The organism is Streptomyces sp. NPDC050418, assembly GCF_044458745.1.
GTDB lineage: Bacteria > Actinomycetota > Actinomycetes > Streptomycetales > Streptomycetaceae > Streptomyces.
Genome location: NZ_JBITIG010000011.1, coordinates 173,015 through 229,037, shown reverse-complemented (window position 1 = coordinate 229,037; position 56,023 = coordinate 173,015). Strand labels below are relative to the sequence as shown.

General features: G+C 71.5%; 52 protein-coding genes (1 of these 52 only partly in view). 31 read left to right on the top strand and 21 right to left on the bottom strand.

Annotated features, from left to right (window positions below; all coding sequences use genetic code 11):
• The first annotated feature begins 6 nt into the window (after positions 1-6).
• Together ACIBI4_RS26675 and ACIBI4_RS26670 are read left to right on the top strand one after the other, a co-directional pair.
• Entirely contained in the window at positions 7-774 is a 768-nt protein-coding gene (locus ACIBI4_RS26675) for a glucose 1-dehydrogenase (RefSeq protein ID WP_399206583.1), read from the top strand.
• A 452-nt stretch (positions 775-1,226) separates the two neighbouring features.
• A complete protein-coding gene (locus tag ACIBI4_RS26670; RefSeq protein WP_399206581.1) occupies positions 1,227-3,368 on the top strand; it encodes a molybdopterin oxidoreductase family protein in 2,142 nt (713 codons plus the stop codon).
• Here ACIBI4_RS26670 and ACIBI4_RS26665 read toward each other — a convergent pair.
• Complete coding sequence (locus tag ACIBI4_RS26665; protein WP_399206580.1) at positions 3,325-3,759, bottom strand: gamma-glutamylcyclotransferase family protein; 435 nt, start codon at positions 3,757-3,759, stop codon at positions 3,325-3,327. The two genes, ACIBI4_RS26670 and ACIBI4_RS26665, sit on opposite strands and share 44 nt — an antisense overlap.
• Positions 3,756-4,055: a divalent-cation tolerance protein CutA gene (cutA, locus tag ACIBI4_RS26660; RefSeq protein ID WP_399206651.1), complete on the bottom strand. Its 300-nt coding sequence runs from the start codon at positions 4,053-4,055 to the stop codon at positions 3,756-3,758. Before cutA ends, ACIBI4_RS26665 begins: the two co-directional genes overlap by 4 nt.
• Positions 4,056-4,366: 311 nt before the next feature.
• Between cutA and ACIBI4_RS26655 the strand changes: the two genes are divergently transcribed.
• Both ACIBI4_RS26655 and ACIBI4_RS26650 read left to right on the top strand, forming a co-directional pair.
• Complete coding sequence (locus tag ACIBI4_RS26655) at positions 4,367-5,071, top strand: hypothetical protein (RefSeq protein ID WP_399206579.1); 705 nt, start codon at positions 4,367-4,369, stop codon at positions 5,069-5,071.
• Positions 5,068-6,393 carry an ATP-binding protein gene (locus tag ACIBI4_RS26650; protein WP_399206578.1) on the top strand — a complete coding sequence of 442 codons (1,326 nt, stop codon included), beginning with the start codon at positions 5,068-5,070 and terminating at the stop codon, positions 6,391-6,393. Before ACIBI4_RS26655 ends, ACIBI4_RS26650 begins: the two co-directional genes overlap by 4 nt.
• Before the next feature lie 82 nt (positions 6,394-6,475).
• On the opposite strand, the gene ACIBI4_RS26645 is transcribed toward ACIBI4_RS26650, so the two are convergent.
• The gene (locus ACIBI4_RS26645; protein WP_399206577.1) at positions 6,476-7,108 is read right to left on the bottom strand and encodes an NADPH-dependent FMN reductase; all 633 of its coding nucleotides are present in this window, start codon (positions 7,106-7,108) and stop codon (positions 6,476-6,478) included.
• Positions 7,109-7,212: 104 nt separating this feature from the next.
• Here ACIBI4_RS26645 and ACIBI4_RS26640 point away from each other — a divergent pair, with 104 nt between their 5' ends.
• From ACIBI4_RS26640 to ACIBI4_RS26630, 3 genes are all read left to right on the top strand, one after another.
• Positions 7,213-7,998, top strand: coding sequence for an aminotransferase class IV (locus tag ACIBI4_RS26640; protein WP_399206576.1), 786 nt, complete (start codon positions 7,213-7,215; stop codon positions 7,996-7,998).
• 242 nt (positions 7,999-8,240) lie between these two features.
• Complete coding sequence (locus ACIBI4_RS26635) at positions 8,241-8,768, top strand: hypothetical protein (RefSeq protein WP_399206575.1); 528 nt, start codon at positions 8,241-8,243, stop codon at positions 8,766-8,768.
• A 207-nt stretch (positions 8,769-8,975) separates the two neighbouring features.
• Positions 8,976-9,584 (top strand): class F sortase, encoded by a 609-nt coding sequence (locus ACIBI4_RS26630; protein WP_399206650.1) that lies wholly within the window; start codon positions 8,976-8,978, stop codon positions 9,582-9,584.
• Positions 9,585-9,614: 30 nt separating this feature from the next.
• Here ACIBI4_RS26630 and ACIBI4_RS26625 read toward each other — a convergent pair whose 3' ends face one another.
• Positions 9,615-10,397 carry a sulfite exporter TauE/SafE family protein gene (locus ACIBI4_RS26625; protein WP_399206574.1) on the bottom strand — a complete coding sequence of 261 codons (783 nt, stop codon included), beginning with the start codon at positions 10,395-10,397 and terminating at the stop codon, positions 9,615-9,617.
• Positions 10,398-10,603: 206 nt separating this feature from the next.
• Between ACIBI4_RS26625 and ACIBI4_RS26620 the strand changes: the two genes are divergently transcribed.
• The 4 genes from ACIBI4_RS26620 (at position 10,604) to ACIBI4_RS26605 (ending at position 14,813) form a co-directional block, all read left to right on the top strand.
• Positions 10,604-11,644 (top strand): D-alanyl-D-alanine carboxypeptidase family protein, encoded by a 1,041-nt coding sequence (locus tag ACIBI4_RS26620; RefSeq protein ID WP_399206573.1) that lies wholly within the window; start codon positions 10,604-10,606, stop codon positions 11,642-11,644.
• A gap of 65 nt (positions 11,645-11,709) precedes the next feature.
• A complete protein-coding gene (locus ACIBI4_RS26615; RefSeq protein WP_399206649.1) occupies positions 11,710-12,639 on the top strand; it encodes an endonuclease/exonuclease/phosphatase family protein in 930 nt (309 codons plus the stop codon).
• A gap of 98 nt (positions 12,640-12,737) precedes the next feature.
• Entirely contained in the window at positions 12,738-13,475 is a 738-nt protein-coding gene (gene cseB / locus ACIBI4_RS26610) for a two-component system response regulator CseB (RefSeq protein WP_399206572.1), read from the top strand.
• 6 nt (positions 13,476-13,481) lie between these two features.
• Entirely contained in the window at positions 13,482-14,813 is a 1,332-nt protein-coding gene (locus ACIBI4_RS26605; protein ID WP_399206571.1) for a sensor histidine kinase, read from the top strand.
• A gap of 224 nt (positions 14,814-15,037) precedes the next feature.
• On the opposite strand, the gene ACIBI4_RS26600 is transcribed toward ACIBI4_RS26605, so the two are convergent.
• Positions 15,038-16,393 (bottom strand): ferric reductase-like transmembrane domain-containing protein, encoded by a 1,356-nt coding sequence (locus ACIBI4_RS26600; RefSeq protein WP_399206570.1) that lies wholly within the window; start codon positions 16,391-16,393, stop codon positions 15,038-15,040.
• Positions 16,394-16,723: 330 nt separating this feature from the next.
• Here ACIBI4_RS26600 and ACIBI4_RS26595 point away from each other — a divergent pair, with 330 nt between their 5' ends.
• The 8 genes from ACIBI4_RS26595 to ACIBI4_RS26560 all read left to right on the top strand — a co-directional run bounded on the left by ACIBI4_RS26595 (position 16,724) and on the right by ACIBI4_RS26560 (position 24,607).
• Positions 16,724-17,119 (top strand): hypothetical protein, encoded by a 396-nt coding sequence (locus ACIBI4_RS26595; RefSeq protein ID WP_399206569.1) that lies wholly within the window; start codon positions 16,724-16,726, stop codon positions 17,117-17,119.
• A 168-nt stretch (positions 17,120-17,287) separates the two neighbouring features.
• Positions 17,288-18,484: an NAD(P)/FAD-dependent oxidoreductase gene (locus ACIBI4_RS26590; protein ID WP_399206568.1), complete on the top strand. Its 1,197-nt coding sequence runs from the start codon at positions 17,288-17,290 to the stop codon at positions 18,482-18,484.
• A gap of 2 nt (positions 18,485-18,486) precedes the next feature.
• The gene (gene nirB / locus ACIBI4_RS26585) at positions 18,487-21,024 is read left to right on the top strand and encodes a nitrite reductase large subunit NirB (protein WP_399206567.1); all 2,538 of its coding nucleotides are present in this window, start codon (positions 18,487-18,489) and stop codon (positions 21,022-21,024) included.
• Entirely contained in the window at positions 21,021-21,344 is a 324-nt protein-coding gene (gene nirD, locus ACIBI4_RS26580; RefSeq protein ID WP_399206566.1) for a nitrite reductase small subunit NirD, read from the top strand. Before nirB ends, nirD begins: the two co-directional genes overlap by 4 nt.
• 81 nt (positions 21,345-21,425) lie before the next feature.
• Positions 21,426-22,349 carry an oxidoreductase gene (locus ACIBI4_RS26575; RefSeq protein WP_399206565.1) on the top strand — a complete coding sequence of 308 codons (924 nt, stop codon included), beginning with the start codon at positions 21,426-21,428 and terminating at the stop codon, positions 22,347-22,349.
• 117 nt (positions 22,350-22,466) lie between these two features.
• Positions 22,467-22,997, top strand: a complete 531-nt coding sequence (locus ACIBI4_RS26570; RefSeq protein ID WP_399206564.1) for a group III truncated hemoglobin — start codon at positions 22,467-22,469, stop codon at positions 22,995-22,997.
• A 66-nt stretch (positions 22,998-23,063) separates the two neighbouring features.
• Positions 23,064-23,627, top strand: coding sequence for a hypothetical protein (locus ACIBI4_RS26565; RefSeq protein WP_399206563.1), 564 nt, complete (start codon positions 23,064-23,066; stop codon positions 23,625-23,627).
• 128 nt (positions 23,628-23,755) lie between these two features.
• Positions 23,756-24,607 (top strand): hypothetical protein, encoded by an 852-nt coding sequence (locus tag ACIBI4_RS26560; RefSeq protein WP_399206562.1) that lies wholly within the window; start codon positions 23,756-23,758, stop codon positions 24,605-24,607.
• 123 nt (positions 24,608-24,730) lie between these two features.
• Here ACIBI4_RS26560 and ppdK read toward each other — a convergent pair whose 3' ends face one another.
• Positions 24,731-27,442, bottom strand: coding sequence for a pyruvate, phosphate dikinase (ppdK, locus tag ACIBI4_RS26555; protein ID WP_399206561.1), 2,712 nt, complete (start codon positions 27,440-27,442; stop codon positions 24,731-24,733).
• 374 nt (positions 27,443-27,816) lie between these two features.
• Positions 27,817-28,959: a tRNA dihydrouridine synthase DusB gene (gene dusB, locus ACIBI4_RS26550; protein WP_399206560.1), complete on the bottom strand. Its 1,143-nt coding sequence runs from the start codon at positions 28,957-28,959 to the stop codon at positions 27,817-27,819.
• A gap of 65 nt (positions 28,960-29,024) precedes the next feature.
• Between dusB and ACIBI4_RS26545 the strand changes: the two genes are divergently transcribed.
• Positions 29,025-30,527 carry an MFS transporter gene (locus ACIBI4_RS26545; protein WP_399206559.1) on the top strand — a complete coding sequence of 501 codons (1,503 nt, stop codon included), beginning with the start codon at positions 29,025-29,027 and terminating at the stop codon, positions 30,525-30,527.
• A 53-nt stretch (positions 30,528-30,580) separates the two neighbouring features.
• Here ACIBI4_RS26545 and ACIBI4_RS26540 read toward each other — a convergent pair whose 3' ends face one another.
• The 5 genes from ACIBI4_RS26540 to ACIBI4_RS26520 all read right to left on the bottom strand — a co-directional run bounded on the left by ACIBI4_RS26540 (position 30,581) and on the right by ACIBI4_RS26520 (position 37,705).
• A complete protein-coding gene (locus tag ACIBI4_RS26540) occupies positions 30,581-31,351 on the bottom strand; it encodes an SDR family NAD(P)-dependent oxidoreductase (RefSeq protein ID WP_399206558.1) in 771 nt (256 codons plus the stop codon).
• Between the two features lie 74 nt (positions 31,352-31,425).
• Complete coding sequence (locus ACIBI4_RS26535; RefSeq protein WP_399206557.1) at positions 31,426-32,874, bottom strand: DUF1254 domain-containing protein; 1,449 nt, start codon at positions 32,872-32,874, stop codon at positions 31,426-31,428.
• Positions 32,875-32,917: 43 nt separating this feature from the next.
• Positions 32,918-34,348, bottom strand: a complete 1,431-nt coding sequence (locus ACIBI4_RS26530; RefSeq protein ID WP_399206556.1) for a phytoene desaturase family protein — start codon at positions 34,346-34,348, stop codon at positions 32,918-32,920.
• A 4-nt stretch (positions 34,349-34,352) separates the two neighbouring features.
• Positions 34,353-36,182 carry a DUF3556 domain-containing protein gene (locus tag ACIBI4_RS26525; RefSeq protein WP_399206555.1) on the bottom strand — a complete coding sequence of 610 codons (1,830 nt, stop codon included), beginning with the start codon at positions 36,180-36,182 and terminating at the stop codon, positions 34,353-34,355.
• Positions 36,183-36,196: 14 nt separating this feature from the next.
• Positions 36,197-37,705: a class I adenylate-forming enzyme family protein gene (locus ACIBI4_RS26520; RefSeq protein WP_399206554.1), complete on the bottom strand. Its 1,509-nt coding sequence runs from the start codon at positions 37,703-37,705 to the stop codon at positions 36,197-36,199.
• 340 nt (positions 37,706-38,045) lie between these two features.
• Here ACIBI4_RS26520 and ACIBI4_RS26515 point away from each other — a divergent pair, with 340 nt between their 5' ends.
• Positions 38,046-39,398: a PucR family transcriptional regulator gene (locus ACIBI4_RS26515; RefSeq protein ID WP_399206553.1), complete on the top strand. Its 1,353-nt coding sequence runs from the start codon at positions 38,046-38,048 to the stop codon at positions 39,396-39,398.
• Here the strand turns inward: ACIBI4_RS26515 and ACIBI4_RS26510 are convergent.
• Positions 39,379-40,140 (bottom strand): SDR family NAD(P)-dependent oxidoreductase, encoded by a 762-nt coding sequence (locus tag ACIBI4_RS26510; RefSeq protein WP_399206552.1) that lies wholly within the window; start codon positions 40,138-40,140, stop codon positions 39,379-39,381. The genes ACIBI4_RS26515 and ACIBI4_RS26510 overlap by 20 nt on opposite strands.
• Before the next feature lie 221 nt (positions 40,141-40,361).
• On the opposite strand from ACIBI4_RS26510, the gene ACIBI4_RS26505 reads away from it, so the two are divergent.
• Complete coding sequence (locus ACIBI4_RS26505) at positions 40,362-41,252, top strand: bile acid:sodium symporter family protein (RefSeq protein WP_399206551.1); 891 nt, start codon at positions 40,362-40,364, stop codon at positions 41,250-41,252.
• A gap of 76 nt (positions 41,253-41,328) precedes the next feature.
• Complete coding sequence (locus ACIBI4_RS26500; RefSeq protein WP_399206550.1) at positions 41,329-42,702, top strand: DUF1254 domain-containing protein; 1,374 nt, start codon at positions 41,329-41,331, stop codon at positions 42,700-42,702.
• Positions 42,703-42,777: 75 nt separating this feature from the next.
• Here the strand turns inward: ACIBI4_RS26500 and ACIBI4_RS26495 are convergent, their stop codons facing one another.
• Positions 42,778-42,987 carry a DUF6243 family protein gene (locus ACIBI4_RS26495; protein ID WP_399206549.1) on the bottom strand — a complete coding sequence of 70 codons (210 nt, stop codon included), beginning with the start codon at positions 42,985-42,987 and terminating at the stop codon, positions 42,778-42,780.
• Between the two features lie 232 nt (positions 42,988-43,219).
• Here ACIBI4_RS26495 and ACIBI4_RS26490 point away from each other — a divergent pair, with 232 nt between their 5' ends.
• On the top strand, positions 43,220-44,224 hold the full coding sequence (locus ACIBI4_RS26490) for an aldo/keto reductase (RefSeq protein ID WP_399206548.1): 1,005 nt from the start codon (positions 43,220-43,222) through the stop codon (positions 44,222-44,224).
• Positions 44,225-44,248: 24 nt separating this feature from the next.
• Positions 44,249-44,845 (top strand): TetR/AcrR family transcriptional regulator, encoded by a 597-nt coding sequence (locus tag ACIBI4_RS26485; RefSeq protein WP_399206547.1) that lies wholly within the window; start codon positions 44,249-44,251, stop codon positions 44,843-44,845.
• A 21-nt stretch (positions 44,846-44,866) separates the two neighbouring features.
• On the opposite strand, the gene ACIBI4_RS26480 is transcribed toward ACIBI4_RS26485, so the two are convergent.
• Positions 44,867-45,091, bottom strand: a complete 225-nt coding sequence (locus ACIBI4_RS26480) for a hypothetical protein (protein WP_399206546.1) — start codon at positions 45,089-45,091, stop codon at positions 44,867-44,869.
• A gap of 173 nt (positions 45,092-45,264) precedes the next feature.
• The gene (locus tag ACIBI4_RS26475; protein ID WP_399206545.1) at positions 45,265-46,647 is read right to left on the bottom strand and encodes a glycine--tRNA ligase; all 1,383 of its coding nucleotides are present in this window, start codon (positions 46,645-46,647) and stop codon (positions 45,265-45,267) included.
• A 175-nt stretch (positions 46,648-46,822) separates the two neighbouring features.
• Here ACIBI4_RS26475 and ACIBI4_RS26470 point away from each other — a divergent pair, with 175 nt between their 5' ends.
• The 4 genes from ACIBI4_RS26470 to ACIBI4_RS26455 all read left to right on the top strand — a co-directional run bounded on the left by ACIBI4_RS26470 (position 46,823) and on the right by ACIBI4_RS26455 (position 50,014).
• Positions 46,823-47,827, top strand: coding sequence for a metal ABC transporter substrate-binding protein (locus ACIBI4_RS26470; RefSeq protein WP_399206544.1), 1,005 nt, complete (start codon positions 46,823-46,825; stop codon positions 47,825-47,827).
• A gap of 11 nt (positions 47,828-47,838) precedes the next feature.
• Positions 47,839-48,621, top strand: a complete 783-nt coding sequence (locus tag ACIBI4_RS26465; RefSeq protein ID WP_399206542.1) for a metal ABC transporter ATP-binding protein — start codon at positions 47,839-47,841, stop codon at positions 48,619-48,621.
• The gene (locus tag ACIBI4_RS26460) at positions 48,621-49,514 is read left to right on the top strand and encodes a metal ABC transporter permease (RefSeq protein WP_399206541.1); all 894 of its coding nucleotides are present in this window, start codon (positions 48,621-48,623) and stop codon (positions 49,512-49,514) included. The genes ACIBI4_RS26465 and ACIBI4_RS26460 overlap by 1 nt, the downstream gene beginning before the upstream one ends.
• Positions 49,515-49,603: 89 nt before the next feature.
• A complete protein-coding gene (locus tag ACIBI4_RS26455; RefSeq protein WP_399206540.1) occupies positions 49,604-50,014 on the top strand; it encodes a Fur family transcriptional regulator in 411 nt (136 codons plus the stop codon).
• Positions 50,015-50,025: 11 nt separating this feature from the next.
• Here the strand turns inward: ACIBI4_RS26455 and ACIBI4_RS26450 are convergent, their stop codons facing one another.
• The 3 genes from ACIBI4_RS26450 to recO all read right to left on the bottom strand — a co-directional run bounded on the left by ACIBI4_RS26450 (position 50,026) and on the right by recO (position 52,233).
• Positions 50,026-50,568, bottom strand: coding sequence for a hypothetical protein (locus ACIBI4_RS26450; RefSeq protein WP_399206539.1), 543 nt, complete (start codon positions 50,566-50,568; stop codon positions 50,026-50,028).
• 62 nt (positions 50,569-50,630) lie between these two features.
• On the bottom strand, positions 50,631-51,467 hold the full coding sequence (locus ACIBI4_RS26445) for an isoprenyl transferase (RefSeq protein ID WP_399206538.1): 837 nt from the start codon (positions 51,465-51,467) through the stop codon (positions 50,631-50,633).
• 16 nt (positions 51,468-51,483) lie between these two features.
• Entirely contained in the window at positions 51,484-52,233 is a 750-nt protein-coding gene (recO, locus tag ACIBI4_RS26440; RefSeq protein ID WP_399206537.1) for a DNA repair protein RecO, read from the bottom strand.
• 101 nt (positions 52,234-52,334) lie between these two features.
• On the opposite strand from recO, the gene ACIBI4_RS26435 reads away from it, so the two are divergent.
• The gene (locus ACIBI4_RS26435; protein ID WP_399206536.1) at positions 52,335-52,763 is read left to right on the top strand and encodes a hypothetical protein; all 429 of its coding nucleotides are present in this window, start codon (positions 52,335-52,337) and stop codon (positions 52,761-52,763) included.
• Here ACIBI4_RS26435 and ACIBI4_RS26430 read toward each other — a convergent pair.
• Together ACIBI4_RS26430 and ACIBI4_RS26425 are read right to left on the bottom strand one after the other, a co-directional pair.
• A complete protein-coding gene (locus ACIBI4_RS26430) occupies positions 52,732-54,744 on the bottom strand; it encodes a beta-galactosidase (RefSeq protein ID WP_399206535.1) in 2,013 nt (670 codons plus the stop codon). The genes ACIBI4_RS26435 and ACIBI4_RS26430 overlap by 32 nt on opposite strands.
• Positions 54,745-54,772: 28 nt before the next feature.
• Positions 54,773-55,492, bottom strand: coding sequence for a FadR/GntR family transcriptional regulator (locus tag ACIBI4_RS26425; RefSeq protein WP_399206534.1), 720 nt, complete (start codon positions 55,490-55,492; stop codon positions 54,773-54,775).
• Positions 55,493-55,809: 317 nt separating this feature from the next.
• Here ACIBI4_RS26425 and ACIBI4_RS26420 point away from each other — a divergent pair, with 317 nt between their 5' ends.
• Positions 55,810-56,023: the start of an ABC transporter substrate-binding protein gene (locus ACIBI4_RS26420; RefSeq protein WP_399206533.1), read on the top strand. The gene runs 1,424 nt beyond the window's last position; only the first 214 of its 1,638 coding nucleotides appear in the window; its start codon is at positions 55,810-55,812; the stop codon falls past the right edge of the window.

The following is a 56,023-nucleotide window of genomic DNA, read 5'->3' as shown; positions in this document are numbered from 1 at the left end:
TGCGCAATGGCTGCGGAACTGAGCGGCAAGGTCGTGATCGTGACGGGGGGCGCGCGGGGGCTCGGTGCCGCCATGGGCCGGGAGATCGTGGAGGGGGGCGGCAAGGTGCTGCTCACCGACGTCCTGGAGAAGGAAGGCGCCGAGACGGCTGCCGCGCTCGGGGACGCCGCGCGGTTCCACCGGCACGACGTCACCAGCGAAGAGGACTGGGCGGCGGTGTTCGCGTACGCCGTGGCCGAGTTCGGGCGGGTCGACGGGCTCGTCAACAACGCCGGGGTCGGGGCGGGCGAGATGCTCGAGAGCGAGACCGTGGCGCACTTCCGGCGGGTGATCGACATCAACCTCGTCGGGGTGTTCATCGGGGTTCACACCGCGATTCCGGTGCTGCGGGAGTACGGGGGTGGGTCGATCGTGAATATCTCGTCGGCGGCCGGGCTCATGGGGCTGGCGCTCACGGCTGGGTACGGGGCGTCGAAGTGGGGGGTGCGTGGGCTGTCGAAGATTGCCGCGGTGGAGTTGGCGGAGGGGCGGATTCGGGTCAACTCGGTGCATCCCGGGATGACGTACACGCCGATGGTGGAGGCGGTTGGGGTGAAGCCCGGGGAAGGGGGGTATCCGGGGGCTCCGATGGGGCGGGTCGGTGTGCCGGAGGAGATTGCTTCGGCGGTTGGGTTCTTGCTGTCGGATGCGGCGGCGTATGTGACGGGGGCGGAGCTGGCGGTTGATGGTGGGTGGACTGCGGGGCCGACGGTTCGGACGCTTACGGGGCGCTGAACCCAGGGGTTGATGTCACGGGGGCTCCGCCCCCGGGCCCCCGCTGGGGCTGCTGCCCCAGACCCCGCCTGTTTTGGGTGCCGGCTTCGTCTGCGGCTATCAGGCCGCCGTACATGCGTCCGGTTTCGTTTCGGGTGCGGGGCCGCAGCGGGGTACGTGCTCGCTGGGGCGCGGGCGGGACATGCTCTCAACGGTTGGGGTAAGCGTGGGGAGGCGCCCCGACTGCGCGCGCACCCCGCTACGGCCCCTCCCGTTTCGTATGCGGCTTCAGGCCGGTGGGGCTTCCGATGCGGCTTTCGGTCCGGAGGGGCTTCCACCTCAGGAGAGGGGAACGTGCCGCCCACCCCCACCCCCACCCCTCACCACCCCACCCCCCACCCACTGAGCCCGCCGTACCGCGCGTGTAACGCGAGGTGGGGCGGGGTGTAACAAGGGGGCCGCAGGCTGGGGGTATGTCGAGTTCTGCTGGGGTTTCCGGGGTTGTTCCTACGCACTGTCCGTACTGCGCGCTGCAGTGCGGGATGGGGCTGCGGGGCGATGGGGAGCGGGTGGAGGTCGTGGCCCGGGAGGGGTTCGGGGTCAATAAGGGTGCGTTGTGCGGGAAGGGGCAGAGCGCGCCCGCGCTGTTGCGGCGAGGGGTGCGGTTGACCGAGCCGCTTGTCAGGGATGCGGGGAGTGGGGAGCTTGTTCCCGCTGGTTGGGATGACGCTCTGGGGCTGATCGCGGAGCGGCTCGGCGGGGTGCGGGACGTGTACGGGGCCGACGCTCTCGGGGTGTTCGGGGGCGGAGGGCTGACCAATGAGAAGGCTTACTCCCTGGGGAAGTTCGCGCGCGTCGTGCTCGGGACCTCGCAGATCGATTACAACGGGCGGTTCTGTATGTCGTCCGCGGCGGCGGCCGGGCGGAAGGCGTTCGGGGTCGACCGGGGGCTGCCGTTTCCCTTGGAGGACATTCCGAAGACCGGGTGCGTGATCCTCGTCGGGTCGAATCTCGCCGAGACGATGCCGCCCGCTCTGCGGTACTTCAGTGAGTTGAGGGCGAACGGTGGGACGCTGATCGTTGTTGATCCGCGGCGCACGAAGACCGCCGAGCAGGCGGATCTGCATCTCGCGCCCCGGCCGGGGACCGATCTGGCGCTCGCGCTCGGGATGTTGCATCTCGTGGTGACGCAGGGGCACACCGACGAGGGGTTCATCCGGGAGAGGACCAGTGGCTGGGAGGGGGCGCGTGCCGCCGTCATGGCGCACTGGCCCGAGCTCGTGGAGCGGATCACCGGGGTGCCGGTGCCTCAGTTGCGGCAGGCCGTCGAGATGTTCTGTGCGCCCGAGCACGCGATGGTGCTGACGGCGCGCGGGCCCGAGCAGCAGGCCAAGGGGACCGACACGGTCGGCGCGTGGATCAATCTGTGTCTGGCGACCGGGCGGGCCGGGCGGCCGCTGTCCGGGTACGGGTGTCTGACCGGGCAGGGCAACGGTCAGGGCGGGCGCGAACACGGGCAGAAGGCCGATCAGTTGCCGGGGTACCGGGATCTCACCGATCCGGCGGCCCGCGCCCATGTCGCCGAGGTGTGGGGGGTCGATCCTGAGTCGCTGCCGGGGCCGGGGCGCAGTGCGTATGAGCTGCTCGACGCGCTGGGCGGGGATATCAAGGCGTTGTTGCTGATGGCGTCCAATCCGGTGGTGTCGGCGCCGCGCGCGGCCCATGTGGAGGAACGGCTGCGGTCGTTGGAGTTCCTGGCCGTGGCCGATGTCGTGCTCTCGGAGACCGCGGCTCTCGCGGATGTGGTGCTGCCGGTGACGCAGTGGGCCGAGGAGACGGGCACGCTCACCAATCTGGAGGGGCGGGTGCTGTTGCGGCGGCAGGCGGTGACGGCTCCGGAGGGTGTGCGCAGTGATCTGCAGGTGGTGAGTGAGCTCGCGGCGCGGCTTGGGGTCGAGAAGGGGTTCCCCGCTGAACCCGAGGAGGTTTTCGAGGAGCTGCGGCGGGCGAGTGCCGGGGGTGCGGCGGATTACTCCGGGATCACGTATCGGCGGCTCGTCGAGGAGGACGGGGTGTTCTGGCCCTGTCCGGAGGGGGCAGGGGACGGTGCCGTCTCGGGGGGCGGCATCGCTTCCGAGGGGGCGCCGCATCCGGGGACGCCGCGGCTCTTCCTCGACCGTTTCGCCACCCCCGACGGCCGCGCCCGCTTCGCGGAGGTGACGCACCGGCCGGCCGCCGAGGAGACCGATGCCGAGTATCCGGTGGTCCTGACGACGGGGCGGGTGCTCGCGCAGTACCAGTCGGGGGCCCAGACCCGTCGGGTGCCGGAGCTCAACGCGGCGGCACCGGGGCCGTTCGTCCAGTTGCATCCGCGGCTCGCGGAGCGGATCGGGGTCGTCGAGGGCGAACTCGTGACGGTGGTCTCGCGCCGGGGCAGGGCCGTGGCCCCGGCGCGGATCACCTCCACGATCCGGGCGGACACGGTGTTCATGCCGTTCCACTGGGCCGGTGAGGGCCGGGCCAACACGCTCACCAATCCGGCACTCGACCCCACCTCCCGTATGCCGGAGTTCAAGGTGTGCGCGGTCCGCCTGGAGGCAGCGGGCTCCGTCTGAGCCAGTCGCCGCCCGGCAGCACCCGCCCGCTCGCGCGCAGCCGCGCCGCGACGGCGGGGGCCGCCACGTACACCCAGGCCTGTACGGGACCCGCGGCGGTCCGCACCGAACGGGCCACGCGCTCGTAGTCGTTGTGCGGATCGCCGGGGACGTAGTCCTCCAACCGGTCGAGCAGGGCGAGCAGTTGGGGGTACGAGGACGGGGTGGGGGTGATCAGGTCGCCGTGGACCGTTCCCTCGCCCTCGATCGCGTACGGGTAGCCGGGGCCGTCGTACAGGAGCGCGCCCTGCCAGTGCGCGGGCTCCGTGGCGGCCGTATGCCCTTCGAGGCAGCGGCGGTAGTTGTACTCGCCGGGGCGCAGCGTCCCGTACACGAAGAACGGGAGTCTCACGGGGTGGTCTCCCGGCGCACCCAGTCCAGATAGGCCGCGCTGCCCGCCGCGACGGGGGTGGCGATGATCTCGGGGGTGTCGTAGTCGTGCACCTCCTGGAGCCACTCCTGGAGGAGCGGGTAGCGCTCCGCCGTCGTCTTGAAGACGATCCGCCACTCCTCGGACGTCTCGATCTTCCCCTCCCAGCGGTACACCGAGGTGACGGGCGCGGAGATCTGCGCGCAGGCCGCGAGGCGCGCGTCGACCGCGCCGCGGGCGAGCAGTTGCGCCTTGAGGGCGGCGTCCGTCGTCGTCAGGACGGTCCATACGCCCGAGCTGCCGCCGGACGGATCCGGGGTGCCCTCTCCCTTGCCGCCGGTCGCCACGTTCGTGTCCACGCCCACCGTCCCTACCTGCCTCTCGTCCGGGCTTCCACCCGGGCCGTCAGGACCAAAGTCCCGAATCGTCGCCATTCGTCACCACTAGGGCCGACTGTTACATAACAGGCCGTTTCCCGTGATGCGCGCCCCTTACCGTTCCATTGTGGTGGCCGGCCCCTCGCCGAATCCCCGGCATCCCCCGGCCGGCCGCCTCCCCTCCCCTGGACCCGCTCACCTGGACCCGCGCCATGAACTCCCGTTCCCGCACGCCGCTCGCGGCACTCGTCTGCGCCGTGCTCGGCGTGGCGCTGCTCGCGGGCTGCGGGGATCCGAACGGGCTCGACCGGGGCACCCACGCGCCCGCCGTCGCGGAGCAGCCGCGGCCCGAGGCGGTGTGGCCGGCCTGGTCGAAGGCGCTGCCGAAGACCCCGGGCGACGGGGCGGCGAGCCAGGAGGCGCCGTCCGCCCTCAAGGGGGTCGCGGTGCCCGAGAGCGGTCTCGCGAAGGTGGCGGTACGTGATGTGCTGCGCGCGGATCCGGACATGCGCGGGTACGCGCGGCTGCGGGACCTCACGGGGCCGGGGCGGGCCGGGATCCGGCCGCCGCGGCTCGCGGATCTGACCGGGGACGGCAGGAAGGACCTGGTCGTCGCGGTCGACACCGTGTCCGGGCGGACCGTCGTCGCCGTCTACACCGCGCGCGACGGCAAGGCGTACCGGATCCTGCGCTCGGGCGGGCAGCGGCTGTGCGTCGAGACGCTCGGCGGCGATCTGCTGCTGCGCACACCGAAGGACGGCGGCGAGAACGCGGTGCGCTACCACTGGAACGGGGTGCTGCTCGCGGCCCTCAGCGACACGACGACGTACCCGCGCAACCAGTCCGCGGCGACGCCCGCACCGCAGCGCACCCGGGACCACCGCAGTTGCGCCGAGGACGGCGGGGCGGGCGGATGACCGGCCGCGGCACGGCGGGCCGCGTGCGCCGGGCACCCGCCCGGCGGCTGCGCGCCCGGCTCAACGGCCTCGGGCTGCGCTGGAAGATCGCCGCGCTGCTCGCCGGCGGCTGCGCCCTGGTGGCGCTCGCGATCGGCGGTCTGATCCATCACGCGCGGTACGAGCAGGTGGCGGGGCAGGCCCGCGACAACGCGACCGCCGAGCTCATCCGCGTACGCAAGGTGTACGTGGCGACGGGCAGTGTCGATCACGAGGACTCCGCGGCCGCGATCGACTCCCCCGGGCTGCCGTCCGCCCTGCGCAAGGCGGCGCTCACGCAGCGCCGGACCACGTATCTGGAGCTGGACGCGGAGCATCCGGTGGTGTGGGCGGCGCGTCCGGTGGGCGCGCGGTCGGTGCTCTCCGTGCGGCTGCCGCTGGACGAGGCGCGGCACGAACTGAGCGACCTGGACGGCCAGTTGATCGCCTGGGGCACGGTTGTCGTGGCGCTGGCCGCGGTCGGCGGGCTGGCGCTGGCGAGCCGGGTGAGCCGCGACCTGCGGACGGCCGCGGCCACGGCCCGGCGGATCAGCGGGGGCGATCTGGACGCCCGGATCAATCACCCGCGCCCGCCCCGTACGAAGGACGAGGTCGCCGAACTGGCCTGTGCCGTCGACACGATGGCCACCACGCTGCAGCAGCGCCTGGAGGCCGAGCAGCGGTTCACGGCCGATGTGGCGCATGAACTGCGCACCCCGCTGACCGGTCTGCACACGGCCGCCGAGCTGCTGCCGCCGGGCCGGCCCACGGAGCTCGTACGCGACCGGGTGTCCGCGCTGCGCACGCTCACCGAGGATCTGCTGGAAGTGGCGCGGCTCGACGCGCGGATCGAGCAGCCGGATCTGGAGGTGCATCCGCTGGGCCCGCTGGTGGGGAAGCTGCTGCGACGGGCCGCTTTCGAGGGGGAGGTGAAGGGGTGCTCCGACGCGCTCGTACGGACGGACGCACGCCGGCTCGAACGGATCCTGGCCAATCTGATCGTCAACGCGCGGCGGCACGGTGCCGAGCCGGTCGAGGTCGAAGTGACGGGCACCTCGGTGACCGTCCGCGACCACGGCCCCGGCTTCCCCGGCCGTCTGCTCACCGAGGGCCCGCAGCGCTTCCTGACCGGCGCCGAGGAGCGCGGCCAGGGCACGGGGCTCGGCCTGACGATCGCGCTCGGGCAGGCGGAAGTGATGGGGGCGCGGGTGGAGTTGAGCAATGGGGAGGGCGGCGGGGCGCTGGCGACCGTCACCCTCCCCGAAGGTAGGTCCTGTCTGGAGTCCACCGTCGTCCGCGCGTAGCGCGGGCGCAGCGGCGTTCGGTGCGTGCGATCGGCGTGCGGTGCCGGGCGTCGGGGCGCAGGCGGTGGACTCCAGACAGGACCTAGTAAGGGCGCCGCTCCTTGGCCTCGCGCATGGCGAGGGCCCACCACGTCACGCGGTCGAGCAGGACCTTCGCCGCGGCGTCGCAGGCCGTCGGTTCGCGGTGGCGGCCGTCCTCGCCGAAAGCGCCGTGGGCGTTGTGGAAGGAGACGGTGTCGCGGACGGTGACGGCGTGCAATTCGGCGAAGACCGCGCGGAGTTGCTCGACCGCGCGCAGTCCGCCGGAGACGCCTCCGTACGAGACGAAGCCGACGGGCTTGGCCTGCCACTCGGTGAAGTGCCAGTCGATCAGGTTCTTGAGGGCGGCGGGGAACGAGTGGTTGTACTCGGGCGTGAGCACGACGAACGCGTCCGCGCCGGCCAGCTTGGGCGTGACGGCGGCGAGTTGCTCCTGCACCTCGGCGGAGGGGCGGTGGGACAGGGCGGTGGGCAGGTCGTGGTCGGCCAGGTCCACGACCTCGACGTCCAGGTCGGCGCGGGTGCGGGCATGGGCCAGGAACCATTCGGCGATCACGGGACCGAAGCGGCCGTGGCGGTTGGATCCGATCACCACGGCCAGCTTCACCGGGGCGGGGCTTGTGGCGGGGGCCGGGAGGGGGACGGGCAGGGCTGCGGGTTCAGCGACGGTTGTCATGGGAAGCAGCCTGATACCTCAACCAACCTTGAGGTCAAGCGGGTCCGGGCGGGCGGTCCGCAACGCCCTGGCCGGAGGGTCCGGCGCCCCCGTACCGTTCCCGCATGACCCCACTCCCCCTCCTGCGCGTCGAGATCGACGGCCGCCCCGCCGACACCGCGTCCCTGCTGCACCCCGCGACGGCCGGCTTCGGGCACTTCACCGCGCTGCAGGTGCGCGGCGGCGCCACCCGCGGGCTCGCGCTGCATCTGGAGCGGCTGCGGGCGGCGACGTACGAACTGTGGGGGCGCGAGCTCGACGGTGCGCGGGTGCGTGAGCTGATCCGGCACGCGCTCGGGGACACGTATCCGGACGCCTCGGTGCGGGTCCATGTGTACTGCCCGGAGGGCGAGCCGACCGTGATGGTCACGGTGCGCGGGCCGCAGCGGATGGACCCGGCGCCGCAGGCGCTGCAGTCCGTCGCCTACCGGCGGCCCGCCGCGCATCTCAAGCACCTCGGCGGGTTCGGGCAGGCGTACTACGGGCAGCGGGCGCGGGCCGCCGGGTTCGACGAGGCGCTGCTCGTCGAGGACGACGGGACGGTGCTCGAAGGCGCCGTCACCAACATCGGCTTCGTCGACGAGGAGGGGGCCGTCGTCTGGCCGCAGGGGCCGTCGCTCGCGGGCACCACGATGCAGCTGATCGCGCCGCGCCTCGCCGCCGCCGGGCTCGCCTCGCGCCGCGCGCGTGTGACGCTCGACGGGCTCGGCGCCTTCCGCGCCGCCTTCGTCACCAACTCGCAGGGCATCGCCCCCGTCCACCGCGTCGACACCACCTCCTTCGCCGGGGACGGGAAGCTGATGCGGCGGCTCGACGAGGTGTACGCGTCCGTGCCCTGGGACACCGTCTGAGCGACGGCCGGCGTGGCGTCACCCATTCACAGGCGCGGCACCCGATCGTTCCCGCCGCCCGTGCGTACGGCGATGACCTGCTGGAACTCCGCGCGTGCGGGCCCCGGTCGCGCGACACCCCGCCGATCCGGCGCGCGGTCGACAGGCGTACGGCGCCGAGTGCCACTTTCCTCGTACGCGAGGGCGCGACCGAGACGACGGCACAGGGGGTGCCGCGGGCCGCGCGCTGCCGGAGGAAGCACATGCGCATCGCCGCCACCCGTCTGCTCGCCGCATCCGCACTCGCCCTGTCGGCCACCGTGGTGGCGTCGCCCGCCCTCGCGGAGGAGAGCACGGGCACCGGGTCGCTCGAGCTGTACCCGACGAACGTCACACCGGGTGAGACGGTCACCGCGAACACCCCGTCCTGCGGCACCAGCGGCACCGCGGCCGGTGACGCGAGCGCCGTCGGCGCGGGCGGCTTCAAGCTGAAACCGACCACGCACGCGCAGGACGCGGTGGGCGCGTTCACCGTCCCGAACTCGGCCTCCCCCGGCACGTACGCGATCAACGCGAAGTGCGCGGGCGGCGCGGAGGTCTCCGGCGACCTGGTCGTGACGCTCACCGCGGCCCATCAGCAGGTCGCGCCCAAGGGACATGTGAAGACGGGGGTCGGCGGCGCACTCGGCCCCGATCCCGTGCAGACCGCGGCGGGTGTGGCGGCGCTGGCCGTCGCCGCCGCGGGCGGTACCTGGCTCCTGCATCGCCGGGCGAGAGGCGACGGGATCTGACGGACACCTCCGCTGTCCAACCGGTACCGCCGTCCCCGCCCCCTCCGCCGACGCGACCGCACGCGCCGCGGAGGGGGACGCGGGACGCGGCCGACGAACCCTTGAGGGGGCACGATGCCGGATCCCGCGGGAACGGGCGAGCAGCACGCGGCGGGGCGCAGGGGTGAGGACGCGGCCCGTGCGCGGGTGCGACGCCGGACTCTGAACATGGCGATAGCCGCGGTGAGTGGCTTCGCGCTCGTCTGCGGTGTGTGGCTGCTGCAGCACAACACAGCGAGCGCACCCCCGCCGCAGCCCTCCGCCGCGCAGGCCGCCGACGGTGGCGGGGCTCCCGCGCGGGAGGCCGGCGCCCCCGCGCTGCCGCCGTCCCCGCCGACGCGGATAACGATTCCCGCACTCAAGGTCGACGTGCCGTTGACCGGCCTCGGCCTCAACCCGGACGGCAGCCTGGAGGCGCCGCCCTCCGAACGCCGTGACCTCGCCGGCTGGTACGAGTCCGGTACGACGCCGGGCGACCGCGGTACCGCGGTCGTCGCCGGCCATGTCGACAACGCCGAGGGTCCCTCGGTCTTCTACGCGCTCGGCGCCCTGCAGAAGGGGATGCCGATCGAGATCCGCCGTACCGACGGGCAGACCGCCGTGTTCACGATCGACGCCGTCGAGGTCTACGACAGCCGCGCCTTCCCGGACGACAAGGTCTACGGCGCCGCGAAGCGCCCCGAGCTCCGGGTGATCACCTGCGGCGGCGGCTACTCGAAGAAGACCGGCTACCTGGGCAATGTCGTGGTCTTCGCCCATCTCACGGGCGTGCGCTAGGAGTGTCCGGCGGATGGGTCCGCAGGCGCTCTACTTGAGCCACTGCTCGTACGCCATCGTCCCCACCAGCGCGAACACGACGACGAGCAGCACGATCCGGACGAAGCCGCTGCCCTTCTTGAGCGCGGTGCGCGCCCCGAGCGTGCCGCCCGCGAGGTTGAAGACGGCCATCAGGGCGGCCAGTTGCCACAGGACGGCGCCCTGCCAGGCGAAGATCCCGAGGGCGCCCGCGTTGGTGCAGACGTTGGCGATCTTCGCGGTGGCGGAGGCGCGGACGAGGTCGAGGCCGAGGACGGCGGTCAGGGCGAGCACCAGGAAGGTGCCGGTGCCCGGTCCGATGAGGCCGTCGTAGAAGCCGATGCCGAGGCCGGCGATCCCGATCGCCGCGAGGATCTGCCGCCGCGTGGCGGGACCGGTGGCGGGCGCGGAGCCGAAGGACGGCTTGAGGATCACGAACGCGGCGACACCGAGCAGCACCACCATCACGACCGGCTTGAGCACCTCGGTGCTCATCCCGGCGGCGAGCGTCGCGCCGCCGACGGATCCGGCGAGCGCGGCGAGTCCGATACGGACCGCCGTCGTGACGTCGATCGGTGTCCTGCGGACGTACGTGACGGCCGCACCGGTCGTCCCGACGATCGCCACGGCCTTGTTGGTGCCGAGGGCCGTGGTCGCGTGCGTCCCCGCGGGCAGCCCGAGGAGCAGCGCGGGAAGCAGCAGCAGTCCGCCCCCTCCCACCACCGCGTCGATCCAGCCGGCCGCCGCGGCGGCGAGGCAGAGCAGGACGATGACGGTGAGGGGTATGTCGGGCATGCGGTGACCCTAGGTCACCGGGTACGTGGCCCCTGCACCGGGTTGGCGGAAGGCGTCCTGCCCGCGGAACCGGCCGATACACAGCTGCAACACACCCGCAGGGCGGCGGTAGTTCCGCCCTGACCGGTCTGCAGCGCCGCCCCGTGAGCCTGGCGACGTACCCGGGAGGACCGGTGTACGCAGGCCGGATCCGGGAGGCGGTTGCTGTGCAGGGGAACGCGGGCGGCGGGAACGCGGGGGACGACAACGCTGGGGCCGCGAGCGCGGGAAGGCTGCGGCGGGGTGTGCTGTGGGGGCTCGCGGGCGCGCTGATCGTCGTCGGGACGGGCGGGTTCCTGGTCCTGCCGGACGACGGTCACGGCGCGGCCGCCCGCGCGGACGCCGTCGCGGGGATGCGCCGGGCGCCGGGCGGCGTCGCGGACGGGCTCGGGCTGCCGTGGCCCGCCGAGGGGCAGTCGGCCGTGGCGGTGGAGGGCGTCGGGGTGCTCGGCACGTCGGGTCCGCGCGAGCCGGTGCCGATCGCGAGCGTGACGAAGGTGATGACCGCGTACGTGATCCTGCGGGACCACCCGCTGCAGGACGGCGAGGACGGACCGCTGATCGAGGTCGACGCGCAGGCCGCGGACGAGGCGCTGTCGCGGGACGAGTCCAGCGCGCCGGTCCTGCGGGGCCAGCGGCTGTCGCAGCGCAAGCTGCTCGAACTCCTGCTGCTGCCGTCCGGCAACAACGTGGCCCGGCTGCTTGCCCGCTGGGACGCGGACACCCAGGAGCGCTTCGTCGCGAAGATGAACGCGGCCGCGGACCGGCTGAAGATGAAGGACACCACGTACACCGGCGCGAGCGGCTTCGAGTCCTCCACCCGCTCGACCGCCGCGGACCAGCTGATCCTGGCCCGCGAGGCGATGCGCGACCCCGTGCTGCGGGCGACGGTGGGGCTGCGCAGCACCGAACTGCCCGGCCGTGCGGCGCCGTTGTCCAACACCAACGAGCTGCTCGACCGGCCCGGCGTGGTCGGTCTGAAGACAGGGTCGAGCACGCCCGCCGGCGGCAATGTCATGTGGGCCCTCGAGGTCCCGGAACGCCCGGGCGGCGGGACCAGGCGTCTCGTGTACGGCGTCGTGCTCGGGCAGCGGTCGGGGCAGCCGCCCGCCGTGGGACTGCGGGCCGCGTTCGACGGCAGCGGGCGGCTGATCGACACGCTGGCGGCGAAGCTGCCGCGGGCGCTGGCGCGGCAGGGGCTGTCGTGAGCGGGGTCGGGCTCCTGGACGCGGACCGCGTCGCGTCGGCCGAAGCGGCCGCCCCGCCAACGCCCCTGTGGAGACGCGCACGGGGCCGGGTGCTCGCCGTCGCCGCCCTGCTCTGGGCGCTCCTGATCCTCACGCTCCCCCACGCCCCCGGCGGCTGGGGCAACCTCGGCAGCCTGGCGCAGACCCTGCTGCCGTGGACCGGACTGGGTGTCCTGATGCTGCTCGCGGGCGCCGCCCTGCGCCGGTCCACGCTCGCCGCCGTCGCCGTCCTGGTGCCGGCCGTGGTGTGGTCGGCGCTCTTCGCCGGTGCGCTCGGCGACAAGCGTGGGGCGGGGCCCGTCGATCTGACGGTGGTCAGCCACAACGTGAGCGAGACGAACACCGCGCCGTCGAGGACCGCGCGGGCGCTGGCCGCGTCGGGCGCCGACGTGGTGGCGCTGCAGGAGATGCCGCGGTCGGGCGCGGGTTCGCGGGCGTACGCACGCGAGCTGGCCGCCCGCTTCCCGTACTCCGCGGTGAAGGAGGGCGTCGGGCTGTGGAGCCGCTACCCGCTGCGGGACGTGGCGCCGGTGGAGATCCTGCCGTGGCCGCGCGCCCTGCGCGCCACGGTCGCCACGCCGAAGGGCCCGGTGGCCGTGTACGTGGCGCATCTGGCGTCGGTGCGGGTGCTGCCGAGCGTCGGGTTCGCCACCCGCAGCCGCAACGAGTCCGCCGTGAAGCTCGCCGAGGCCGTACGGTCCGAGCGGCTCGCCCGTGTCGTCGTGGCGGGCGATCTCAACGGGTCGGCGGACGACTCGGCGCTGGACCCGCTGACCGGGCAGCTGCGCTCGGCGCAGGCCGCGGCGGGGGCCGGGTTCGGTCTCAGCTGGCCCGCGGCGTTCCCGGCGGTCCGCATCGACCACGTTCTCGTACGGGGTGTGACGCCCGTGTCCGCGTGGACCCTGCCCTCGACCGGCAGCGACCATCTGCCGGTCGCGGCCTCCCTGCGGTGGTGAGCGCGGTGGAGCCCGCGTCTGCGTCGGTCGGGGGCGGCGCGGCGCATGGGTACGATTCGAGCGTCGATCAGCCCAATTGTTCGAATGGAGAGGCGCCCTTGTCCGGAACCCGACCGGCCGGCTCCGGCGCGTCAGCGTGCCGCGCCCCGGTGAGCGTGCTGGTCGTCGAGGACGACGAGGTGATCCGCCGCTCCGTCCAGCTGGCGCTCGAACGGTACGGCTACGAGGTGACGGTGGCCGGGGACGGGCTCGACGGCCTCGACGCGTTCCGGGCCGGGCAGCAGGACCTGCTCATCCTCGACGTCATGCTGCCGGGTCTGGACGGCATCGGCCTGTGCCGGCGCATCCGCGAGGAGAGCCTGGTGCCCGTCCTGATGATGTCCGCGCGCGACGACGCCCTCGACGTCGTGGCGGGCCTGGAGGCGGGCGCGGACGACTACGTGGTCAAGCCCGTCGACATCGGGATCATGGTCGCCCGTATCCGCTCCCTGCTGCGCCGCGCCACGGTCACCACGGCCACCGACGAGCAACCCGCGGCCGCCGCACCGCGCCCCCTCCTCTTCGGCGATCTGCGCATCGACCCGCTCGGCCTCACCGTGGACCGGGCGGGCACGCCCGTCCCGCTCTCGCCGACCGAACTGCGGCTGCTCCTGCGCTTCGCCGAGCACCCCGGCATCGTCCTCGACCGGCGGCAGCTGCTGCGCGAGGTCTGGGACTACGGCTGGGAGGGCGACACCCGGGTCGTCGACGTGGCCGTGGTCCGGCTGCGCAAGAAGATCGGCGCCGAGCGCATCGAGACCGTACGCGGCTTCGGCTACAAACTCCTCAAGGACTGAGGCCGTATGGAACGGTCGGGCCCCAGGCCGCCGCGCCGGACGTCCGGCCTGCGCGCCCTGCGCTGGAAGATCGCCGCGCTCACCGCGGCGGCCTGCTGCGCCGTCGCCGCCGTCATCGGTGTGCTCGTGCACCGCGCGACCGAGGAGCAGAGCGAGAAGGCGGGCCGCGACCGCGCGTTCGCCCAGCTGAGCGCCGCGGAAGCGGAGTACGGGCGCACCGGCGAGCGGCCGCAGAACGCCGAGCTGATGGCGGCGGACGAGGTACCGGAACCGCTCGCCCGCTCGCTCTCCGAGCTGAGCGTCCCGGGCGAGATCGCCACCTGGTACGACGTGAAGGCGCCCAACTGGTACTGGCTGTGGGCCGCCGTGCCCGTCGACGGCCGCGTCCTCGCCGTGCGCACGGACATGAGCGCCGAGGTCCGCCGCCTTCAGCTCCTGGACCGCAGCATCGTCAAGGCGGTGCTCGCCGCGCTCGTGGTCGTCGTCCCGCTGGCCGCGCTCGCCACCGAGCCGATGAACCGCCGGCTGCGCCACGGCGCCCGCACCGCGCGCGCGATCGCCGACGGCGACCTCGACGCACGGATCGGGCGGCGCGGGCGCGCCCGGGACGAGATCACCGACATGTCCGCGGCGATGGACGACATGGCGGGGGCGCTCCAGCGCCGTCTGGAGTCGGAGAAACGCTTCACGGCGGACGTCGCCCACGAACTGCGCACCCCGCTCATGGGGTTGGTCACCGCCGCGGGCCTCCTCGACGAGGAGGACGAGGCGGCGCGCCTGGTCCGCGAACGGGTGGCGACGCTCCGCACCCTGACCGAGGACCTCCTGGAGATCTCCCGCCTCGACGCGGGCGCGGAGGTGGCCCGGCCGGACGCCGTCCCGCTGGCGGATCTGGTCACCGACGTGGTCCACCGCACCGACGGCTCGGCGTACGTGCGCGTCAAGGACGCCCTGACGGTCCGCACCGACCCGCGCCGCGTCGAACGGATCCTCACCAACCTCCTCACCAACGCCCGACGCCATGGCGCGGCCCCGGTCGAGGTCACGGTGACGGGCCCGGTCGTCGAGGTCCGCGACCACGGCCCGGGCTTCCCGCCCGAGCTCCTGAGCGAGGGCCCGCAGCGCTTCCGCACGGGAGCCGTCGAACGGGGCCGCGGCCACGGTCTGGGGCTCACGATCGCCCTGGGCCAGGCACAGGTCCTGGGCGCGCGCCTGACGTTCGCCGACGCGGAGGATGGTGGGGCGGTGGCGCGTCTGGACCTCAGGGAGCTGCCTGTGGTTGGACCGGCCCCGAGGGGAGACGGTCCGGGGCCGTCGGTGCCGCCGGATCGAGGGTGAGCGTGAGCAGGGTCGCCGCCAGCGCGCTCGCCCCTGCGAGCGAGGCGGCGAGTCTGCGGCGGGCCTGACGGGTGGGGCCGGGGGCGGGCTTGCGGTGGCGGGCCATGGGGCGGGGGGATCCGTTCTCGGGGACCGGGTTCGGCAGGGCGGGCAAGGCTCGGAATATGGCAGGCTCGGAATATGGCGGGGCTTGGAATACGGCAAGGCTCGGAATACGGCGGGGCTCAGAACGTGAAGTTCTCCGCGTGGATGTGCTCTTCGGGTACCCCGGCCCGTACCAGCGCGACGGTCGCCGCGCCCGCCATCCCGGGCGGGCCGCACAGGTAGACGTCGTGCTCGGCGATATCGGGGACGAGGTTGCGCAACGCCTGGGGGGCGAGCGGGTCGAAGGCCGCGTCGGACGGGCCGAGGAGGTAGTGGAGCGCGGCGCCGCGCCGGGCGGCTATGGCCTCCAGTTCCTCGCGCAGCACCAACTGGGCCGCGTTGCTGGCCCGGTAGAGCAGGGTCAGGTCGCCGGGCCCGCCCGGCAGCGTCTCGAAGAGCGCCCGCATCGGGGTGATGCCGACGCCGCCCGCGAGCAGCAGCACCTTGCGGCGGGTGCGGCGGTGGGCGGTGAGCGCGCCGAACGGTCCGGTGGCGAGCACGCGCGTGCCGGGGCGCAGCCGGCGGATGCGGCGCGTGTGGTTGCCCGCCGCCTTCACGGTGATCCGGAGCGTGTCCTGCCGTACGGGCGCGGAGAGCGAGAAGGGCAGCGCGGTGTGCCAGAGCCTGCGCTGCAGGAACCGCCAGCGGAAGAACTGCCCCGGTTCGGCCCGCAGTTCGTCGAGCCCGTTTCCCCGGATGCGTACGGACACGACCTCGGGCCCTTCCCGCCGCACCTCCACCACCCGCAGCGCGTGCCGCAGTGCCTGTCGCACCGGCACGACGAGCCGGTACCAGACGAGCAGTGCGGCGACGGTGGTGTGCAGCAGGGCCCACGCCCAGACCGCGAGCACACTGCCCGCGATCTCGGGTCCGGCGAGCTGGTGGGCGAAGGCGAGGGCCGCGGCGAGGTAGGTGAGGAGGTGCAGCGCCCGCCATGTCTCATGCGGTACGCGCCTGCGTACGGCTCGCGCGGAGGTGATCCCGACGCCGAGCAGCAGTCCGGTCCCGAGGGTCGCGGCGGCGAGCGCGGGATAGCCGAGCAGCTCACCGACCGCGGTGAGGAGATCGGTCCCGCGGTGCATGGCGTACCCGCACAGCGCGAGCGCCGTGTGCCCGGCGCACAGACTCAGCACCCAACGCCCGCCCAGCGCATGCCACTTGGCCAGCCGGTCCGCCCCGACCCCGTGCTCGACGGCGGGCACCCGCGCCATGAGGAACAGCATGACGAGCACTCCGTACCCCGCGAGCAGCCCGGAGAGGTGCGCCCCGGTGGCGAAGAGGGCGTCGAGCCGCGCGGAGGGCCGCACCTGCACGGCCCACAACAGGGTGACGGCCATGGCTCCGGCGCCGAGGGCCGCACGAAGCCGCGCCGGGGAGACCCGTAGGGGCTCGACCTGCCCGCCCCGGACGGCTCGAACTGCTGCGTCAGTACTCACGGCGCTTGAACATAGGCGTTGGGAGGCCCGGAAAACACCTGGTCAGAGGCGTATCGGAGATCCTTAAGGTTGCTTTGAGGATGGCTTCGACGACGGTTAAGAAGCCGCGCCCTCCGAAGCGCCCAGTAGTCATACGAGCATGCACTCATACCGCGTGACCCGATCGGCGACGGGTCGCTGCTCCCAATGAATGATCCTGCGCGGCACGAGCCGTCAACCGTGTGTTGACGACGCAAAACCGGTCCACTGTTCGACGCGACCTTCTTTCGGTTGAAGTCATTTCAACTCGGTTGAAATCAGCCACGAATCAGTCATCAAAGGAGCACGTCCGTGATCAAGACCGTTCTGTCCGGTGCAGCCATCGCCACCGTCGCCACCATGGCGGCCGCCGGTTCCGCCTCCGCGGCCACCGTCTCCGGGCCGGAGGGCCAGAACCACACGGCCACCAGCGCGGGCGAGGCCAGCAGCGCCGCGCGTGTCGCCTACGGCGAGACCACCAGCGGCAGCGGCTCCGCCAGTGACTTCGCCACCCGCAACGGCGACACGGCCATCGGCGGTGACGCCAGCGGCATCCTCAACACCTACGGCGCCCCGCTCGTCGACGTCGACCTGCGCTGCGCCGTCCCGAACCCGCAGGGCGTCGGCGGCAACGTGCTCGGTGGCCCCATGGCGGCCTGCCCGGTCGCCCCCGTGGACCAGTTCGACGCTCCCGAGCGCATCATCTGACGCCGGCGCCGAACGGCCCTTGCTCCGCTTCTCGCACGAGAAGCCGGGCAAGGGCCGTTCGCGTTTCCGCGCCCTCACACTCCCCCAGCCCCTTCGCTGAGCACCCCGTCCCCAAGCCGAAACGGGACCGATCCGGACGGGCAACACCCGCGCCGCACGCTGAGGTGCATGGGACAGCGCATCGTGGTCATCGGGGCCGGCACCGCCGGGGCGCGGTTCGCCCTGCGGATGAGGGGGCGGGCCGAGGTCACCCTGGTCGGGGCCGAGGCGCACGCGCCGTACAACCGGGTGCTGCTCGCCGACGTGCTGGCCCGGCGGTTCCCGGCCGAGGTGGCGGCGCTGCCCGATCCGGGGCCCGTGGTGCGGGACCGGGTCGTGGGCATCGACCGCGGGAAACGGCAGGTGCGGCTCGCGGACAGCGAGACGCTGACGTACGACGCACTGGTGCTCGCGACCGGCTCCAACCCGGTGCTGCCCGCCCTGCGCGGCCTCACCCGGGGACTGCCGGAGAACGTGCACGCGTTCCGGACGATGGCCGACTGCCTGGCGCTTTCCGAGGCGGTACGGGAGGGCGCGCGGGCCGTCGTCATCGGGGGCGGACTGCTCGGCGTCCTGTGCGCGCGGGCGCTCGCCGAGCGCGGCGCGCAGGTCGTGCTTGCCCAGCAGGGCGAGCACGTCATGGAACGGCAGCTCGACGCCGAGGCCGGGGAGCTGGTCCGGGAACATCTCGCCGAGCGCGGCGTCGAGGTGCACACCGAGTGCCGGGTGCGCGAGGTACGGACCCGCGGCAACCGCGCCACCGGGGTCGCGCTGGCCGACGGTTACGTCCTCGGCGCCGATGTCGTCGTGCTCGCGTGCGGGGTGCGGCCCAGTACGCAGCTGGCCCGCGAGGCCGGGCTCGATGTCCGGACCGGCATCGTCGTCGACGACGAGCTGCGGACCAGCGATCCGGACATCCACGCGATCGGGGACTGCGCGGAGCACCGCGGCCGGAGCTACGGGCTCGCCACCCCCGCGCTCGAACAGGCCGACGCGCTCGCCGACCTGCTGCACCACGGCGAGGGCGGCTATCAGGGCACCCGCGCACTGACCCGTCTCACCCTCACGGACGAGGGACGACTTCCGCTGGATCTCGCCACGTTCGGCGACACGTCGATCCGCGAGGGCGACGACGTGATCCGGCTGACCGACGCCACACGCCGCACGTACCGCAAGGTCGTCGTCCGCGACGACCGGCTCGTCGGCGGGGTGCTGCTCGGCGAACTCGGTGCCGTGGGCACCCTCGCCGACGCCTGGCACGCAGCAGAGCCGCTGCCCCAGGACGCACCGCTGCACCATCTGCTCACCCACGACGGAGGCCTGTAACGATGCCGAAGCCTGACACCCTCCCCACCCTGCTGCTCGTCGGACACGGCATGGTCGGCCAGCGGTTCCTCGAAGCGCTCGTCGAGCGCGGGGTCACCGGGACCCATCGGGTGGCCGTGCTGTGCGAGGAGCCCCGTCCCGCGTACGACCGCGTCCATCTGACCTCGTACTTCGAGGGCAGGAGCGCCGAGGATCTCTCGCTCACGCCCGTGGAGTTCATGGCGGAGAACGGCATCGAGCTGCACCTGGGCGAGGCCGCCGAGACAGTCGACCGCGAGGCCAAGGCCGTGACCACGCGTACGGGCCGCACCTTCGCGTACGACACGCTCGTGCTCGCGACCGGCTCGTACCCCTTCGTACCGCCCGTGCCGGGCAAGGACGCCGAGGGCTGTTTCGTCTACCGCACGATCGAGGACCTGGAGGCGATCGAGGCGTATGCGAAGGACGCCACGCGGGGCGCCGTGGTCGGCGGCGGGCTGCTGGGTCTGGAGGCGGCGGGCGCGCTGAAGGGTCTCGGACTCGATACGCGGATCGTGGAGTTCGCGCCGCGTCTGATGCCCGCGCAGGTCGACGACGGCGGCGGCGCGGCGCTGCTGCGGACCATCGAGCGCATGGGCCTGACCGTGCACACCGGCGCCGGCACCGAGGCCGTGGTCACCGGCGACGACGGGCGGGTCGGCGCGATGCGGCTGACCGACGGCAGTGAACTGCCCACGGATCTGGTGGTGTTCTCGGCCGGAGTACGGCCCCGGGACCAACTGGCCCGCGCGTGCGGCCTGACGGTCGGCGAGCGCGGCGGCATCACCGTCGACGAGGAGTGCCGGACCAGCGACCCGGCCGTGTTCGCGATCGGCGAGTGCGCGCAGGCCGCGGACGGCAAGGTGTACGGACTCGTCGCACCGGGCTATGCGATGGCCGAGGCGGCGGCGGACGCCGTCGCGGGCTTCCCCGGCTCGTTCACCGGTGCCGACATGTCGACGAAGCTGAAGCTGCTCGGGGTGGACGTCGCCTCGTTCGGCGATGCGCACGGGGCGACCGAGGGCTGCCTCGACGTCGTCTACGCGGACTCCCGCTCGGGCACGTACAAGAAGCTCGTGATGGACCCGGAGGGCGTGCTGCTCGGCGGTGTCCTCGTCGGGGACGCCGACGCGTACGGGATGCTGCGGCCGCTGACCGGCAGCGTGCCGCCGGTCGCGCCCGAGCAGCTGGTGCTCCCGGCGGGCGCGGGCGGCCCGGTGAAGCTGGGCCCGGACGCGCTCCCCGACGACGCGATCATCTGCTCCTGCCACAACGTCACCAAGGGCGAGATCTGCGCCTGCGGCACCCTGCCCGAGGTCAAGCAGTGCACCAAGGCCGGTACGGGCTGCGGCAGCTGCGTCAAGACGATCCTGCAGCTGCTCCCCCAGAGCGGCGACAAGGGGCTGTGCGGCTGCTTCGGCCTGACGCGGGCCGAGCTCTACGAGATCGTCAAGGTCAAGCGGATCACGTCGTACGCGCGTCTCCTCGACGAGCACGGACGCGAGAGCGCCCGCGGCACCGAGGGCTGCGAGGTCTGCAAGCCGACGGTCGGCTCGATCATCGCCTCCCTCGCCCCGACGATCGGCGCGGACGGCTATGTCCTTCAGGGCGAGCAGGCGGCGCTGCAGGACACCAACGACCACTTCCTCGCGAACATGCAGCGCAACGGCTCGTACTCGATCGTGCCGCGGGTGCCCGGCGGCGAGATCACCCCCGAGAAGCTGATCGTGATCGGCGAGGTGGCCCGCGACTACGGGCTCTACACGAAGATCACGGGCGGTCAGCGCATAGACCTCTTCGGTGCGCGCGTCGACCAACTGCCGTCCATCTGGGCCCGGTTGGTGGACGCGGGCTTCGAGTCGGGGCACGCGTACGGCAAGGCCCTGCGGACCGTGAAGTCCTGCGTCGGGCAGACCTGGTGCCGGTACGGGGTGCAGGACTCGGTCCGTATGGCCATCGACCTGGAGCTGCGCTACCGCGGTCTGCGCGCGCCCCACAAGCTGAAGTCGGCGGTCTCGGGGTGTGCCCGCGAGTGCGCGGAGGCGCAGTCGAAGGACTTCGGGGTGATCGCGACGGCGAGCGGCTGGAACCTGTACGTCGGCGGCAACGGCGGGATGACCCCGCGCCACGCGGACCTTCTCGCGCAGGACCTCTCGGATGCCGAACTCATCCGGCTCATCGACCGGTTCCTGATGTTCTACATCCGCACCGCGGACCGCCTGGAGCGCACCGCGAGCTGGCTGGAGCGCCTCGAGGGCGGGCTCGACCACCTGCGCGAGGTGATCGTCGAGGACTCGCTCGGGCTGTGCGCGGAGCTGGAGGGCCTGATGGCCGACCACGTGGCCGGCTACCGCGACGAATGGGCCGAGACCCTGGCCGACCCCGAGCGCCTCGCCCGTTTCCAGTCGTTCGTGAACGCGCCCGGCACCCCCGACCCGACCGTGCAGTTCGTCGCCGAGCGCGACCAGATGAAGCCGGACCTCGCCGTCCTGATCCCCGAAGGAGCACTGACCGCCCGATGACTCTCCAACTCCGCCTGGACGACAACTGGTTCACCATCTGCGACGCGGCCCGGCTGCAGCCCGGGCGCGGCGCGGCCGCCCTGCTGCCCGACGGCCGGCAGGCGGCGCTCTTCGTGGACCGCGACGGCCGCGCGTACGCCATCGACAACCGGGATCCCTTCACCGGGGCCTCGGTCCTGTCCCGCGGCCTGCTCGGCTCGGCCTCCGGCCGCCCGTTCGTGGCGTCCCCGCTGCTCAAGCAGCGCTTCGACCTGGAGTCGGGGGCGTGTCTCGACGATTCCGAGGTGGCGGTGCGGGCGTACGAGGTGCGCCGGGCTTGACGGTGAGACTGGGCTTACCGGCGGGTAAGTTCGGTCGTACGCTGACGTCCGACCGAAGTGCCCCCTTCCGGAAGGACCGTCATGACCGCCTGGACCACGCGTGACATCCCCGACCAGAGCGGCCGCACGGCGGTCGTCACCGGCGCCAACAGCGGTATCGGCCTCGCGGCCGCCCGCGAGCTGGCCCGGCGGGGAGCGCGGGTGGTGCTCGCCTGCCGCAGCGAGGCGCGCGGGCGGGAGGCCGTCGCACGGATCACCGCCGACATCCCGTCCGCCGAGGCCGAGTTCGCACCCCTCGACCTGGCGGACCTCTCCTCGGTACGGGACTTCGCGGGTGCCTTCGCCGGGGAGCAGCTGGATCTGCTGATCAACAACGCGGGCGTGATGGCGCTCCCGTACGGCAGGACGGCGGACGGCTTCGAGACGCAGTTCGGCGTCAACCACCTCGGGCACTTCGCGCTCACGGGCCTGCTCCTGCCGAAGCTGCTCGGGACGCCCGGGGCGCGGATCGTGACGGTGTCGAGCGGGATGCACTTCCTCTCCGACGTCGACATCGCCGACCTCAACTCCGAGCGGAAATACCGCCGTTGGATCGCGTACGGACGATCCAAGTCGGCGAACCTGCTGTTCACACACGAGCTGGCGCGGCGTCTCGCAAGGGCCGGCTCGGAGGTGGTGGCGGCCGCCGCGCACCCCGGCTTCGCCCGCACGAACCTGCAGACGGCCGGTCCCCGCATGGAGGGCCGCCGCCTCACGGAACGCGTCTCGGCCGCGGGCACACAGGTGCTGGCCCAGTCCGCGGAGGCGGGCGCGTGGCCGACGCTGTACGCGGCGACGGCGCCCGGAGTCCGCCCGGACTCCTTCACCGGACCGCGCTTCGTGGGCTGGCGCGGGGCGCCGGCGAAGTCCGTCCGCGCGAAGTGGACGCTCGACGACGCGACCGGGGAGCGGCTGTGGGCGGCCTCGGAGCAGCTGACCGGGGTGACGTACAGCTGGGAGAAGTAGGGCGGGGCGGTCCGGGGGGGTGAGGGCTTGCCCTGGGTTCGGGCGGCGGCCCTCGCCACCACCCCGCGGGACCAAAGCCCCTGGACCCGCCGTGCCCGCGCCCCGCACCGTGGAAGGATGGACTCCGTGCGCTTCGCCGACCCCGACCCCCACCGTGACAGCGACAGCAGCCGGCCCGGCGGCGACAGCCGTGGCGGGCGTCGCGTCCGCGCCGACATCGCCGGCCGCGCCGACCTCGACGTGCTGCTGCGCCGCTTCTACACCGCCGCCTTCGCCGACCCGCTGATCGGGCCCTTCTTCACGGAGATCGCGGGGACCAGCCTCGATGTCCATATGCCCCGGATCACCGACTTCTGGGAGCGCGCCCTGTTCCGCAGCGCCGAGTACCAGCGCAACGCGTTCGCACCGCACGCCGCCCTGCACTCGGTCGAGCCGATGACCGCCGAGCACTTCGGCCGCTGGGTCCAGCTGTGGCACGCCACCCTCGACGGGCTGCACACGGGGCCGAACGCCGAGCGCGCCAAGGCGCAGGGCGAACGGATCGCTGTCGCCATGCTCAAGCGCCTCTCGGGCGGCACCCTCGACACCACGGGCGAGAACCGCGGCTTCATCCCGCTCGCGGCCCTGGAACTCCGCGCCGCCGCCTAGGCGGCGTGCCTGCGACGGAGCCGCAACCGTTTGCCCGGGCCCACCGGCCCGCCTAGCGTCGGCCCCATGAGTGCTGGCAAGAAGATCACCGAGAAGCTGTCGGCCGCGGTCCTGACCGAGTCCACCGGCAAGGACTGGGTGGGTTGGTTCGCCGTGCTCGACAAGTGGGGCGCCCAGGAGCGCGGGCACACCGAGATCGCCCGGCATCTGCGCGAGGACCACGGAGTGAACGGCTGGCACGCCCAGTCGATCACCGTCGGCTACGAGCAGGAGCGCGGTCTGCGCGAGGTCGGCCAGTCCTGCGAGGGCACATGGGAGGCCTCGGCGAGCAAGACGGTGAACGCTCCGGCGGAACGCGTGAGCGAGGCCTTCGTCGACGCGGCCCTGCGCCGCCGCTGGCTCCCGGACGGCGACCTGACCCTGCGCACGCACCGCGCGGGCAAGTCCCTGACGGCCGACTGGGAGGACGGCGGCAGCCGGATCTCCGTCTGGCTGACGGCGAAGGGCCCCGGCAAGACGCAGGTCGGCCTCGGCCACCACAAGCTGGACGACGCCGACGCGGTGGCCGCGTACAAGGAGTTCTGGCGTACGCATCTGAGCGAGCTCAAGCGGGTCCTCGAAGCGGAGTGAGCAGCGGGTCCCAGGGGCTGTCGTCGAGAGAGCGCAGCATTTGGGCAGGGCCAAAAGGCCTCGCGGTTTCCCGCGGGCCGTGCCGACGATGAGGCGAGCACGGTTGTACGGGGGTTCGGGGGAACACCGTGGGGGATGCACAGCGTCTTCCGGGACGGGCCGCGTCCGCGGTCGCGGTCCTGGTCCTGTTCGCGGCGGCCTTGGTGAGCTGCGGTTCTTCGGGGGGAGAACCGTCGGCCGAGGCCGCCGCGAACCAACTGACGGAATGGGAGCCACCCGGCGAGGAGGCACGGGAGCTCCTCAGGCACGCCGAGCAGCTGTACCTCGCGGGCTGCCTGCGCAGCCGCGGTGTCAGCTACTCCGTCCGCACACCGGACCGGGTGCCCGGGCCGCCCAGGCCGTTTCCGTACGGGATCGACGACATGGCCTGGGCCCGCAGCCACGGCTTCGGCACCGCGCTGCGTCAGGAGGCGGCCGCGTACGCCCGCGAGGACCCCAACCGCCGCTACCGGCACGCACTCGACGGCCGCAGCCAAGCCGCGTACGACCGGAAGACGGCCCACTGCGCCCGCGCGGCCGGCAACGCGTTGTACGGCGACGGCGAGCGCTGGCAGCGCACCGACGCGGCGGCGCGCGCGGTCACGGCCGAGGTGCGCGAGGCGGTACGGGAGCGGCCGCGCTATCGCAAGGCCCAGGCGGCCTGGTCGTCCTGCATGCGCGGCGAGGGCTTCGACGTCACGTCACCGCTGGTGCTCGCCGCGTACTTCGGCCACTCCCCCGCACCGGAGCGCGGTGCCGCGGTCGCCGAGGCCCGCTGCGTGACCGCGACGGGCCTGGCGCGTACGGGCCGCGCCCTGGAGCCCGCAGTGCGCGCGAAGGTGTACGCCGAGCACGCCGCCGTACTCGAGGAGCACGGGGCGGTGCTGGCGGAGGCGGTCCCGTACGCGCGGCAGGTGGTGGCCCAGCTGGACCACCGCTGAACATGGCGAAGGGGACGCCCCCGCACAGGGCGCCCCCTCCATGTGATCCCGGGGCCGGCGGCGAACCGGTGAGGGTTGTGTCAGGGCATGACCCGCCGACGGCCCCGGTGGTTCAGGTGCAGGTCAGCGGCTGTCGCTGCCCTGCGAACCCGCCGCTGCCCGGCCCGCCTCGAGGCGCGCGACGGGGATACGGAACGGGGAGCAGGACACGTAGTCGAGACCCACCTCGTGGAAGAAGTGCACCGACTCCGGGTCACCGCCGTGCTCGCCGCAGACGCCGAGCTTGAGGTCGGGACGCGTGGCGCGGCCTTCCTTGACGGCGTGCTTCACGAGCGAGCCGACGCCGTCCTTGTCGATGGTCTCGAACGGCGAGACACCGAAGATGCCCTTCTCCAGGTACGCGGTGAAGAAGCTGGCCTCGACGTCGTCGCGCGAGAAGCCCCAGACGGTCTGCGTCAGGTCGTTCGTGCCGAACGAGAAGAACTGCGCGGCCTCGGCGATCTGCGCGGCCGTGAGCGCGGCGCGCGGCAGCTCGATCATGGTGCCGATGGTGAGCTTGAGGTTGGTGCCGGTGGCGGCCTCGACCTCGGCGATCACCTGGTCCGCCTCGTCCTTGACGATCTCCAGCTCCTGGACGGTGCCGACGAGCGGGATCATGATCTCGGCGCGCGGGTCGCCCTTGGCGCCGCGGCGCTCGGCGGCGGCCTCGGCGATCGCGCGGACCTGCATGGCGAACAGGCCGGGGATGACAAGGCCGAGGCGTACGCCGCGCAGACCCAGCATCGGGTTCTGCTCGTGCAGCTTGTGCACGGCCTGGAGCAGGCGCAGGTCGTTCTCGTTGGCGTCCTTGCGGGACTCGGCGAGCGCGACACGGACCGAGAGCTCGGTGATGTCGGGCAGGAACTCGTGCAGCGGCGGGTCGAGCAGACGCACGGTGACGGGCAGCCCGTCCATGGCCTCGAAGAGCTCGACGAAGTCCTTCTTCTGCAGCGGCAGAAGCTCCTTGAGCGCGTCCTCGCGCTCGGCCTCGGTGTCGGCGAGGATCAGGCGCTCGACCATCTCGCGGCGCTCACCGAGGAACATGTGCTCGGTGCGGCACAGGCCGATGCCCTGGGCGCCGAAGCGGCGGGCGCGCATGGCGTCCTCGGCGTTGTCGGCGTTGGCGCGGACCCGCAGCCGGCGCTTGCCGTCGGCGAAGGACATGATGCGGTGCACGGCGGCGACCAGCTCGCCGGCCTCCTCGGCACCGGCGTGCATCCGGCCCTCGAAGTACTCGACGACCGGGGAGGGTACGACGGGTACCTCGCCGACGTACACCTTGCCGGTGGAGCCGTCGATGGAGACGACGTCGCCCTCCTCGATGACCACGCCGGAGGCGGTGGTCATGCGGCGGCGCTTGGTGTCGACCTCGAGCTCCTCGGCGCCGCAGACACAGGTCTTGCCCATGCCGCGGGCGACGACGGCGGCGTGCGAGGTCTTGCCGCCGCGGGAGGTCAGGATGCCCTCGGCGGCGATCATGCCGTCCAGGTCGTCCGGGTTGGTCTCACGGCGGATCAGGATGACCTTCTCGCCGGAGCGCGACCACTTGACGGCCGTGTACGAGTCGAAGACGGCCTTGCCGACGGCGGCACCCGGGGAGGCGGCGATTCCGCGGCCGATCTGCTCGACCTTCGCGTCCTCGTCGAACTTCGGGAACATCAGCTGGGCGAGCTGGGCGCCGTTGACGCGCTGCAGCGCCTCGGCCTCGTCGATGAGGCCCTGGTCCACGAGCTGGGTGGCGATACGGAAGGCGGCACCGGCGGTGCGCTTGCCGACGCGGGTCTGCAGCATCCACAGCTGGCCGCGCTCGATGGTGAACTCGATGTCGCAGAGATCCTTGTAGTGGGTCTCCAGCGTGTTCATGATCTCCATGAGCTGGTCGTACGACTTCTTGTCGATCGACTCGAGCTCGGCGAGCGGCACGGTGTTGCGGATGCCGGCGACGACGTCCTCGCCCTGCGCGTTCTGCAGGTAGTCGCCGTACACGCCCTGGTGGCCGGAGGCGGGGTCGCGGGTGAAGGCGACGCCGGTGCCGGAGTCGGGGCCGAGGTTGCCGAAGACCATCGAGCAGACGTTGACGGCGGTGCCGAGGTCGCCCGGGATGCGCTCCTGGCGGCGGTACAGCTTGGCGCGGTCGGTGTTCCAGGAGTTGAAGACGGCCTCGATGGCGAGGTCCATCTGCTCGCGCGGGTCCTGCGGGAAGTCGCGGCCGGTCGCGGTCTTGACGATCTTCTTGAACTGCTTGACGACCTTCTTGAGGTCGGCGGCGTCCAGGTCGGTGTCGCTGGTGACCTTCTTGGCGGCCTTGGCGTCGTCGAGGGCGTCCTCGAAGAGCTCGCCGTCGACGTCCAGGACGGTCTTGCCGAACATCTGGATGAGGCGGCGGTACGAGTCCCAGGCGAAGCGCGCGTTGTCGGCCTGCTTGGCGAGGCCCTCGACGGAGACGTCGGAGAGACCGATGTTGAGGACGGTGTCCATCATGCCGGGCATCGAGAACTTGGCGCCCGAGCGGACGGACACGAGCAGCGGGTCGTCGGCCTGGCCGAGCTTCTTGCCCATCGTCTGCTCGAGGGCGTCGAGGTGCGCGCTGACCTCTTCGCGCAGCTCAGCGGGCTCGTTGCCGCTCTCGAGGTAGACCTTGCAGGCCTCGGTGGTGATGGTGAAGCCCGGAGGGACCGGGAGTCCGAGGTTGGTCATCTCGGCGAGGTTCGCGCCTTTACCGCCGAGGAGGTCCTTGAGGTCCCTGTTTCCCTCGGTGAAGTCGTAGACGAACTTCTGCTGCTTGTTTTCCGACACGGGTCTCGACTCCTCGAGGCTCGGGTGGCTGCCCTGACGTCGAGGAATGTACCCAGATCAAAGGAGTCTGAGGAGATACACCTGAGCGACGTACGGCTGTAACCACCCGTCCGCCAGGAGATCGAAAGTGACTCTTCGGTAGGCGAAGTTTTCATCCCCCGAAGGGGTCTTGACCGGATCGGGAGGGTGAGCGCTCACATGAGCGTCATCTGAAGCAGTTGAGTTCAACTCTTGAACGCAAAGAAGGGTGGCACCCCGTGCCACCCTTCAGGCTCCGCATACCCTCAAGATCCGCTCATCTGAGCAGTAGGCCACTCAAGGTGGCGAGAATCACTCGACGATCGATGATCAATCAGAGGTCGGTCCGGGCGCTCTCAGCCGCCCGACGTGTCCAGCTCGGCCTCTTCGCTCACGCCCGCGCAGTCGTACGGGTCCTTGAGCCAGCCGTCCGGCAGTACGACGCGGTTGTTGCCCGATGTGCGGCCGCGCGGGCCGTCCGCGCCGACCGGCCAGGCCTGGTCCAGGTCCACCTCGTCCAGGCCGGAGCGCAGCTCCTGCAGGGACGAGGTGATCGCCAGGCGCTTGCGCATCTCGGAGCCGACCGCGAAGCCCTTCAGGTACCAGGCCACATGCTTGCGGAAGTCGATGACACCCCGTGCCTCATCGCCGATCCACTCCCCCAGGAGCGTCGCGTGCCGCACCATCACCTCCGCGACCTCTCGAAGGGAAGGAGCGGCGGGCGCCTGGCTGCCCTCGAAGATGCCGACGAGGTCCCCGAACAGCCACGGCCGCCCCAGGCAGCCGCGTCCCACGACCACCCCGTCGCAGCCGGTCTCGCGCATCATGCGGACCGCGTCCTCGGCCGACCAGATGTCGCCGTTGCCGAGCACCGGGATCTCCGGCACGTGCTCCTTGAGCCGCGCGATCGCGTCCCAGTCCGCCGTACCGCCGTAGTGCTGCGCCGCCGTGCGCCCGTGCAGCGCGATGGCCGTGACGCCCTCCTCGACCGCGATCCGGCCCGCGTCGAGGTAGGTGATGTGGTCGTCGTCGATGCCCTTGCGCATCTTCATCGTGACCGGCAGATCCCCGGCGCCGCTCACGGCCTCGCGCAGGATCGCGCGCAGCAGGTTGCGCTTGTACGGGAGCGCCGAACCGCCGCCCTTGCGGGTCACCTTGGGGACCGGGCAGCCGAAGTTGAGGTCGATGTGGTCGGCCAGGTCCTCCTCCGCGATCATGCGGACGGCCTTGCCGACGGTGGCCGGGTCCACTCCGTACAACTGGATGGACCGGGGCTTCTCGGTCTCGTCGAAGTGGATCAGCTGCATGGTCTTCTCGTTGCGCTCGACCAGGGCGCGCGTCGTGATCATCTCGCTCACGTAGAGCCCCTTGCCGCCGGAGAACTCCCGGCAGAGGGTGCGGAACGGCGCGTTGGTGATCCCGGCCATGGGGGCGAGTACGACCGGCGGCTGTACTGCGTGCGGGCCGATGGTGAGCGGAGAGAAAGACTGCTGCGGCATCCCGCCATTGTCGCGTATCGGGCCCTGCGACCGACAGGGTCTTTAGTTAGGCGTACTTTTGATGCATGTCTGAGCCGCGCTCACCTGAGCCGACGCACGAGCCGACCCACGTGCCGGCCCAGCAGCCCACGCACCGCCGGCGCCTGCTGATCCTCGCGATCTGCTGCATGAGCCTGCTCATCGTCAGCCTGGACAACACCGTCCTGAACATCGCCCTGCCGTCCATGCGCCAGGAACTGGACGCGGACGTGGCGGGCATGCAGTGGACCATCGACGCGTACACCCTGGTCCTTGCCTCGCTCCTGATGCTCGCGGGCTCGACCGCCGACCGGATCGGGCGCCGCAAGGTCTTCCTGACCGGCCTCGTCCTCTTCACGATCGGCTCGGTCCTCTGCTCGCTCGCGCCGAACCTCGAATCCCTGATCGCCTTCCGCATGGTGCAGGCCGTCGGCGGCTCGATGCTCAACCCGGTGGCGATGTCGATCATCACCAACACCTTCACCGAGCCGAAGGAGCGCGCCCGCGCGATCGGGGTCTGGGGTGCGGTCGTCGGGCTCTCGATGGCCGCCGGGCCCGTGGTCGGCGGGCTGCTCGTGGACTCGGTCGGCTGGCGCTCGATCTTCTGGGTCAACCTGCCGGTCGGCCTCGCGGCCCTGCTCCTGACGCTGCGCTACGTACCGGAGTCCCGCGCCCCGAAGCCGCGCCGGGCCGACCCGGTGGGCCAGCTCCTTGTCATCGCACTGCTCGGCTCGGTCACGTACGCGATCATCGAGGCGCCCGCGAAGGGCTGGCTGTCGGCGGAGATCCTGGCGTTCACGGCGGTGGCGGCCGCGGCGCTCACCGGCCTCGTACTCTACGAGCGCCGCCGGGACGAACCGCTCATCGACCTGCGCTTCTTCCGCAGCGCCCCGTTCAGCGGGGCGACGGTCATCGCGGTGAGCGCCTTCGCCGCGCTGTCCGGCTTCCTCTTCCTGTCCACGCTCTACCTCCAGGACGTACGGGGCCTCGACGCGCTGCACGCCGGACTGTGGATGCTGCCGATGGCGGCGATGTGCTTCGTCTGCGCGCCCCTCTCCGGGCGGCTCGTGGGCAGCCGCGGTCCCCGTGTCCCGCTCCTGGTCGCGGGTGTCGCGATGACGGCGAGCGGCGTCCTGTTCGCCGCCTTCGAGGCGGAGACCTCGAACACCACCCTCGTCATCGGCTACCTGGTCTTCGGCATCGGCTTCGGCTTCGTGAACGCCCCCATCACCAACACCGCCGTCTCCGGCATGCCCCGCGCCCAGGCGGGCGTCGCCGCCGCGGTCGCCTCGACCAGCCGGCAGGTGGGCGGAACGCTGGGTGTCGCGGTCATCGGCGCGGTCCTCGCGGCGGGGATGGCCTCCGCGTCCGGCGCCTCCGCCGGCTTCGTGGACGCGTCGGGGCCCGCGTGGTGGATCATCGCGGGCTGCGGTCTGAGCGTGCTGGTGATCGGTGCCGTGACGAGTGGGCGGTGGGCTCGGGGGACGGCCGTGCGGACGGCGCGGTCTCTGGAGCGTGCGGAGGGGTTGGAGCGGCCGGTCAAGGTGTGATCTCGTCATGGGCGGGTGAGCACACCCGCCCAGGACGTCGGCGCACCGGTACGTCAGAACAGCGACGCGGTCAGCCCACCGTCGAGCAGCAGTCCGGAGCCGTTGAAGAACGAGGCCGAGTCATCGGCCAGGAGCAGCACCAGTTCGGCGACCTCCTCGGCGGTGCCGAGCCGGCCCTGCTTCTGCTCGATCAGTCCCGCGAACCCGCCGGCCGGCAGGCCGAGCTGCTGCTCGAAGGTCTCGACCGAGCCGGTCACCATCGGCGTCTCGATGAAGCCGGGCATCACGGCATTGACCCGCACACCGTGGTCGCGCAGTTCGAGCGCCGCGGTCTTCGTCAGGTTGACCACGGCGGCCTTCGACGCGGCGTAGCTGCTGAGCAGCGGGGTGCCACCGGTGGCGGTCACCGAGCCGAGTGTGACGATGCTGCCGCCGCCGGAGGCGATGATCGCCGGGGCGGCGTGCCGGATCGCGAGGAAGGTCCCGTCGAGGTTCACCGAGGTGACATGGCGCCAGTCGGCCAGGGACATCGACGTGATCGGCTGCGGCCGGGCGACGCCGGCGTTGGGCACCATGACGTGCAGTCCGCCGCACGTCTCGACGGTCTGCGCGACGAGCGCCTCGACCTGCGCCTCGTCGCGGGCGTCGCAAGGGATCGCGACGGCGTCGGGGATCTTCTCCGCGGCGGCCTCGGTCGCGGTCCGGTCCAGGTCGGACACGACGACCCGGGCTCCGGCCGCGGCCAGCCGGGAGGCGACGGCGAAGCCGATGCCCTGGGCCGATCCGGTGACGACCGCGACTTTGCCGGTCAGGTCCTGGTTCATTGCTGCTCCTGGGGTGGGGAGTTGGTGTGTACGGAGTTGGTGGGCGGTACGGAAATCTGGCGGCGGTACGGGAATCAGTGGCGGACGATGGACGGGGGCGCCCATTGGCCGTTGTGGAGGCGGGGGTCGGCGGGCCGGTAGGCGCGCAGGATCAGCTGGAAGGGGCCGGGTGCGCAGGGCAGCCAGTGGGACCGGCGGCCCTCGTCCGGGGCGTCCGCCTGAATGTGGATCTCCAGGGAGCCGTCGGGCCCCGTGGTCAGTTCCGTGTCGAGGCTGTTGACGGTCGTGCGGCCGGAGGGATGGCCGATCAGGTTGCGGCCGGGCAGCGCGTAGTAGGTCACCGACCAGTACGAGTCGACCTGGGGCAGGCCGCCCGCTTCGAAGCGCACGGTGTAGCGGTGGGAGCCGTCCAGGGGGCGGCCCTCGGAGTCGAGCAGAGCTGGCAGGGCCACGTACTCGGCCTCGGTGTTGGCGTAGACCCCGCGGTGTGCGACGCCGGCGCGCTGCAGGTAGTCGAAGCCGTAACTGCCGGTCTGTGCCTCGGGTTCGGGCAGCACCCAGCCGTCGCGGATGCGGGTGCGGGCGGTCGCGGAGCGCGCCTGGACCAGCTTCCAGCCGTCGGCCAGGGCGCGGGTCAGGCCCTCCCGGGTCGCGGAGTCGAGGGATGCGGTGTCGAACACCCGGCCGGGGCCGATGCCGATGCGGGCGAAGAGCTGCATCAGTCCGTCCTCGCCGGGGCGGCAGCCGCCTTCGGTGAGTGCGGCGTTGAGGACGGTGAAGAAGCTGAGGGAGGTGGAGAGGGCGTCCTGCTCGGCGATCACCGCGCGGCGTGGGTCGTCGGCGGGGACGGCCGGAGCCTCGTACGGACCGGGGGCTCCGTCCGGGAAACGGGACAGCGGGGTGAGGGTGAATCCCTCCTGTACCTTGCGGGCCGCGTCGATTTCGGTGGCGTTCCGCGGCAGCGTGCGCAGCAGGACGAAGCCGGTGTGTGTGGGGACCGGCACCTCGGTGACGCCGCCGGGCAGGGCGCCGTTCCAGCCGGGTCCGACCAGGGCGTAGTCGCCGGGACCCGAGCCGACCGAGCGGCTCGAGACGTTGGCGGCGGTGTCGGTGAAGGCGTCGAGGATCTGCGCGGCCCAGTAGCCCATCGTGCCGGTGTCGGGCACGTGAAGGATCAGCGGCTCCGCACGGAGGTCGAAGAACGCCTCGGAATAGAGCAGATCCGCATTGGGGGTGACGAACAACTCGTAGCGGTGGTCGGCGAGTTCGGGCTCGTGCAGGAAGGTGTTCAGGGACGCGTGCTGGGGTGCGGCAGGGTCGAGGAAGCGGGCGCGGATGCGCCAGTTCTCGACGGCGGGCCAGCCGTAGACGTAGGCCTGCACGCCGATGGTGTACGCGTCCAGGACCCGCGATTCGTACAGCACCTCGTTGAGCGGCGAGTTGTCGCGCTCGACCCGGTCGGCGCGGATGAACGGGGCGGGCGGGGTGGTGATGCCGGGGTCGGCGGACCGGTTGTGCTGCACGACGGGCCTTTCGGTGGTTCGGAAGGACGACTCGGGTGGCGGGTCAGCGGGCGAGCCGGCGGAGCGCGGCCTCGGCGGCGTTCGCGCCGCCCATGCCGTGCACGCCCGCTCCCGGCGGCGTCGCCGAGGAGCACAGGTAGAGGCCGGGAGCGCCCAGCGAGTACGGGTCGAGGGCCGCTCGCGGACGCAGCACGAGCTGACGCAGCCCGTTGGAGCCCGTGCAGATGTCTCCGCCCACGTAGTTCGGGTTGTACGCGGCCGTCTGACGGGCCGTGCGGGAGCTGGTGGCGAGGATGCGGTCGCGAAAGCCCGGGGCGAATCGTTCGATCTGGGCGGTGACCGCCTCCGTCACGTCACCGGGGTGGTCGTGCGGGATGTGCGCGTACGCGTACAGGGGGTTGGCCGTGCCGCGGGAGCGCGACGGGTCGGCGAGGTACTGCTGTCCGACGAGGACGAAGGGGCGCTCGGGCAGCTGTCCGCGCGCTGTGGCCGCTTCGGCGGCCACGATCTCCCGCGCGGTGCCGCCGAGATGGAGCGTGCCCGCGCGGCGGGCCTCGTCATTGGTCCACGGCACGTGGCCGTCGATCGCGTAGTCGACCTTGTGGACGGCGGGGCCGAACCGGTAGCGGCCCAGCGCCCGGCGTATTCGTGGCGGCAGCCGGTCGCCGCAGATCCGCGCGGCGGCTGCGGGTGCGGTGTCCAGCATGACGAGATCCGGTGCGGCACCGGTGAGTTCGCGCAGCTGGTCGATGCTCGTGACGGTGACGCCGGTCTTCACCGTGCCGCCGAGGCTTTCGAGGAGCTGGATCAGCGCGGTCGTGATCGCCTGGGTGCCGCCGGCGGCGACGGGCCAGCCCACGGCGTGGCCGGCCACGGTCATCATCGCTCCGATCGCGCTGCTCAGCGGGGTGTCGAGGCGCCCGAAGGCGTGCGCGGCGTTCCCCGTGAACAGGGCGCGGGCCGGCTCGTCGCGGAAGCGGCGGACCGCCCAGGTGGCCGGCAGTGCGGCGGTGAGCCCGAAGCGGGCCATCACCCATGGGTGCCGGGGTATGCCCACGACCGGCTTGAACACATCCTCGGCGAGCTCGCCGAAGTCACGGGCCGAGGGGCCGAAGCGCCGCTGCCAGGCGGCGCCGTCCCGGCCGAGTGAGGCCACGGTCCGTGCCATGTCGCGGGAGAGCACGCCGGCCCGCCCGTCGTCCAGCGGGTGGACCAGGTCCACCTCGGGCCAGAGCCACTCCAGGCCGAAGCGGTCGAGGCCGAGCGAGGAGAGGAACGGCGAGGCGACGCCGGTGGGGTGGATCCCCGCGCAGTCGTCGTGGAGCAGGCCCGGCAGGGTGAGTTCGGAGGTCCGGGTGCCCCCGCCCGGCCGGTCGGCCCCCTCGAGGACGGTGACCTGCACGCCCTCCTGGGCGAGGCGGACCGCTGCGGCGAGCCCGTTGGGGCCGCTCCCCACGACGACTGCGGTGGTCATGGCGTCAGGCCTCCTGGTTCGCCGGGGCGGCCGGTGCGGATCGCGGGGCGGGGACGGGGTGGTCGGGATGGGTCCAGGTCACCGTCAGCGGGATCGGTCCGTTCGGCAGCCATGGCTGTTCCGCCACGGCGTCCGCGACCTTCCACGTGCCGCGTTCCACGACACCGAGCGCGGCGTCGATGACCCGGTACTCCTGGACGTCCTTGTGGACGGGCTGGGACTCGCAGTAGACGACGACCAGTTCGCCGGGTGCGAAGTCAAGCCGCTTCTGCACGGCGGCGATGAGGCGCTCGTCGTGCAGGTGGCCGTCGCCGAAGTTCCAGCCGGTGAGCGCGTTGCAGATGAACTCGGCCTCGCGGACGGTACGGGTGTCCAGGTCGGGCAGGTGCCGCTGGAGCAGCGAGTACAGGCCGCGGCCCTGGCTGTGCATCCCGCGCCAGGCGATGGTCTTCTGCAGCAGCATCTCGGCGTCGTCCGGCGCGTATCCCATGAGGCCGAAGCCCATGCGCCGGAGCTGCTCGGTGTGGTTCTTCGCCGGGGTGTGCAGTGCGTTGAGCCGCTCCTCGCAGCCGGGGGCGAACGCCCAGGTGGCCGAGGCCCAGTTGCCCGCGTACTGGCGCAGCGAGGGCAGGAACGAGACCAGGTCGGGGCGGAAGTTGCCGAGCACCGGGAAGAAGCAGAGCGCGGCGACGAGGACCGGCAGCATCCAGCCCTGGGAGAAGTCCAGGACTCCGTACCCGTCCTGGGCGGGGAAGCCGGTGAAGAGAAAGACCGCCGTGTAGGCGAAGAGGACGTTCCACTCCAGCGGCACGGCGAGCGGGAAGGTGGTGACGATGAAGAGGTGGAAGATCACCATCGAGCCGGCCGCGAGAAGCGTGACGGTGCTGTTCGTGGAGAACAGCAGGATCAGCGGGATCGCCAGCTCGACGAGGGTGCCGGTGATGTGCGCCATGAACCACGCGAGTCCGGAGGGGCGCAGGTCCTCGGTGCCCTTGGCGTAGTGCGCACGGCGCAGCGCCTTGGAGAACGGGACCGGCATGTTGGACACCATCGGCGGCACCACCATCGCGAAGTGCTTGCCGAACTTGGAGACACCGGCGCCGACCCACACCACGACGATGAGCAGCTTCAGCGCGATGACCATGTCGGTGAAGCCGAAGACGGCGCAGAACAGGATCGCGGGCAGGTACTGCTCGCTGCGAGCACCCAGGAAGATCAGCCGGTCGCGCAGGCCGCAGAGGACGAGCAGCGCCGCGATCGCCAGGAGTACGTCGGCACGGACCAGCCCGCCTGCGGCGTCCGGCAGCGCCTGGGACAGCGAATCGGCGGGCTCACCGGGCAGGACGAGAGAGGCGACGAGCGTGCCGATCAGCGCGAGGTAGAGCAGTACGTCGAGCACGGTGCGGGTGTCGCCGGCGGTGCCGGGGACCTTGCCCGGCCACGGGGGCAGCCGGAAGGTGCCGGGCCGCAGCCAGTACAGCGCGCCGCCGGTCATCGGCCGGAAGTGGCCGGCCAGCGGACCCCACGATCCGGCGAGGCCGACGACCTCCAGAAGCACCGTCCACAGGACAAGCTTCTGGTAGACGACGGGCTCGTCCCACCACTGCCCGAACTCGCCGAGGGAGCCGACGTCCGAGGTGGCGGAGACGACGAGAAGGCCGCCGAGGGCGTAGAAGAGCACCAGTTTGAGGATGTACACACAGTGCACTCCCCAGGGGGAGCCGAAGCCGTGTTCCACCCAGTGCTGGGACAGGATGCGCACGCGCTCCAGGAACGGCTTGGCGGCGAACTCCCGCGGGTCTTCCTTCGGAAGGTCGGGGCGGAGAAATCCCATGATGCGGTCCTCGCTCAGCTGCTCGTGTGGGGGACGGACACCGGTGCGGACACCGGGACAGGCGAGGCCTCGCCTTTCAGGGCGCGCAGTGCGGGCTTGTCGATCTTTCCGACCGGGTTCTTGGGCAGGGACCCGAGAACGTGGACCGCGGTGGGCACCTTGATCTTCGTGAGCCGCTCGGCGCAGTGGGCGCGCAGTTCACCGGGGTCGGGGGCGGCTCCCGGAGCCGGGGCGACGTAGGCGACGGGCACTTCGCCGTACGTCGCGTCGGGTATGCCGACGACGGCGGCTTCCAGCACGGCCTCGTGCTCGTACAGGACGTTCTCGATCTCCTTGGGGTACAGGTTCTCGCCACCCCGGATGATCATGTCTTTGATGCGGTCGACGAGTCGCAGGCAGCCGTCCTCGTCGAGTACGCCGACGTCGCCGGTGTGCAGCCAGCCGTCCGCGAGGGCCTTCGCGGTCTCCTCCGGGCGGTTGAGGTAGCCGTGCATCACGGTCGGGCCCTGGACGACCACCTCTCCACGCTCCCCGGCGGGCAGCAGTTCGCCGCCCGGTCCCATGACCGCGATCCGCTGCCCGGGCAGGGCCACCCCGACGGTGCCCGGTTTGCGGGGCCCGTCGAGGGGGGTGGCGGTGGAGGCGCAGGTGCCTTCGGTCAGGCCGTAGCCCTCGATCACGGGGAAGCCGAAGCGGCCGGTGACCGCGTCGAGGAGTTCCACGGGCGCGGGGGCGGCGCCGCAGATCGCGAGCCGGACGGAGGAGGTGTCGTAGCGGGCCTCGTCCGGGAGGGACACCAGGTGCGCGTAGATCGTGGGGACCGCGGAGAAGTAGGTGGGCCGCAGTTCCTGCACGGACTCCAGGAAACGCTGCGGGTGAAAGCGGCCGAGGACGGAGAGCCGCCCGCCGACGAGCATGCTGGACAGGAAGCTGACGCAGATCGCGTTCACGTGGAAGAGCGGCAGCACCAGGAGGCAGTGGTCGTCGCCGGTGAGGCGCAGCGCGGTCACCATCGAGGCGGCCATCGAGGCGATGTTGCCGTGGGTCAGCTCGACGCCCTTGGGACGGCCGGTGGAACCGCTGGTGTAGACGAGCAGGGCGAGGTCCGCGGCCGCGGTGGCGGGCGTGGGCAGCGTGGTGCCTTCGGCGGTCCGGCGCAGATCGGCGACTCCCAGGGCGGGCCGTCCTCCGTCCGGGGCGTCCGCGTCCGCGTTCACCACGAGGACGGCTCCGGCGTCGGCGATCTGGTAGTCGGCCTCGTACGAGGTGAGGACCGGGTTGACCGGTGTGGCCGCGGCGCCGAGGCGCCAGGCGGCGACCAGCGAGACCAGCAGTTCCAGCCGGTTGGGCAGCATGACGGCGACGACGGATCCGGGCCCCACCCCGTACTCGGCGAACTGCTCGGCCGCCGCCTCGACCCGCGCGGCGAAGCCGCCGTAGGTGAGCTCCTCGCGCTCGTCGCGTACGCACGGCAGCGCGTCGAACGATGCGGGCCGTACCCAGGGCAGGTAATCGAGTGTCACGGACGGCATTCCCCTCATCTCGCTGGACGGCAGCACACGCGACTGGCCTGGATCGGCTCCGTGCGGACATCCGGGATCTGTGACCGCTCCCGCCGGCCGGCCGTCGCAACGGCGGGGCGGGCGGGGATCGAGGACAGACGTTAGGAGGGGCGCCGCCGGGCGGGCCTGTGCCGAGGACACAAAACATCGACATGGCTTCGTGACCCGGCATCCAATCCCCTGGGTGCGGAGCGTCTGCGATGCTGCCGGGAACCGGACGGACGCTTTCCGCACGCCGGCACCGGTCCGCACCTCCCTCACAGCACCAGTACGCCCGCGCATACGCCCGCCAGGAGCCCCGATGACCGCACGTGCCGCCGACCCGGCCGAGATCGACCGGCTGGCCCTGGCCCGGGTGCGGAGTGTGGCGAACGAGATGCCGCCGCAGCTCGACGACTTCGCGCGCAGCCTGGAGGTCCTCTTCTCCAAGCGCATCACCGAGCTGAACGGCGACCCGACGCTCCACGAACTGCTCTCCGGGAGCAACCTGAGCAATCTGGAGACCTTCACCGGCGTGGTGCGCTACGGGATATCCACGGAGGAACTGACCGCCCCCGCGGCCGCCGAGGAGTACGCCCGCAGACTGGCCCGGCAGGGCATCGCCTCGACCGCGCTGGTCCGCGCCTACCGGCTCGGCCACCAGGAAGTCGTCCGGTGGTTCATGAACCGGATCGCGCACACCGAGCCGGACCCACGGGTCTCCTTCGCCGCCGGCCGGCTCGTCACCGACATCGCCTTCCGCTACATCGACGCGGTCTCCGAGCAGGTGGTGGCGGTCTACGAGGCCGAGCGCGAGCAGTGGCTGTCCCACCGCAGCACGGTGCGCGCCGCCGCCCTGCGGTCACTGCTCGACGGCGACCCGGTCGAGATGTCCGTGGCCGAGGCCGCGCTGGGACACCGGTTGCGGCAGTGGCACGTGGGCGCGGTGGTGTGGGTGGCCGGACCGGGCGCGGCCGGCAACGGTCCATACCGCTTCGAGGAGTTGCTCGGCTCCGTCACATCGCTCGCCGGGGCGTCCGGGACACCGCTGTTCGTACCGCAGAGCCGGGACACCGGCTGGGGATGGATACCGCTCGGAGCAAGCGCGCAGGCCCCGGACCCGGACCAGGTGGCGGAGCTCGCCCGCCGGGCGGGCCCGGGCGTGCGCATCGCGCTGGGCTCCCCCGCCGCCGGCGCGGACGGCTTCCGGCTCACCCACACCGAGGCCCTGCGCGCCTGCAGCGTGGCCACCTCGGCAGCCGAACAGGCACGTGTGGTCACCTCGTTCACCGATTCCGGGGTACGTACGGCGGCGCTGCTCGCCGGCGATCCGGAGGCGACCAGGCGGCTCGTCGCGCAGGCGCTCGGCCCGCTCGCCGATGACACCGTGGCGGCGGCCAGGCTGCGCGAGACCCTGCGGGTCTTCCTGGCCGAGCACCACAGCTATGTGGCCACGGCCCGCCTGATCCACCTGCACAAGAACACGGTCAAGTACCGGGTGGACAAGGCGGTCGAGGCACGCGGCCGGCCGCTCGACGACGAGCGGCTCGAGCTCGAACTGGCGCTCACGGCCTGCCACTGGCTCGGCGGCACGGTCCTGCGGAGCGTGCCGTCCGAGTCCGGCGGTTCGGCGGAGCGGCTGTCGGCGGCGAGAGTCAGAACAGGCTCGCGGTGAGACCTCCGTCGACGACGTAGTGCGCGCCGTTGACGAACCGCGCACGGTCCGACGAGAGGAACGCGACAAGGTCGGCGATCTCGGCCGGCTCACCCTGGCGACCCTGCTTCATGGCGATCAGATCGTCGAACGGGATGGGTGAGATGCCGTTGATCGGTGCCACGAGCCGGTCGGCCATCTCGGTGGAGACGATGCCCGGGCAGACGGCGTTGACCCGGATGTTCGCCTGCCGCAGCTCGATGGCCGCGGTCTCGGTGAGCCGGATGACGGCGGCCTTGGACGCGCAGTAGGCGCCGAGCAGCGGGCCGCCACGGGTGCCGGCGATCGAGGCCATGTTGACGACCGTGCCCCCGCCCGCGGCGGCCAGAGCGGGCACGGCGGCCTTGATGACCCGGAAGGCACCGCCGGCGTTCACGTCGATGACCCGCATGAACTCGTCGTCGCCGAGCTCGGTGAGCGGCTTGGCGATCTCGATTCCGGCGTTGTTGACCACGAGGTCGAGGCCGCCGATGGCTTCCACGGCCGCCGCGACCGCGGCCGTGACCTCGCTCATGGAGGTCACGTCGCAACCGACGCCCACGGTGCCCTCGCCCAGCTTCTCGGCCGTGGCCCGGACACCGGCCTCGTTCACATCGGCGAGCACCACACGTGCTCCCGCCGCGGTCAGGCGCTCGGCGATCGCCCGGCCGATGCCCTGCGCACCGCCGGTGACCAGGGCACGGCGTCCGGTCAGATCTGTCATGGGTTCCTCCTGCTGCGGGTGGGGACTGCTGTCCGCCGCGAACGCTAGGAAGACCACGGGAGCGGGCTCTTGGCGCGAGCACACGAGCGGAGGCCGGTCTTTCGTCGTCCCGTACCAATTCGCCGGACCCGGCTCGTTGCCTACGGTGCGACAACTTGCCGGACCGGGCGGCGGGTCAGTCCGACACCGGCCGGCCCCGTCTCACCGCCGGAGCTGAGCCGATGAATACCGTGATCACCGATGTGTTCCTGCCCGCCGCCCTCGCGGTGGTGATGCTGGGCCTGGGCATCTCCCTCACCCTCGACGACTTCCGGCGGGTGCGGAAACACCCGAAGGCCGTGGCCGTCGCGCTCACGCTCCAGCTCCTGGTCCTGCCCGCGCTCTGCTTCGGGCTCGTCGTCCTCTGGGACCTGCCGCCGCTGCACGCCGTCGGCATGATGCTCCTCGCCGCCTCGCCGGGCGGCACGGTGGCCAACATCTTCTGCCACCTCTTCCGCGGCGATGTCGCCCTGAGCATCACGCTGACGGCCGTGAACTCGGTGATCGCCGTGGTCACGGTGCCGCTCGTGGTGAACTTCAGCCTCGACCACTTCCACCCCGTCCTCGACGACGGCGCCGTGAGCCTCCAATTCGGCAAGCTCCTCCAGGTGTTCGCGATCGTCCTGGTCCCGGTCGCGGCCGGGATGCTGCTGCGTAACGCACGCCCGGTGCTCGCCGAACGCCTCGACCGCCCGGTCCGCACGGTCTCCACCGCAGTCCTGGCGCTCGTCGTCCTCGGCGCGGCCTGGAGCGAACGCGCCAACCTGGGCTCGTACTTCGCCGAGATCGGCGTGGTCGCCCTGCTGTTCTGTCTGGGCAGTCTGGCCATCGGCTTCGTGGTGCCCCGCGCGCTCGGCGTCGTGAAGGGCCAGGCCATCGCCTCGTCGTTCGAGATCGGCGCCCACAACGCGACGCTCGCGATGACCCTCGCGATCACCACCCTGGGCAGCACCGCCCTCGCGGTGCCCGCGGCTGTCTACGCCCTCATCATGATCCCGGCCACGGCGGCCTTCGGCCGGCTCCTCACCTCGCGGTCCGCCCCCGCACCCGCCGTCGCCGCCGACCCGTCCTGACGACCGAGACGGCGCGGCCGGCGAACCCGCGACTTCCGATCCCCCGCACACGAAGCCACGTAGAGACGAGAGTTCCATGGACTTCCCTTCCGGTCCCCTGGCGGGCACGAAGACGAGCGACGCGTATCTCACCGCCCTGGGGCGTGTCGCGTACCTCTGGGGGTGGCCGCTGGTCAACATGCACAACCGGCTCTCGGTCATGGAGCAGTTGCCCGCCCCCGGCCTGCTGGCCGGCACAGTCCCGGCAGGCCCGCCCGGAACACTGGGCATGCTGTGCGACTACGTCCGGCCGGAGCAGCGCATCGTCGCCTCCCCCAACCAGGACACGGTCTACGGTTTCGGCCTCCTCGACGCCGAACGGGGCCCGTCGGTCCTCCAAGTCCCCGACCTCGGCGACCGGTTCTGGGTGATCCAGCTGGTGAACCAACGCACGGACTCCTTCGCCCGTCTCGGCTCCCCCTACGGCACCCGTCCCGGCCACTATCTGGTGGCCCCTGTCTCCTGGGACGGTGAGGTACCCGCGGGCATCGTGGAGGTCGTCCGGTACGACACCCGGACCGGTGCCGTGGTGCCACGGCTTTTCATGGACGACACGGATGCGGACCGTGCGGCCGTCCTCCCGGTCGTCGAACAGCTCGGCATGTACCCATTGGCGGAATACGACGGGACGGTGAAGCGGACCGACTGGTCGGCCGTGCCGAGTTTCGGCGAGGCGGACACGACGAGCGGCGAGACGCCCTGGGTCGACCCGGATCGATTCTTCGACCAGCTGAGCACGGTGATGGACGAGGTCCCGCCCCTGCCCGGCGAAGAAGCCCTCTACGCCTGGTTCCGCTCCTTGCTCACGACGGCCGCCTCGCACCCCGCGGCTGCGAAGACCCTCCGGCAGGCTGCCCGCGACGCCGACACCGACCTCGTCACCGACCTCTTCCAGTACCGGAACATAGGGCTGCCCTCCGCGCATCACTGGACGACCCAGCGCAACGGCGCGTCCTTCGGCACCGACTACCTCTCCCGTACCGCCATGGGCAAGGCGAACATCTTCGTCAACCCGCCGGAGGAGACCGCGTATTACTACCTGGACCTCGACGCCGACGGAACCCGCCTGAACGGCGCGCACGCCTACACCGTGACCTTCGCCGCCGACGCGATCCCGCCGGTCAAGGGCTTCTGGTCACTGACCCTGTACGACGAGCACCACTTCTTCCACCCCAACGAACTGGACCGCTTCTCGCTCGGCACGAAGAACAAGGACCTGCACACCGAGCCCGACGGCTCACTCGTCCTCGCCGTCGGCGGCCCCCGCCCCACGGACGCGGCGCGGGCGGCGAACTGGCTCCCCGCCCCGGACGGCGACTTCTGCCTGTACCTGCGTGCCTACTGGCCCGAGGCCGAGATCCTGGACCAGAGGTGGACACCGCCTCCGGCGGTACGGGTGGGCCCGGCCTGACAAGGAGGCCATGCCCCCCATCACCATGGCAACGGCCCGCAACCCCCTTGGGATTGCGGGCCGTCGGCGTGGGCGTCAGCTCTTGTCGGCGCCTTCCTGCTGCGCGCCGCCGGCCTCCGGGGCCCCCTGCGCACGCTCCTGCATCTTGCGGACGAGCTCCTGCTTCAGCTCTTCGGCCGTCTTGCGGTCGTTGGCGCGGGAGGTCGCCGCTCCGGCGTCGTTCCTGCGGGACAGCTTCTTTCGCTGTCCGCCCACGCCGAGGAGGTTGTTACGGCTCTTGGCCACGGGTGATTCCCATCAGGTGAGAGGTGGATGCGGTCGAGGGACGGGTACGGGCCCGTCTGCTCTCACTCGTAGATCGGGAGATGGAAGTACATGGGGGCGACGGTAGCGGAGGGCGGGTGGTGGGTGCACCGGATTTAGCCCATGGCGCATGACAGATGACAACTGACAGATATTGAAATCTGTCAGTTGTCATGCCAAGCTGGTGCCACACCCCCTCCAGAAGGAGCCCCTCATGCGCACCACCACCCTCGGCACCACCGGCCCGCAGACCTCGGCCCTCGGTCTCGGCTGCATGGGCATGTCCGCGTTGTACGGGGACGCCGACCGCGCCGAATCCATCGCCACGATCCACGCCGCGCTCGAAGCGGGCATCACGCTGCTCGACACCGGTGACTTCTACGGGATGGGCCACAACGAGCTGCTGATCAACGAGGCGCTGCGCACCGCCCCGGCCGCCCACCGCGAACAGGCACTCACCAGCGTCAAGTTCGGCGCCCTGCGCACGGTCGAGGGCGGCTTCACCGGCTACGACGGCCGGCCGGACGCGGTCAAGAACTTCGCCGCCTACTCGCTGCAGCGCCTGGGCACCGACCACATCGACATCTACCGGATCGCCCGCGTCGACCCCGACGTCCCGATCGAGGAGACCGTCGGCGCCATCGCGGAGCTGGTCGAGTCCGGTCACGTACGGCACATCGGGCTCTCCGAGGTCGGCGCCGGGACACTCCGCCGGGCCGCGGCCGTCGCGCCCATCTCCGATCTGCAGATCGAGTACTCGCTGATCTCCCGCGGCATCGAGGCCGAGATCCTGCCGGCCGCGCGGGAGCTGGGCATCGGCATCACGGCGTACGGGGTCCTGTCCCGCGGCCTGATCTCCGGGCACTTCACACGTGAGCGCAAGCTCGCCGCGAACGACTTCCGCGGGATGAGCCCCCGTTTCCAGGGCGAGAACCTCGACCGCAACCTCGGCCTCGTGGACGCGCTGCGCAAGATCGCCGAGCAGAAGGGTGCCACGGTCGCGCAGACCGCGATCGCCTGGGTCGCAGCCCAGGGCACGGACATCGTCCCGCTCGTGGGCGCCCGCACCCGCACGCGTCTCGCCGAGTCCCTCGGCTCCCTGGACGTGACGCTGGACGCGGCCGACCTGGCCGCCATCGCCGAGGCCGTCCCCGCGGGCGCCGCGGCCGGCGAGCGCTACCCGGCGAACCAGATGGCACACCTCGACAGCGAGCGCTGACGGCCCCCCGGGTACGGTTCCGGCATGGCCACCGAAACGCTGACCGCCGAGCGCATCCTCGCCGCGACCGAGGACGTGCTGCGCGCGTACGGGCCCACGAAGGCGACCGTCGTCGATGTGGCCCGTGCGCTCGGCGTCAGCCACGGCAGCGTGTACCGCCACTTCCGTACGAAGGCGGCGCTGCGCGAGGCCGTCACCAAGCGGTGGCTGGACCGCACCACCGACGAGCTGCTCCGCATCGTCGAGGACGGCTCCGCCACGGCCGAGGACCGGCTGCGGCGCTGGAACATCCACCTCTTCGCGGCCAAGCGCGCCAAGGCCGCCGCGGACCCGCAGCTCTTCGCCACGTACGAGGTGCTGCTCCGCGAGAACAGCGCGACGGTCGACGAGCACATCGCGGATCTCGTGGGCCAGCTGACGGTCGTCCTCCGAGCCGGCCTCGACAACGGCGAGTTCACCCTCGCCTCCGCCGGGGCGGCGCGCGGCGCCCGCGCGGTCTTCGACGCGACGGTCCGCTTCCACGACCCGCTGTACGCGGCGCAGTGGGAGCTGCCCGGCATCGAGCAGGAGCTGGACGCCGTACTCGATCTGCTGCTGTACGGGCTGCGGGTCCGGGACTGAGGTCTGCCCGTTCCCGGGGCGTCACTCTTCCCGCGCCCGCTCACCGCCTGAAGGATCCACCGTCGCCTGATGGTCCCCGGCCAGGTGCTCCTCCGCCTTGAGCCACGGCAGGAACTGGGCGCTGCGGCGCCAGCCGCATGTGCCGCAGACGAGGATGCGCTGCACCCCCGACTTGCTGACCTGGACGGTGTGTTCGCGGCCGTGCTGGTCCCAGCGGCTGACCTTGCTGGTGGTGATGGACGGCATCCGTGCCTCCTGGCACATCCGACACTGGCGGCATCGAGCGCCGCCCAGTGTGCAGCATCCGCAACATCAACAGGGCCTGCCGTACGGGATGTTCACCACTCGTTGCCCACGGAACGCACGAACCCCCAGCTCCCGGAGGAGGGAGCTGGGGGTTCGCGTCAACCGGTGGTGACTCAGCAGCCGACCAGGCGCTGGGCCAGGTAGCCCTCGATCTGGTCGAGCGAGACGCGCTCCTGCTTCATCGAGTCGCGCTCGCGGACGGTGACCGCGTTGTCGTCCAGGGTGTCGAAGTCGACCGTCACGCAGTACGGCGTGCCGATCTCGTCCTGGCGGCGGTAGCGGCGGCCGATGGCGCCCGCGTCGTCGAAGTCGATGTTCCAGTTGGCGCGCAGCGCCTGGGCGAGGCCCTTGGCCTTCGGCGAGAGCTCCGGGTTGCGCGAGAGCGGTAGCACCGCGACCTTCACCGGGGCGATGCGGTGGTCGAAGCGCATGACCGTGCGCTTCTCCATCTTGCCCTTGGCGTTGGGCGCCTCGTCCTCGAAGTACGAGTCGAGCATGAAGGCGAGCATGGTGCGGCCGACACCGGCCGCGGGCTCGATGACGTACGGCGTGTACTTCTCGCCGGCCTCCTGGTCGAAGTAGACAAGGTCCTGGCCGGAGGCCTTGGAGTGCGCCGAGAGGTCGAAGTCGGTGCGGTTGGCCACGCCTTCGAGCTCACCCCACTCCGAGCCGCCGAACTGGAAGCGGTACTCGATGTCGGCGGTGCGCTTGGAGTAGTGGGAGAGCTTCTCCTGCGGGTGCTCGTACCACCGCATGTTCTCCTCGCGCAGGCCCAGGCCGGTGTACCAGTTCCAGCGCTGCTCCATCCAGTACTCCTGCCACTTCTCGTCCTCGCCCGGCTTGACGAAGAACTCCATCTCCATCTGCTCGAACTCGCGGGTGCGGAAGATGAAGTTGCCGGGCGTGATCTCGTTGCGGAAGGACTTGCCCATCTGGGCGATGCCGAACGGGGGCTTCTTGCGCGCGGTCGTCTGCACCTGGGCGAAGTTGGTGAAGATGCCCTGGGCGGTCTCGGGACGCAGGTAGGCGACCGAGCCGGTGTCCTGGGTCGGGCCGAGGTGCGTGGCGAGCAGACCCGAGAACTGCTTGGGCTCGGTGAACTGGCCCTTGGTGCCGCAGTTGGGGCAGTTGATGTCCGCCAGGCCGTTCTCCGGGGTGCGGCCCTTCTTCTCCTCGTACCCCTCGATGAGGTGGTCGGCGCGGTAGCGCTTGTGGCACGAGGTGCACTCGGTGAGCGGGTCGGAGAAGGTCGCGACGTGGCCCGAGGCCTCCCAGACCTCGGTGGCCAGGATCACCGAGGAGTCGATACCGACGATGTCCTCGCGCGAGGTGACCATGTAGCGCCACCACTGGCGCTTGATGTTCTCCTTGAGCTCGACGCCCAGGTGTCCGTAGTCCCAGGCGGCGCGCTGACCGCCGTAGATCTCACTGCAGGGGAAAACGAAGCCACGGCGCTTGCTCAGGCTGACGATGGTGTCGATCTTGTCGGCGGCCACGGTGCTCTCTTCATACGACGGCGAAGAGCGCGCTGGATACGCGCTCTGGAGCGAATGCTTCAGGTTACCGGCGGGGGCCACCCCCGGATCAAATCGGTTCGCTGCCCGGACGAGGGCTATGCCCCGGCCTGCGCTTTGTTGACAATCGTTTCCATCTTTGATGAAAATGAGTGTCATGAACGTACGACGCCGCTCCTCTCGCAGCCGCCTCATAGCCACCGCCGCCGCCACGACCGCCGGTCTGCTCGCCCTGTCCGCGTGCGGCAGCTCGGACGCGGCCGACGGCAAGGGCGGCAAGCTCGACGTCGTGGCGTCGTTCTATCCGATGCAGTACCTCGCCGAGCAGATCGGCGGCGAGCACGTGAACGTGGACACCCTGACCGAGCCGGGCGTCGAGCCGCACGACCTGGAGCTCAGCCCGAAGCAGACGGTCGACCTCGCGAACGCCGACATGATCCTCTACCTCAAGGATCTGCAGCCCGCCGTCGACAAGGCCATCGGCCAGTCCGGCGTGAAGAACACGATCGACGCCGCCACCCTCACGGAGCTCGAGGAGCACGGCGCCTCCGAGGACCACGAGGGACACGACCACGAGGGCGAGGACGCCCACGGCGACGAGGGCCACGGCGAAGAGGGCCACTCGCACGAGACCGAGTCCGGCGCGGACCCGCACATCTGGCTCGACCCCGTGAAGTACGCCGAGGTCGCCGAGGGCGTGGGCGAGGCCCTGCAGAAGGCCGACCCGGACCACGCGGCCGCGTACAAGAAGAACACCGAGGAGCTCGTCGGCAAGCTCGAAGCCCTCAACAAGGACTTCACGGACGGCCTGAAGAACACCGAGACCAAGACCTTCATCACCACGCACGCCGCGTTCGGCTACCTCGCCGAGCGCTACGGCCTGGACCAGGAGGCCATCTCGGGCCTGTCCCCCGAGGCCGAGCCCAGCCCGGCGCGGATCAAGGAGCTGCAGGAGACCGCCGAGCACGACAAGGTCACCACGGTCTTCTTCGAGACGCTCGCCAGCGACAAGACGGCGAAGACGCTCGCGAGTGACACCGGTCTCAAGACCGACGTCCTCGACCCCCTCGAGGGAATTACCGACAAGTCCAAGGGCGCTGACTACCTCGAGGTCATGCGGTCCAACCTCACGGCGCTGCAGTCCGCACTCGGCGCGAAGTGAGCCACCCGGCCATGGAACACACGGAGGCGCGAGCCATGGATCCCGTCATATCCCTGCGCGAGGCGCGGGCCACGCTCGGCTCGCGTCCCGTGCTGCGCGGTGTCGACCTGACCGTGCACCGCGGTGAGGTCGTGGCGCTGCTCGGCGCCAACGGCTCCGGGAAGTCCACGGCCGTACGCTCCGTCATCGGCCAGGTCTCCCTCAGCGGCGGCTCGGTCGAGCTGTTCGGCACGCCGCTGAAGCGGTTCCGGCAGTGGGGCCGCGTCGGATACGTGCCGCAGCGCACCACCGCCGCGTCGGGCGTCCCCGCCACGGTGCGCGAGGTCGTCGCCTCCGGGCGGCTCTCGCGGACGAAGCTGCGGCTGCCCTCGAAGGCGGACCGGGCCGCGGTCGACCGGGCCATCGAGCTCGTGGGCCTCGCCGACCGGACCAAGGACTCGGTGAACGCGCTCTCCGGCGGACAGCACCAGCGCGTCCTGATCGCCCGCGCCCTCGCCGCCGACCCCGAGCTTCTGATCATGGACGAGCCGATGGCCGGGGTGGACCTGGCCAGCCAGGAGATCCTCGCCGCCACCCTGCGCGACCAGGTCGAGCGCGGTACGACCGTGCTGCTCGTCCTGCATGAACTCGGCCCCCTGGAGCCGCTGATCGACCGCGCCGTCGTCCTGCGCGACGGCTGCGTCCTGCACGACGGGCCGCCGCCGAAGGCCGTCGGCCAGCACGCGCTGCCCGGCCACGACCACGTCCATCCGCACTCGGCCGCCGAGCCGATCCGCACGGGATTGCTGACCTGATGTTGGAACTCCTCCAGAACCCCTTCATGCAGCGGGCGCTGATCGCCGCCGTGCTGGTCGGCATCACCGCGCCCGCGATCGGCATCTACCTGGTGCAGCGCCGACAGGCCCTGATGGGCGACGGCATCGGCCATGTCGCGATGACCGGCGTCGGCCTCGGCTTCCTGCTCTCCACCAACCCGATCTGGATGGCGACGCTCGTCTCCGTCCTCGGCGCCGTCGTCATGGAGCTGATCCGCTGGTACGGGAAGACGCGCGGCGACATCGCCCTCGCCATGCTGTTCTACGGCGGCATGGCGGGCGGTGTGATGCTGATCAACCTGTCCGACGCGGGCTCCAACGCCAACCTGACCTCGTACCTCTTCGGCTCGCTCGCCTCCGTCTCGGACTCCGACGTGACGGCGATCGTGCTGCTCGCGGCTTTCGTGGTCCTCGTGACGGTCGGGCTGCGGCGGCAGCTGTTCGCGGTCAGCCAGGACGAGGAGTTCGCCCGGGTCACAGGGCTTCCCGTCCGCGTCCTCAATCTCCTGATCGCCGTGACCGCGGCGGTCACCGTGACCGTGGCGATGCGTGTCGTGGGTCTGCTCCTGGTCAGCGCCCTGATGGTGGTGCCGGTCGCGGCGGCCCAGCAGATCACCCGCTCGTTCAAGGTGACGTTCGTCCTTGCGGTCGCGATCGGTACGGCCGTGACGCTGGCCGGGACCGTGACCTCGTACTACCAGGACGTGCCGCCCGGAGCGACGATCGTCCTGATGGCCATCGGCGCCTTCGTCGTCCTGACCGCGCTGGCGACCCCGCTCGCGCGGCGGCGCGCCAAGGCGCTGCGGGCGGCGGAGGACGTGTCGTGCGGTGTGCCGTCCGCGCGCGAGTCCCGCGAGGAACTGGCCGTCTGAGCCGTGCCGCGGCCCCCGTCACGTAAGGCATGCCTTACGTGACGGAGCAACCTGGCACAATGGCCCGGAGCATTCGTGAGGAGGCCCCTGTGACAGCGCCCGTACGCGGCCGGTCGACCCGGCAGCGCGCCGCCGTGGCGGCGGCTCTCGACGAGGTGGACGAGTTCCGCAGTGCGCAGGACCTCCACGACATGCTGAAGCATCGCGGCGAGTCCGTGGGTCTGACCACGGTCTACCGCACGCTCCAGTCCCTGGCGGACGCCGGCGAGGTGGACGTCCTGCGCACCGGCGAGGGCGAGTCGGTCTACCGCCGCTGCTCCACCGGCGAGCACCACCATCACCTGGTGTGCCGGGTGTGCGGCAAGGCGGTCGAGGTGGAGGGCCCGGCGGTGGAGAAGTGGGCGGAGGCGATCGCGTCGGAGCACGGCTTCGTGAACGTCGCCCACACGGTGGAGATCTTCGGGACTTGTGCGGAGTGTGCGGCGGCGGCGAAGGGCTGACTGCGGTCTCTTCAGGCGCGGCTGATGTGCCGGTCGAGGAGCGACCTCAGGGCGTCCACGTCGGCGGCGGGCTGGATGCCGCGCTTGGGCAACGCGATCACGCAGGCCGCCTTCTTGTCTCCGCTGAGCAGCACGAACACGTCGCGGGTCTCGGCGTAACGCGGAGTCGCGCCCCAGGTGTTGTGCCCCGAGGCCGTGTCGTGTGCGGCGGTGAGGCCGGACGCGTCGATGGTGACCCTCTGCAGGCCTTGTCGAGCGATCAGCTTCTGCCACTGGTGGCCGAGCAGCACTGGATGGCCGTAGACCGAGAACGCCAACCAGACCATCCAGCCGAGCAACGCCCCGGTGAACCAGTCGAGCCGCCCGCTGTCCAGCAGCCCCATCGCCACCGCGGTACCGCCGATCGCGAAGGCCACGGGCGAGAGCCTCCGCAGCCAGCGCATGGACGGCACCGCGCCCGCGCGCGCTCTGAACGCCTGCGCCATTTCGTCGCGGGTCGGCACGTACACCAACTCGACCCGCTCCCCCGCCGACACGTCCATCCGCTCTTCCACGGATCCCTCCCCAGGGTCTCGACCATGATCGAGGAGAGGGTATCCAAGCGGTCAAGCGCAGCTCAGCGCTGCTGACCGCCCTCCAGCGACATCAGGACCTCATTGGGCGTCGCACCCCCGAACCGCCGGTCCCTGGACGCGTACTCCACGCACGCACGCCACAGATCCCGCCGGTCGAAGTCCGGCCACAGGACGTCCTGGAAGACCATCTCCGCGTACGCCGACTGCCACAGCAGGTAGTTGGACGTGCGCTGCTCCCCGCTCGGGCGCAGGAACAGGTCCACGTCCGGCATGTCCGGGTAGTACAGATACTTCGCGAAGGTCTTCTCCGTGACCTTGGACGGGTCGAGCCGCCCGGCCCGCACATCCTCCGCCAGCGCCTGCGCCGCGTCCGCGATCTCCGCACGGCCGCCGTAGTTCATGCAGAAGTAGAGCGTCAGCTTGTCGTTGTCGACCGTCTGCTCCTGGGAGATCTCCAGCTCCCGCGCGACCGACTTCCACAGCTTCGGCATCCGCCCGACCCACCGCACCCGCACGCCCAACGCGTCCAGCTGGTCACGGGTCTTGCGGATGAAGTCGCGGTTGAAGTTCATCAGGAAGCGCACCTCGTCGGGCGAGCGCTTCCAGTTCTCCGTGGAGAAGGCGTACAGCGAGATGCTCCCGACGCCCATCTCGATCGCACCCTGAAGAACGTCGAGCACCCGCTCGGCGCCGACCTTGTGGCCCTCGGTGCGCGGCAGTCCGCGCTCCTTCGCCCAGCGGCCGTTGCCGTCCATGACGATCGCCACGTGACCGGGCACGAGCTCGCCCGGGAGCTTCGGCGGGCGGGCGCCCGACGGGTGCGGCTCCGGCGTCACGTACTCGCGCCGATTGCGCCCCAGAATCCCGCGTCGTGCCATCTGTTCTCTCGCTCCCCTAGCTCTTTTCCACGTAACGCAGGGAGCGCAGCCCGCGTTCCAGATGCCAGTGCAGATACGCCGACACCAGTCCGCTGCCCTCCCTCACATGCCTCGCCTCGGAGGCGTCCGCCGTCGCCCAGTCCCCGGTGAGCAGGGCGCCGAGCAGGGCGATGGCCTCCGCAGACGGTACGACACTTCCCGGGACGCGGCACTCGGCGCAGACGACGCCGCCGGCGCCGACGGAGAAGAACCGGTTCGGCCCGGGCATTCCGCACTTCGCGCAGTTGTCGAAGCTGGGTGCGTACCCGTTGACGGCGAGCGAGCGGAGCAGGAACGCGTCGAGGATCAGGTTCGGCGCGTGCTCCCCGGCGGCGAGCGTCCGCAGCCCGCCGACGAGCAGCAGATACTGCTGCACGGCCGGCTCGCCCTCGTGATCGGTGAACCGTTCCGCCGTCTCCAGCATCGCCGTACCGGCCGTATAGCGGGCGTAGTCCGTCACGATCCCGCCACCGTACGGAGCGATGGTCTCACTCTGCGTACACAACGGCAGTCCGCGGCCGATGAGTTCGCTGCCGCGCGCGAAGAACTGCACGTCGACGTGCGAGAAGGGTTCGAGGCGCGCCCCGAACTTCGACTTGGTCCGCCGCACACCCCGGGCCACGGCCCGCACCCGCCCGTGCCCGCGCGTGAGCAGCGTGATGATGCGGTCGGCCTCACCCAGCTTCTGGGTGCGCAGCACGATGCCGTCATCACGGAACAGACTCATGCAGTCATTGTCGCCTACGGGAGCCGGCCGCCGGAGGCGACTGCCGACTCCTGAGTACGTGTACGGATGTGATGCCGATCCTTCGTCGCTTCACTGAAGAAATGGGCACTCACGACAAGGACCCCCGCACCGACGCCGAACTCCGCGCCGACTGGGCCCACGCCAACGACCTGGACAAGCCCGTCACCGCCGGCCCGGACGATCCGTCCTCCGGAGTCGCGGCCATGGCGGCCGCCACCACGATCCTGGTCCTGCTCCTGGCCCCGGTGGCGTTCTTCTTCGCCGCGCTCTCCGTCATGGCGACGGACAGCTGCGGGCCGGACGACTGCTCCGCGGCGCTGGAGTTCACCCTGTCCGTGATCTACACAATCCTGCCCGTCGGCGGCTTCTTCTCCCTCGTCGCCCTCGTCCTGTGCTGGGTGCTGCCCTGGCGGGTGCGGTTCGACGTGTGGCGGAGGTGGGCGGCGTTGGTGGCGGTGGCGCCGCACGTGGTGCTGATCATGCTGGTCCTGACGCTTCCCGAGGGGTGAGGTCGCCGGTCGGGTCCCGTTCCACCCGGACCTCGCCCCGCCCATAGTCGTACACCACATACAGCCGCGTACCATCCGCCGCGATCCTCGTGCGCGCCTGCTCCCCCGGAGCCGGCCCCGGCAGGACCGGCCGTACGCCGGTCTCCGTGCGGATGCGGTCGACGAGGGTGCGCAGGGTCGTGGGGTCGGGGGTCGTGGCCAGGTACCACGCCGCGCCTTGGCCGAAGGAGTGGCGGGTGGCGGCCGGGCGGCCGTCCGCGAAGGTCAGGACCGGCTCCGCGCCTTCCAGGATCACGTCCTCCGACCACAACGAGCCGGTGCCTTCGGAGAGTTCCACGCCGGCGTCCTGCGGCAGCGGGTCGAACTCGTCGACGTGCAGGCCGAGCAGCTCGCAGAACGGGGCCGGATAGCCGCCCAGGTGGACGCGGTCGCAGGGGTCCGTGATGCCGGAGAAGTAGGACATCAGGACGGTGCCGCCCGCACGGACGTACGCGGTGATGCGCTCGGCGGTCGCCGTGCTCACCGAGTAGAGGTGCGGGACGAGGAGCAGGGAGTACGGGGTGAAGTCGGCGTCGACCGGTACGACGTCGCACGCCACCGAAGCGTCATACAGCGGCTTGTGCAGCGCGCGGGCGCCGTCGAGGAGTCGCACGTCCGCGCTCGGGTGTGCTTCCTGTTCCAGGGCCCACCAGTTGGGCCAGTCCAGCACCAAGGCCGTCTGCGCGCGCTCCGGCCGGGATCCCAACAGATCGGGATACGCGGCGAGTTCGGCGCCCAGCTCCGTGACCTCGCGGAAGATGCGGGTGTCGCGGCCGCCGTGCGGGACCATCGCCGAGTGGAACTTCTCCGCGCCGCCGCGCGAGGCGCGCCACTGGAAGAAGAGGACGGAGTCCGCGCCGTGGGCGATGGCCTGCCAGCTGTCGAGGCGCATCCGGCCCGCGGGCTTGCGGCCGTTGCGACGGCGCCAGTTGACGGCGGACGGGGCCTGTTCCATGAGGAGCCAGGGGTCGCCGTTCTTCAGGCCGCGCAGGACGTCGTAGGAGAAGGCCGTCTCGTGGACGGAGTCGGGATCGTGCGGATCGGGATACGAGTCGTACGAGACCACGTCCATTTCGCGGGCCCAGCGGAAGAGGTCGAGGGTGGGGGCCAGGGGGACGAAGTTGGTGGTGACGGGGATGTGCGGGGCGAGGCGGTCGAGGACCTCTTTCTCGGCGCGGTAGCAGGCGAGGAGTTCGTCGCTGGAGAAGCGGCGGTAGTCGAGCTGCTGGGCCGGGTTGCGGAAGGAGGGAGCCGTGCGCGGGGTGTGGATCTCGTCGAAGGAGCCGTACCGCTGGGACCAGAAGGTGGTCGACCAGGCCTCGTTGAGGGCCTCGACCGACTCGTAGCGCTCACGGAGCCAGATACGGAACGCCTCCGTCGAGACCTCGCAGTGGCAGTGGCGGGAGATGTGGCAGCCGTACTCGTTGCCGATGTGCCAGAGCGCGAGGGCCGGGTGGTGTGCGTAGCGCTTGGCGAGCTGTTCGACGAGGCGGGTCGCGAGCCGGCGGAAGACGGGGCTCGACGGGCACCAGTGCTGGCGGGAGCCGGGGTAGAGACGGGTGCCGTCGTCGAGGACCGGGAGGGTTTCGGGGTGCAGACGGGCCAGCCAGGGCGGCGGGGAGGCCGTCATCGTGGCGAGGCAGACGGCGACTCCGTCGTCCGCGAGGCGGTCCAGGTGCTCGTCGAGCCAGTCGAAGTCGTAGCGGCCCGGGGAGGGTTCGGCGCGGGCCCACGAGAAGATGCCGACGGTCGCGAGGTTCACCCCGGCCTCGCGCATCAGCTCGCTGTCCTCGGCGTGGACCTCGGGGCCCCACTGTTCGGGGTTGTAGTCGCCGCCGTAGGCGAGGGAGCCGAGCTTGCCGTGGAAGTGGGATATGCGGCCGGGCAGGGTGGGCAGGTCGGTCGGGTCAGTCGAGTCAGTCGGGTCGGTCGGGTCGGTCACGATGGCTCCAACGGTGCGGTGCGGACGTTCACTTCACGCCGAGCGTCCCCTGCCACGCCCGCGCCTCGATCCCCCGGAAGTGGTCGGCCATCGCCCGCTGCGCATGGCCCACGTCGCGGGCGCGGAGCGCCGTGAGGATCTCGCGGTGGCGGCGGGCCGTGACGGCGGGCGCCGGGTCGCGGGCCCAGCCGCGGACGCCGGCCACGCGGTGGAAGACGTTCCAGAAGGCGGCGAGCAGCTGCGGCACGAGCGCGTTGCCGAGCGAGACGTAGAGCGCCTCGTGGAACTCGCGGTCGATCTCGGGGAAGACCTCGCCGAGCCGCCCCTTCTCCTCCATCCGCTCGACGATCGCCTCCAGGGCGGCCAGTTCGTCGTCGGTGAGGGTCTCGGCGACGCGGCGGATGAGGCCCTCTTCCAGGACCTCTCTGACCTGGAGGATCTCCCCCAGCGCGTGGGTGTCGTCGTCGATCTGGGCGAGTGTGCGGAAGGTGAGGCCGTCGACCAGGGGGGTCAGTGAGGCCTGGCCGACGTACGTCCCGTAGCCGTGTCGGATCTCGACGATGTCCAGGGCCTGCAGTGCCTTGAGCGCCTCGCGCACGGAGTTGCGGCTGACGCCGAGCGATTCCATCAGCTCGGACTCGGTCGGCAGCGCGGCGCCTGGGCGCAGCCGGCGGTCGAGTATCAGCTGCATGATCTCGCGCCGGATCTGGCCGCCGACGCGTCGGCGGCCCACAAGGTCCTCGGACATGGCGGTCAGGGTAGACCCGCGGGACATCCCACGTCCCACCTCGTGCGCCAACTTTCCGAAATGGAGAGGAACTCGCAGGTCAGATGACATCCGGCCATCTCTTCTGACGTCTAGACCTCTGGTCAACTTCCGTTTCGTCCCGGCGATTCGGGCGATCCCTGCGCGAACTCTTGACCGTCCCGTACGGCGCTCCTATGGTCACGCCAGTCCATGACGTAGGACGTCCAATCTCCACCCTTCGACGTTCCTCGACACGCCTCGACACCCCCCACCCGCCCCGACATCCCCCGAACACCCCAGACCCCGCCGGAGGAACCGTGAGCGACGTGACCCAGGGATCGGCCTTGCACCGCCGCTCCTTCCTGAAGTACACCGGCGCCCTGGGCGTGGCCGCCGGTATCACGACAACGCTGTCCGCCTGCTCGGGCGGACCGAAGTCCACCAACGAGACGGGCGGTGGCGGCAAGGGCGGCTCGACGACGCTCACCGCGGTCATCGGCTACGGCAACGACGGCAGTTGGGACCCGACGC

Coding starts and splice junctions, on each gene's coding strand:
- ACIBI4_RS26465 (WP_399206542.1), top strand. CDS start 47,839: ATGGAACACACGGAGGCGCGAGCCATGGATCCCGTCATATCCCTGCGC.
- ACIBI4_RS26540 (WP_399206558.1), bottom strand. CDS start 31,351: ATGAACCAGGACCTGACCGGCAAAGTCGCGGTCGTCACCGGATCGGCC.
- ACIBI4_RS26645 (WP_399206577.1), bottom strand. CDS start 7,108: ATGACAACCGTCGCTGAACCCGCAGCCCTGCCCGTCCCCCTCCCGGCC.
- ACIBI4_RS26675 (WP_399206583.1), top strand. CDS start 7: ATGGCTGCGGAACTGAGCGGCAAGGTCGTGATCGTGACGGGGGGCGCG.
- ACIBI4_RS26570 (WP_399206564.1), top strand. CDS start 22,467: ATGGACTCCGTGCGCTTCGCCGACCCCGACCCCCACCGTGACAGCGAC.
- ACIBI4_RS26575 (WP_399206565.1), top strand. CDS start 21,426: ATGACCGCCTGGACCACGCGTGACATCCCCGACCAGAGCGGCCGCACG.
- ACIBI4_RS26500 (WP_399206550.1), top strand. CDS start 41,329: ATGGACTTCCCTTCCGGTCCCCTGGCGGGCACGAAGACGAGCGACGCG.
- ACIBI4_RS26505 (WP_399206551.1), top strand. CDS start 40,362: ATGAATACCGTGATCACCGATGTGTTCCTGCCCGCCGCCCTCGCGGTG.
- ACIBI4_RS26530 (WP_399206556.1), bottom strand. CDS start 34,348: ATGACCACCGCAGTCGTCGTGGGGAGCGGCCCCAACGGGCTCGCCGCA.
- ACIBI4_RS26545 (WP_399206559.1), top strand. CDS start 29,025: ATGTCTGAGCCGCGCTCACCTGAGCCGACGCACGAGCCGACCCACGTG.
- ACIBI4_RS26445 (WP_399206538.1), bottom strand. CDS start 51,467: ATGGCACGACGCGGGATTCTGGGGCGCAATCGGCGCGAGTACGTGACG.
- ACIBI4_RS26640 (WP_399206576.1), top strand. CDS start 7,213: ATGACCCCACTCCCCCTCCTGCGCGTCGAGATCGACGGCCGCCCCGCC.
- ACIBI4_RS26605 (WP_399206571.1), top strand. CDS start 13,482: ATGGAACGGTCGGGCCCCAGGCCGCCGCGCCGGACGTCCGGCCTGCGC.
- ACIBI4_RS26490 (WP_399206548.1), top strand. CDS start 43,220: ATGCGCACCACCACCCTCGGCACCACCGGCCCGCAGACCTCGGCCCTC.
- ACIBI4_RS26655 (WP_399206579.1), top strand. CDS start 4,367: ATGAACTCCCGTTCCCGCACGCCGCTCGCGGCACTCGTCTGCGCCGTG.
- ACIBI4_RS26630 (WP_399206650.1), top strand. CDS start 8,976: ATGGCGATAGCCGCGGTGAGTGGCTTCGCGCTCGTCTGCGGTGTGTGG.
- ACIBI4_RS26670 (WP_399206581.1), top strand. CDS start 1,227: ATGTCGAGTTCTGCTGGGGTTTCCGGGGTTGTTCCTACGCACTGTCCG.
- ACIBI4_RS26525 (WP_399206555.1), bottom strand. CDS start 36,182: ATGGGATTTCTCCGCCCCGACCTTCCGAAGGAAGACCCGCGGGAGTTC.
- ACIBI4_RS26460 (WP_399206541.1), top strand. CDS start 48,621: ATGTTGGAACTCCTCCAGAACCCCTTCATGCAGCGGGCGCTGATCGCC.
- ACIBI4_RS26625 (WP_399206574.1), bottom strand. CDS start 10,397: ATGCCCGACATACCCCTCACCGTCATCGTCCTGCTCTGCCTCGCCGCC.
- ACIBI4_RS26425 (WP_399206534.1), bottom strand. CDS start 55,492: ATGTCCGAGGACCTTGTGGGCCGCCGACGCGTCGGCGGCCAGATCCGG.
- recO (WP_399206537.1), bottom strand. CDS start 52,233: ATGAGTCTGTTCCGTGATGACGGCATCGTGCTGCGCACCCAGAAGCTG.
- ACIBI4_RS26485 (WP_399206547.1), top strand. CDS start 44,249: ATGGCCACCGAAACGCTGACCGCCGAGCGCATCCTCGCCGCGACCGAG.
- ACIBI4_RS26435 (WP_399206536.1), top strand. CDS start 52,335: ATGGGCACTCACGACAAGGACCCCCGCACCGACGCCGAACTCCGCGCC.
- ACIBI4_RS26480 (WP_399206546.1), bottom strand. CDS start 45,091: ATGCCGTCCATCACCACCAGCAAGGTCAGCCGCTGGGACCAGCACGGC.
- ACIBI4_RS26510 (WP_399206552.1), bottom strand. CDS start 40,140: ATGACAGATCTGACCGGACGCCGTGCCCTGGTCACCGGCGGTGCGCAG.
- nirD (WP_399206566.1), top strand. CDS start 21,021: ATGACTCTCCAACTCCGCCTGGACGACAACTGGTTCACCATCTGCGAC.
- nirB (WP_399206567.1), top strand. CDS start 18,487: ATGCCGAAGCCTGACACCCTCCCCACCCTGCTGCTCGTCGGACACGGC.
- ACIBI4_RS26590 (WP_399206568.1), top strand. CDS start 17,288: ATGGGACAGCGCATCGTGGTCATCGGGGCCGGCACCGCCGGGGCGCGG.
- dusB (WP_399206560.1), bottom strand. CDS start 28,959: ATGCCGCAGCAGTCTTTCTCTCCGCTCACCATCGGCCCGCACGCAGTA.
- ACIBI4_RS26565 (WP_399206563.1), top strand. CDS start 23,064: ATGAGTGCTGGCAAGAAGATCACCGAGAAGCTGTCGGCCGCGGTCCTG.
- ACIBI4_RS26470 (WP_399206544.1), top strand. CDS start 46,823: ATGAACGTACGACGCCGCTCCTCTCGCAGCCGCCTCATAGCCACCGCC.
- ACIBI4_RS26635 (WP_399206575.1), top strand. CDS start 8,241: ATGCGCATCGCCGCCACCCGTCTGCTCGCCGCATCCGCACTCGCCCTG.
- ACIBI4_RS26650 (WP_399206578.1), top strand. CDS start 5,068: ATGACCGGCCGCGGCACGGCGGGCCGCGTGCGCCGGGCACCCGCCCGG.
- ACIBI4_RS26515 (WP_399206553.1), top strand. CDS start 38,046: ATGACCGCACGTGCCGCCGACCCGGCCGAGATCGACCGGCTGGCCCTG.